Annotated in this window: 43 protein-coding genes, 1 pseudogene and 1 riboswitch (2 of these 45 cut by a window edge); of the genes and pseudogenes, 16 read left to right on the plus strand and 28 right to left on the minus strand. The window is 49.2% G+C overall.

Translation table 11 applies throughout. The annotated features are described in order from the left end of the window. Both BWI97_RS19700 and BWI97_RS19705 read right to left on the minus strand, forming a co-directional pair. Positions 1-117, minus strand: partial view of an SDR family NAD(P)-dependent oxidoreductase gene (locus BWI97_RS19700; RefSeq protein WP_102202454.1) — the 5' portion only. It extends 645 nt beyond the left edge of the window; only the first 117 of its 762 coding nucleotides appear in the window; its start codon is at positions 115-117; the stop codon falls past the left edge of the window. 91 nt (positions 118-208) lie between these two features. Continuing rightward, a complete protein-coding gene (locus tag BWI97_RS19705; protein WP_094810016.1) occupies positions 209-1,138 on the minus strand; it encodes an AraC family transcriptional regulator in 930 nt (309 codons plus the stop codon). Positions 1,139-1,447: 309 nt separating this feature from the next. Between BWI97_RS19705 and BWI97_RS19710 the strand changes: the two genes are divergently transcribed. Further along, positions 1,448-2,953 carry a hypothetical protein gene (locus BWI97_RS19710; protein ID WP_146010983.1) on the plus strand — a complete coding sequence of 502 codons (1,506 nt, stop codon included), beginning with the start codon at positions 1,448-1,450 and terminating at the stop codon, positions 2,951-2,953. Between the two features lie 506 nt (positions 2,954-3,459). After that, complete coding sequence (locus tag BWI97_RS19715; RefSeq protein WP_102202456.1) at positions 3,460-5,172, plus strand: hypothetical protein; 1,713 nt, start codon at positions 3,460-3,462, stop codon at positions 5,170-5,172. 198 nt (positions 5,173-5,370) lie between these two features. Here BWI97_RS19715 and BWI97_RS19720 read toward each other — a convergent pair whose 3' ends face one another. After that, the gene (locus tag BWI97_RS19720; RefSeq protein ID WP_102202457.1) at positions 5,371-9,849 is read right to left on the minus strand and encodes a GEVED domain-containing protein; all 4,479 of its coding nucleotides are present in this window, start codon (positions 9,847-9,849) and stop codon (positions 5,371-5,373) included. 1,279 nt (positions 9,850-11,128) lie between these two features. Then, positions 11,129-11,755 (minus strand): NAD(P)H-dependent oxidoreductase, encoded by a 627-nt coding sequence (locus tag BWI97_RS19735; RefSeq protein WP_102202460.1) that lies wholly within the window; start codon positions 11,753-11,755, stop codon positions 11,129-11,131. Positions 11,756-11,863: 108 nt separating this feature from the next. Here BWI97_RS19735 and BWI97_RS19740 point away from each other — a divergent pair, with 108 nt between their 5' ends. The 3 genes from BWI97_RS19740 to BWI97_RS19745 all read left to right on the plus strand — a co-directional run bounded on the left by BWI97_RS19740 (position 11,864) and on the right by BWI97_RS19745 (position 13,826). Continuing rightward, a complete protein-coding gene (locus BWI97_RS19740; protein ID WP_199182045.1) occupies positions 11,864-12,247 on the plus strand; it encodes a helix-turn-helix domain-containing protein in 384 nt (127 codons plus the stop codon). A 347-nt stretch (positions 12,248-12,594) separates the two neighbouring features. Next, the gene (locus tag BWI97_RS28950; protein WP_255157770.1) at positions 12,595-12,726 is read left to right on the plus strand and encodes a hypothetical protein; all 132 of its coding nucleotides are present in this window, start codon (positions 12,595-12,597) and stop codon (positions 12,724-12,726) included. A 233-nt stretch (positions 12,727-12,959) separates the two neighbouring features. Beyond that, a complete protein-coding gene (locus BWI97_RS19745; protein WP_158242800.1) occupies positions 12,960-13,826 on the plus strand; it encodes an NAD(P)-dependent oxidoreductase in 867 nt (288 codons plus the stop codon). A gap of 122 nt (positions 13,827-13,948) precedes the next feature. Here the strand turns inward: BWI97_RS19745 and BWI97_RS19750 are convergent, their stop codons facing one another. The 15 genes and pseudogenes from BWI97_RS19750 to BWI97_RS19820 all read right to left on the minus strand — a co-directional run bounded on the left by BWI97_RS19750 (position 13,949) and on the right by BWI97_RS19820 (position 34,922). Continuing rightward, on the minus strand, positions 13,949-15,355 hold the full coding sequence (locus BWI97_RS19750; protein WP_102202462.1) for a redoxin domain-containing protein: 1,407 nt from the start codon (positions 15,353-15,355) through the stop codon (positions 13,949-13,951). A gap of 256 nt (positions 15,356-15,611) precedes the next feature. Then, entirely contained in the window at positions 15,612-15,986 is a 375-nt protein-coding gene (locus tag BWI97_RS19755) for a Rid family detoxifying hydrolase (RefSeq protein WP_094810001.1), read from the minus strand. Between the two features lie 37 nt (positions 15,987-16,023). Continuing rightward, positions 16,024-17,229: a multidrug effflux MFS transporter gene (locus BWI97_RS19760; protein WP_102202463.1), complete on the minus strand. Its 1,206-nt coding sequence runs from the start codon at positions 17,227-17,229 to the stop codon at positions 16,024-16,026. Beyond that, complete coding sequence (locus BWI97_RS19765) at positions 17,226-18,308, minus strand: histidinol-phosphate transaminase (protein ID WP_102202464.1); 1,083 nt, start codon at positions 18,306-18,308, stop codon at positions 17,226-17,228. Before BWI97_RS19765 ends, BWI97_RS19760 begins: the two co-directional genes overlap by 4 nt. A gap of 99 nt (positions 18,309-18,407) precedes the next feature. Beyond that, entirely contained in the window at positions 18,408-21,203 is a 2,796-nt protein-coding gene (locus BWI97_RS19770) for a pitrilysin family protein (protein ID WP_102202665.1), read from the minus strand. 303 nt (positions 21,204-21,506) lie between these two features. Next, positions 21,507-23,201 carry a protein-disulfide reductase DsbD gene (locus tag BWI97_RS19775; RefSeq protein ID WP_199182046.1) on the minus strand — a complete coding sequence of 565 codons (1,695 nt, stop codon included), beginning with the start codon at positions 23,199-23,201 and terminating at the stop codon, positions 21,507-21,509. A gap of 9 nt (positions 23,202-23,210) precedes the next feature. After that, positions 23,211-23,657, minus strand: coding sequence for a protein-disulfide reductase DsbD N-terminal domain-containing protein (locus BWI97_RS19780; RefSeq protein ID WP_102202465.1), 447 nt, complete (start codon positions 23,655-23,657; stop codon positions 23,211-23,213). A gap of 50 nt (positions 23,658-23,707) precedes the next feature. Further along, positions 23,708-24,771, minus strand: a pseudogene (locus BWI97_RS19785) (PLP-dependent cysteine synthase family protein). A 102-nt stretch (positions 24,772-24,873) separates the two neighbouring features. Continuing rightward, positions 24,874-26,001, minus strand: coding sequence for a TlpA disulfide reductase family protein (locus BWI97_RS19790; protein ID WP_102202466.1), 1,128 nt, complete (start codon positions 25,999-26,001; stop codon positions 24,874-24,876). Positions 26,002-26,027: 26 nt separating this feature from the next. Then, on the minus strand, positions 26,028-27,380 hold the full coding sequence (locus BWI97_RS19795; protein ID WP_158242801.1) for a RagB/SusD family nutrient uptake outer membrane protein: 1,353 nt from the start codon (positions 27,378-27,380) through the stop codon (positions 26,028-26,030). Positions 27,381-27,393: 13 nt separating this feature from the next. Continuing rightward, entirely contained in the window at positions 27,394-30,741 is a 3,348-nt protein-coding gene (locus BWI97_RS19800) for a SusC/RagA family TonB-linked outer membrane protein (RefSeq protein ID WP_102202467.1), read from the minus strand. A 197-nt stretch (positions 30,742-30,938) separates the two neighbouring features. Then, the gene (locus BWI97_RS19805) at positions 30,939-31,892 is read right to left on the minus strand and encodes a FecR family protein (RefSeq protein WP_102202468.1); all 954 of its coding nucleotides are present in this window, start codon (positions 31,890-31,892) and stop codon (positions 30,939-30,941) included. Between the two features lie 182 nt (positions 31,893-32,074). After that, positions 32,075-32,671 carry an RNA polymerase sigma factor gene (locus BWI97_RS19810; RefSeq protein WP_094808622.1) on the minus strand — a complete coding sequence of 199 codons (597 nt, stop codon included), beginning with the start codon at positions 32,669-32,671 and terminating at the stop codon, positions 32,075-32,077. 273 nt (positions 32,672-32,944) lie between these two features. Then, positions 32,945-33,925, minus strand: a complete 981-nt coding sequence (locus tag BWI97_RS19815; RefSeq protein WP_102202469.1) for an aldo/keto reductase — start codon at positions 33,923-33,925, stop codon at positions 32,945-32,947. 130 nt (positions 33,926-34,055) lie between these two features. Further along, positions 34,056-34,922 (minus strand): AraC family transcriptional regulator, encoded by an 867-nt coding sequence (locus BWI97_RS19820; RefSeq protein ID WP_102202470.1) that lies wholly within the window; start codon positions 34,920-34,922, stop codon positions 34,056-34,058. A 312-nt stretch (positions 34,923-35,234) separates the two neighbouring features. Here BWI97_RS19820 and BWI97_RS19825 point away from each other — a divergent pair, with 312 nt between their 5' ends. The 4 genes from BWI97_RS19825 to BWI97_RS19840 all read left to right on the plus strand — a co-directional run bounded on the left by BWI97_RS19825 (position 35,235) and on the right by BWI97_RS19840 (position 37,531). Then, positions 35,235-35,951 carry a hypothetical protein gene (locus tag BWI97_RS19825; protein WP_102202471.1) on the plus strand — a complete coding sequence of 239 codons (717 nt, stop codon included), beginning with the start codon at positions 35,235-35,237 and terminating at the stop codon, positions 35,949-35,951. Then, on the plus strand, positions 35,948-36,931 hold the full coding sequence (locus tag BWI97_RS19830; protein WP_102202472.1) for a S8 family serine peptidase: 984 nt from the start codon (positions 35,948-35,950) through the stop codon (positions 36,929-36,931). The genes BWI97_RS19825 and BWI97_RS19830 overlap by 4 nt, the downstream gene beginning before the upstream one ends. 77 nt (positions 36,932-37,008) lie before the next feature. Then, on the plus strand, positions 37,009-37,263 hold the full coding sequence (locus BWI97_RS19835; protein WP_094808618.1) for a hypothetical protein: 255 nt from the start codon (positions 37,009-37,011) through the stop codon (positions 37,261-37,263). 7 nt (positions 37,264-37,270) lie between these two features. Further along, the gene (locus tag BWI97_RS19840) at positions 37,271-37,531 is read left to right on the plus strand and encodes a hypothetical protein (protein ID WP_102202473.1); all 261 of its coding nucleotides are present in this window, start codon (positions 37,271-37,273) and stop codon (positions 37,529-37,531) included. A gap of 232 nt (positions 37,532-37,763) precedes the next feature. Here the strand turns inward: BWI97_RS19840 and BWI97_RS19845 are convergent, their stop codons facing one another. Next, positions 37,764-38,429, minus strand: coding sequence for an alpha/beta fold hydrolase (locus tag BWI97_RS19845; protein ID WP_158242802.1), 666 nt, complete (start codon positions 38,427-38,429; stop codon positions 37,764-37,766). A gap of 206 nt (positions 38,430-38,635) precedes the next feature. Between BWI97_RS19845 and BWI97_RS19850 the strand changes: the two genes are divergently transcribed. The 3 genes from BWI97_RS19850 (at position 38,636) to BWI97_RS19860 (ending at position 43,659) form a co-directional block, all read left to right on the plus strand. Beyond that, the gene (locus BWI97_RS19850) at positions 38,636-38,977 is read left to right on the plus strand and encodes a helix-turn-helix domain-containing protein (RefSeq protein WP_094808614.1); all 342 of its coding nucleotides are present in this window, start codon (positions 38,636-38,638) and stop codon (positions 38,975-38,977) included. Between the two features lie 301 nt (positions 38,978-39,278). Continuing rightward, positions 39,279-39,539, plus strand: a riboswitch (cobalamin riboswitch). Positions 39,540-39,707: 168 nt separating this feature from the next. Further along, on the plus strand, positions 39,708-42,074 hold the full coding sequence (locus tag BWI97_RS19855; protein ID WP_102202475.1) for a TonB-dependent receptor: 2,367 nt from the start codon (positions 39,708-39,710) through the stop codon (positions 42,072-42,074). A gap of 46 nt (positions 42,075-42,120) precedes the next feature. Then, positions 42,121-43,659, plus strand: a complete 1,539-nt coding sequence (locus BWI97_RS19860) for a PepSY domain-containing protein (RefSeq protein WP_102202476.1) — start codon at positions 42,121-42,123, stop codon at positions 43,657-43,659. 72 nt (positions 43,660-43,731) lie between these two features. Here the strand turns inward: BWI97_RS19860 and BWI97_RS19865 are convergent, their stop codons facing one another. Next, entirely contained in the window at positions 43,732-44,463 is a 732-nt protein-coding gene (locus BWI97_RS19865; protein ID WP_233207918.1) for a DUF1080 domain-containing protein, read from the minus strand. A gap of 406 nt (positions 44,464-44,869) precedes the next feature. On the opposite strand from BWI97_RS19865, the gene BWI97_RS19870 reads away from it, so the two are divergent. The 3 genes from BWI97_RS19870 (at position 44,870) to BWI97_RS27730 (ending at position 48,428) form a co-directional block, all read left to right on the plus strand. After that, on the plus strand, positions 44,870-45,829 hold the full coding sequence (locus BWI97_RS19870) for a DUF4421 family protein (RefSeq protein WP_102202477.1): 960 nt from the start codon (positions 44,870-44,872) through the stop codon (positions 45,827-45,829). Positions 45,830-47,244: 1,415 nt separating this feature from the next. Further along, positions 47,245-47,916: a response regulator transcription factor gene (locus BWI97_RS19875; protein ID WP_094808610.1), complete on the plus strand. Its 672-nt coding sequence runs from the start codon at positions 47,245-47,247 to the stop codon at positions 47,914-47,916. Between the two features lie 335 nt (positions 47,917-48,251). Next, complete coding sequence (locus BWI97_RS27730; RefSeq protein WP_158242803.1) at positions 48,252-48,428, plus strand: hypothetical protein; 177 nt, start codon at positions 48,252-48,254, stop codon at positions 48,426-48,428. A gap of 10 nt (positions 48,429-48,438) precedes the next feature. Here BWI97_RS27730 and BWI97_RS19880 read toward each other — a convergent pair whose 3' ends face one another. The 4 genes from BWI97_RS19880 to purL form a co-directional block, all read right to left on the minus strand. Beyond that, positions 48,439-49,173 (minus strand): LytTR family DNA-binding domain-containing protein, encoded by a 735-nt coding sequence (locus BWI97_RS19880; protein WP_102202478.1) that lies wholly within the window; start codon positions 49,171-49,173, stop codon positions 48,439-48,441. Continuing rightward, a complete protein-coding gene (locus tag BWI97_RS19885) occupies positions 49,170-49,874 on the minus strand; it encodes a sensor histidine kinase (RefSeq protein ID WP_158242804.1) in 705 nt (234 codons plus the stop codon). Before BWI97_RS19885 ends, BWI97_RS19880 begins: the two co-directional genes overlap by 4 nt. A gap of 44 nt (positions 49,875-49,918) precedes the next feature. Further along, on the minus strand, positions 49,919-50,194 hold the full coding sequence (locus BWI97_RS19890; protein WP_146010984.1) for a hypothetical protein: 276 nt from the start codon (positions 50,192-50,194) through the stop codon (positions 49,919-49,921). A 131-nt stretch (positions 50,195-50,325) separates the two neighbouring features. Continuing rightward, entirely contained in the window at positions 50,326-53,982 is a 3,657-nt protein-coding gene (gene purL, locus BWI97_RS19895) for a phosphoribosylformylglycinamidine synthase (protein ID WP_102202481.1), read from the minus strand. Positions 53,983-54,341: 359 nt separating this feature from the next. On the opposite strand from purL, the gene BWI97_RS19900 reads away from it, so the two are divergent. Then, positions 54,342-56,198 (plus strand): glycosyl hydrolase family 65 protein, encoded by a 1,857-nt coding sequence (locus BWI97_RS19900; RefSeq protein ID WP_102202482.1) that lies wholly within the window; start codon positions 54,342-54,344, stop codon positions 56,196-56,198. 64 nt (positions 56,199-56,262) lie between these two features. On the opposite strand, the gene BWI97_RS19905 is transcribed toward BWI97_RS19900, so the two are convergent. From BWI97_RS19905 to BWI97_RS19915, 3 genes are all read right to left on the minus strand, one after another. Continuing rightward, entirely contained in the window at positions 56,263-56,868 is a 606-nt protein-coding gene (locus BWI97_RS19905) for a MarR family winged helix-turn-helix transcriptional regulator (RefSeq protein WP_102202483.1), read from the minus strand. After that, on the minus strand, positions 56,869-57,135 hold the full coding sequence (locus BWI97_RS19910) for a hypothetical protein (protein WP_094808602.1): 267 nt from the start codon (positions 57,133-57,135) through the stop codon (positions 56,869-56,871). A gap of 78 nt (positions 57,136-57,213) precedes the next feature. Next, positions 57,214-57,671: the 3' portion of a hypothetical protein gene (locus tag BWI97_RS19915; protein WP_102202484.1), read on the minus strand. It continues 310 nt past the right edge of the window; 458 of the gene's 768 nt are visible here — the last part of the coding sequence; its start codon lies beyond the right edge, outside the window; it ends in the stop codon at positions 57,214-57,216.

A 57,671-nucleotide genomic window follows, 5' to 3' on the forward strand; every position in this document is an offset into this window, starting at 1 on the left:
TTCCGGCTGGGTATGGTAGGTAAGGATAACATCTATTCCTTTTTGGGCCATGCGAAGAGCCATATCCCGACCGAGTCCGCGACTTCCGCCCGTAACGAGTGCAATTTTGCGTGTCATAGCGTATGAAAAGTTAGACTACAAAGGTGATAGGTTGACCTATGACGCCTTTGTAAACATCAAACCGATGTTTGCGAAATTCAAACGCTACTCATTTTCGAAAACTTACCGGAGACCAAGATGTTTGCTTTCGAAAGAAATTGGAAAAATGGGCCACTTCTTCAAATCCCAGACCATAGGCAATCTCTGAGATATTCCAATCCGTGTGTTTCAACAAGCGTTTAGCTTCCTGGATAAGTCGCTGGCTAATCAGATCCGTAGTTGTTTTGCCCGTCGTGGTTTTCAACGCCCGGTTAAGTGAATTAACGTGGATGGATAGACGATCGGCAAAGTCCTTGGCCGTTCGTAGGGTGAGGGGCTGGTGGGGGGATTCAATGGGGAACTGCCGTTCGAGTAATTCCACAAACAGCGAAGAGGTCCGAGCGGTACTCGTATGACGGGCCGCCGTAAGGGGTTGAAGCTTTTGCCCCCGATGGATAAGTTCCAGTAAATACGCCCGGATCAGATCGTACTTATAGCGATAATCCGAAGCAAGCTCCTGATGCATCTTTCTGAAAATCAGCTCTATCTGCATGGATTCTTCTTTGGAAAGCTGAAAAACGGGGTACGCACCGGCTTGAAAAATGGGTAACTCGTCGAGCACTACGCCGCCTTGGGTCGCTAACAAAAATTCTTCGGTAAAGACGCAGAAGTACCCGGCTTGTTCCAAATCCTGTGGCAACCAGTGATAGGGTATTTTGGGCGTGGCGAACAACAAAGCACTGCTTTCAATTTCAATGGTTTTATCCGCGTACTCGGCCTGATTGCGTCCCTGGATGAAGCTTATTTTGTAATACGACCGGCGATTGTAAGGCATCGCCACTTGCCCCGTCTCCCGAAACGTTTGAAATACTTCGTGTATACTGAAGACATTGAAATGTCCGATTTCTTTTGAAATACCCGGGGGTAAAAAGGCTTCTGCGTTACGTTGGCCCGAAGTAGCTACGGCCTGATAGAATTCGTCGAGGGTACGCGTTTTCATAAATGACCTGATTACTATCATCAAATGTACACGAAAATTTCAGGGTGTAGGCCCGTTTGATCCGAACCCATGAGACGCCTGTGTGTTTAAGTACGGACAAGCCGTTCGTAACGACGTATAGGACCAACTTTATCAGGTCGGATAGATGTACAAATAAAAAGGGGAATACCCAGCCCGTTTAGCGTCTGTAATTCCCGTAATAAGTGTATACTTGCACTGTCGCTATTCCCTGTAAAACCTCCCGCTAATGGTTTACAGACGTATTTCTATCTTTTCCCTTGAATCCTCACCGCGAATTCTAACCCCGTTATGTCCACGCCAAGAGCAAACTATGCCCTATTCGTTACCTATGCCTTTTTCATGAGTTGCAGCTTATGGCAGCACGAAATGTGGCGGGATGAATTACAGGCCTGGGGCATTGTAGCCAGTACGGACAACCTACTCGATTTGGCCTTTAATGCCCGCTACGAAGGCCATCCCTTACTCTGGTTTATCCTCCTATGGCCCTTTGCCCAACTCTTCGATCACCCCGGTGTGATGCAGGTGCTTCATGGGGCCCTGGCCCTGGGCAGTGCTTACCTGATTATCTTCAAAAGTCCGTTCCGGTTTTTTGAAAAAGCCCTTATTCTGTTCAGTTACTACTTCATTTACGAATACGTAACCATTAGCCGAAACTACCAGATTGGTGTACTCATTATTTGTGGGATCTGTGTACTTTGGCGGAATCCCCAGAAAAACCTGCTGGCAATCAGTGGTTTATTGTTTCTTTTATTTCAAACCAATGTTTTCGCATTTCTGGTAGGTTTGGGACTAGCCGTGGGCTTACTGGCCGAGGAGGTCAATGCCCGTCGAATCTGGCCGTTGCGGACTACATCCCTGATGGCAGCTGGTCTGATTCTGGCGGGTATTGTGGGGACGGCTCAGTCGCTGCCACCCGCAGACTCCGGTTTTTTAAATCAGTGGACGCGTGGGTTTAACCCCGGCATCTTTTTCTTCGCGGCCGCGGGGATGGCTCATGGTTTTCTCCCCATCAGCAGTTTCTCCGAATATCATTTCTGGAATTTTTCGCTGTTTCCGTTTGGATTAGGTGTGAAACTGGCCCTGGGTTTGGCTCTGGCCGTACTTGCGGTATTTTCGAAACCTAAAACTTCCGTGGCTCTGCTTATACTCGTGGCCAGTGTTTTCTTCATTTTCGTGTTCACCTACGAAAAGCCTCGGGGACTTTTTCGCCACTTTGGTCATTATACGCTGGCTCTAATTGCCGCGTACTGGATTGATGGCACTAAGCGGTCGTCCCGGCCCGTTTTTACCTTGGGCTACTTTGGCGTTGCTATTCTGTTGCTTCAGGTATTGGCGGGAATGAATGCCTGGTACCGTGATCTGCGGTACCCCTTTTCCAGAGCCGAGGATATGGCCTCGTACCTTCAGAAACACTACCCCGCTCATACGTCGGTAGCGGGGGCTTTTCAGGAATATATGACTCCTTTGCAGTGGTTTTTGGGCAGACCCGTTTATGGTCTGGATGTACAGCAGGAGCGTCCTTACGTGTTGTGGAGCAAGAGTCACTGGAATGACACCCTGAATAACCAGCCCGATTCCCTAACCTACCAACGCTTTGTTAGCTATCAGCGAAGTCATCCAGCATCGGTACTGGTCATGGCCTACCATCGCCCGAACCATCCCGAAGAAGGGCAGCAGGATACCCTTCGCTCAACGGAAGGTACCTACGTATTCACTTGTCTGAAAAAATTCGACGGCTCCATTACCGACGAAGACTATTACCTGTTCAATGCCCGAAAAATTGCCTCCCGGTAAACGCAGACGGGGGACTCGTTGAAGTCCTGAATGATTGAGTGGAAAAGATGAAGTTTTTATTGAACCATGATAGAGTACGTAATTCTGTTGAGATGCTACTATTATTATACTTTTAATTGCGAAATGAGCTGGGAAACGAAGCGGATTGCCCGTCGGTTACGGCAAGGTTTTCGGTCAGCCCGCCGCTTCATTCAGCCCGTCGAACCCTATGCCTTTTAGCACCATCGTTGCGTGTTTTCTGCATTTAAATTGTTGAACACAGGTCAGTAGCGAGGCTGTAATCGTTGAGATTAAAATGATGCGGAAACTATAAAAGGCGGTCGTTTGTAAAATACTATTGATCAGATCAACCTTATTCATAGAACAACGTTTGGATAAATTGTAGCTTCTGATTGCAGAAAGATTAAGAGAAAATTGACAAAAAATATAGAGATTAAAAAAACACAGTTCTTTAACTTAAGACTTTAAACATCATACATTAAACTATCCTTCCCCTCATTCAAACAATGTCCAAAGCTCTATTCATCTTCTTCATAACAGGATTAGTTCTGATTAGCCGCCATGTGTACAGTCAGGTTCCTCATCTGGCGGGCGATGTTTATGTGTCGCTGGAGCAGGGGACGATAAAGGCCGACTTGACCGTCTCCAATCTTCCTGAAACCAGCAATTATTCCCTTCAACTGAACAGCGGATTGAATGTACAGTTCTTTCGGGATAGCAGGGACCGGTTTTCGTATGCCACTGAACGCGAATACAAACCAGAGAAATCGTACGAAAGTTTTCAATACTGGTTTCCCGGCACTGATCGTAAAAGCCGCTATTTACCTGATCAGTTCAAAGTCAGTTACGTAGGAGCCTTTCCCGTGTACGCGGATTCAAAAAAGCGAAGCGAATGGGGCGACTGGAAGGGAAATATCGCCCTGAACGGAAAAACAATTCGGGCCACTGAACAATCGGCCTGGTACCCCATCCTGTATAACATCGCAGAAGATAAAACCTACACCAGCGTAACCTACGATCTGACCATTCATGTACCGGGAGCCAGGGCGATTTACCTCAACGGCCAGCCACCCCGGCAGGGTTCGGTGGCCCATTTTACATCGGATCGCCCTTTTCCGCTGTTGCTGTTTGCCGGCGATTTTGACTTTAAAAAAGAGCAAAATACGTACCTCGTCAACACGACCCTGAGTCAGATGCAGGCTCAGGTACTGGATGGCTGGTTTACCCGCATTAAAGACTACTATCAGAATCATCTGGATATTCCTTACGGAGTCGATGTAACTTTGCTGGCCAGTACGCCCGTTTCCCAGCGGAATGAGTGGATGTTTGTTACGTATCCCACCATTGCTTCCGTTAGCCCCAGGGATTGGTTAAATACGCTGGTCAATCCGAATACACAAACCCTCTCGGATTCCAGTTCTATTTCTTTCATTGCTCACGAATTGGGGCATTACTACGTTGGCACTGTTTTTCAACCCAATTCGACGTTGTACTGGGCTTTTCTGGAGGGCGTAACGGAATACATTTCCTTGCAAGCCGTCCGTGATCTGGTAGGAAAAAATTACTACGATCGAAAAATCAAACAATACATGGCTGCCAGCCGGAAATTGCAAAATTTCAAAGGTTTATCGGAAATTACCAGTCCGGGCGAAATCAATGAAACGTATCGCTACCAGTATATTCCGCTGTTACTCACGGAACTGGAAACCAAAATTGGACGGCCTCAGGTGTGGAAATGGCTTCGAAGTGTCCTGCAAACGGAAAAACCGCTTACCAACTATGCCTTCTTCAAAGAAAGCCTGTTGCAAAGCGGAGTAGATGAACGAACATTCGCGGATTTCGAGCGTGAATACCTGCGTTCGTCGGCGGGCTTACCCAATCTGCTGGCTGCATTCCAGTCTTATGAGAGTTCTATCCAGCCGAATTCTGCTAGTAACCATGCCTATTATTGGGCAGTAACCCGGCAACAGCACACCCCCCATGCAGAAACGAAACCCCAGGCTTTCTATACCGACATCAAGCGGATCAACGCGGGTGAAGACCTGAAAAAAGTAAGTCAGCAGTATTTTGACTTTGCCAGAGGTCAGTGCTCCGGTCCCGATGAATGCTTTAGTGACTTTAACACCTACGAAACCTTGGAGCAAGCTCAGGAGGCCCGAAAAAACTGGTTAAATCGGCTATCGGCCACGCATGAACTGAAAGCGGTTCACTTTAAATGATCTTACGTACGAAAGCCTTGACCAGCAGTGGCACCCGGGTTAATGGCTGGACGTAGTAGGGGCCGCCGACTGGACCAACAGAGGTTTATTTACTGGAAAAGCAAAGCGGTTGTTTCGAACGGGAAGCGTAGATGGCCCTTCTATTTTCATCAGGTACAAAAAAAAGGGGTAGAACAAGTCTACCCCTTACAAACCGAGTTATGGATTGAGTATGATCTTGTGAATTTTGACCTGACTCCGTTCCTCTACCCGTAGCAGATACACGCCAGCACCAGCAGTACCTTCCACCTGAATCAGTACCGTATTATTCGATTCAGCTTTACGCGAAATCGGTAAGGACCGACCGTCTACCGTGGAAAGACTTACCTTCGCTTTGACGGGCTCATCCAGGCGTACGCGGAACGCGGAACCCTGTACCGGATTGGGATAAGCCATATATTCTCCGTCGATGTTCACGGATTGTGGGCGATACGGATGCAGAGTACCATCCAGATCCAGTTGGACTAACCGGTAATAGCTCGTGCCCCGATAAGGATTCTGGTCAACCAGACGGTAGGTGTGTACCTGCGTGCTGGTGCCCGCTACCTCGTGGATTTCACCCACTTTTTCAAACGTAACCAGGTCAAGGCTCCGTTCTACCGTGAAGCCTTTGTTGTTCAGCTCGCCAGCAGTTTTCCAGTTTAATTCTACCGTTTTATTTTCCAGAGCTTTTGCCGTAAAGCTAACCAGACTCACGGGCGTTGGGCTTTCGCAGGAAAGAGCTGGTCCATTATAAACAACGGTAGCGGGTAGCTGTTCGTACATCAAATCATAGTTCGACTGATTTGAAGAGTTAAGCGGGAATTGAGCTACAGCGTTAAATAGGGCCATTATATCATTGCTTTGCCCCTGGTAAATGACCGAACCGTCCAGATTGACATCTCCTGCATTATAGGCATCGTAAACGTAGCTAGGACTACTGAAAACGTTACCCGGAGCAGTCAGTACCGCCGACTCAACACCCGCTCCGTCATTGTCAGTACCCTCGTACTTCACTTTACTGGGGGACGTATTTTTCGCATTTCCCCACCAAAGGGCCGCTTTGCCTGGGGTATTGGCCAGAGTACCCAGATTAGCTCGTTCAGCACCGTCATAATTCAAAGGCGTAGTCAGATTGTAAACGTCAAGGTTGGCATTGGTAAAGTCTACCGCCGAACCCAGAGCTACGGGCGTAGCCGTCATAACCCCCAGGTGATTTCGGTGACGAATGCTGACGTAATAATTTCCGGGAGGTACCGTAAAACGCAACGGTGTTGTACCATCCGCTGCTTCCGTTACCTGGCCATTCTGAAGCAATAATCCCGGACGCGAAGCAATGAGCTGTGTGTTATCCTGGGGATTGCGAAGCTCGATAAGGACCCAGTCAATAACCGCCGTACTGCCACTACGGGCTAATACACCAGCGTTGGTGGTGGTATTATTCGTCAAAGTAACCGTGTAACCTAGGCCAGAATAGGGCTCCGAGGTTGGGAAATAAGACTTGCTACGGAGATCATCACGCATAACTGCGGGCTGAAGAAAACCGCCTGATCCCACATTTTGCATGGCACCACCCAGGAATGCAGATACGGGCACCTGCGTTTCCGGGCAATTGGTGGGTACGGGTGAGGGACCGAAGGGAATCGTAACCGTGGCGGGCGTGGGATCGGGCTGTCCGGCGGCATCTACGGACGCATACGTAAAGCTGACACTAGTGACGCCGTCATTCGGGTCGATCTGGAGTAAGGCCGGGTTGTAGTTGGGAATAGTCTGGTTGGCCGTAACGGGCTGTCCATTGTAATACAACGTGGCATTGGTAGGCAGCGTGCTAATAATAAACGTTTTTCCACTACCTAGTGCACCATCTTCAGGGTCGGAGCCACTCAATGTCGGCACAACGATACGGCTGCTACCGCCTGGATCGGTCTGGGTTGAGGCCGTAACCGCATTGGTTTCGGGTAACTGATTCACCCCAAAGTTTGCATTGCTTACCGGTGTCGTTCCAACATTGATTGCCAGTACACCATCGGGAGTGCCATCACTACCCGCACCCGTTCCCAGGTATTCTCCGGTATACACCGCATTCGTAAGCGAAGCCGTAGGGGTAGGAGAGCCAACCGTCGTCGGTGCATTGGTTAATACTACCGAATACGTAGTGTTCACATTGACGGCGGGGAACAGATAGGTACCGTCAGAAGCTACAGGTATGCTGGCAACGACTACCCCATTGTTGACCAGATTGGCATACAAGGTATTCGAGCCAAGGGTATTCGTAGGCGTTCCGTTGACCGTATTGTCTTTCAGTCCATTCGCATCATTCAGTACGCTACCGCTCAAGGCAACGGTTACCTGTTCAATCACTACGGAATAATCTTCTACTTCACCCGTATTGGCATCGCCCGTGGGAGTGAGGATTTCGGAAGCATTGTAGGCCAGGCGTAACCGAACATAACTGGTGCCGGCAACGCCGCCCGTTAGTCCAGTCCAGCTAAGGTTTACGGAAGTAGCATTCGGAGCTACGGTAACAGGAGCAGAGCGTTCATTGGCGTCAAAAACACCATTCCGGTTGAAATCAATCCAGCCGTAAAGCGTGGCGGCGGTGTTAACAGAGGTATTCGAATTCCGAACACTGATTCCATTCAGCGTGTAGGTTGTGGCCAGGTTGGTCAGGCTGGGCAACGTTCCACTGATGGCATCTTCGTCATTAATACCATTCGTATTATCGCCTGTAGCCTGACTATCGTAACCATCGCTTTCGGCGTCAACTACTGCACCCAGCGTAAGGCCGGATGAAAGAATATGGGCTGGACCCGTGTTGGCATTCAGGGTACCATAGGAAGCCGGAGCATCGCCATGATCGGCACTGACACCAATAGAAATATCATCCAGTGCAAAGTCATTTCCGTACGTACCCGGTAACTGCTGATTGTTGACAAGAGCAATGGTAACATTCGGACTCGTTGCCGTGAAAGACATGGTGTACTGGTTCCAGGCCCCGTTGCTCCACGCAATGTCACCCGTGGTGGTGGTAGCTAAAAGCGTGCCGGTGGTGGGGTCAGTAGCATTCACGATAAGGTTCGGCTTTACGGCAAAGGGGCCGCTTACGTTAGTCAACTCGGTAGCCCAGAAGGAAACGGTATAGGAAGTTCCTAACGTAAGACCCGTAAACTGTCGGCGGAATACTTCATCTTTGATAAACCCTCCGTTATAGGCTACATAATAGCCCCCTTGATCACCCGGCGTGTGGTCAGAACTGGCCGTAGGACTGGTTACGTTACCCGGATCAGCCATGCCTTGCCAATGTAAAATAAAAGCGTTTCCTAAGGTGTACGTACCCGCCATAACGATGGCATTACTGCCCTGGTTAGCATAATGATAGTTGGTGTAGCCGTTAGGGAGTACGGGTCCTATGGAGGGCGATTGCACACCAGAAGAGCCAAACGTTTCAATGTACGGAGTGGAAGGGGAAACCGTAAGCACCGTTGACTGCGTATTGGCGATGTTATACTCTAGATAAACCGTCTGATTAGCGGCCACCGTAACCGTAGCCGTACGCGTAGCCAGATCAACTGCGACGGTACCACCCGAAGTGCGAATGCTGGTAATGACGTAATTAGCTGGTAGGGCTGGAAGTGAAACCGTATACGTACCCGCTGCTACATTAAAATGAGCGGTATTCGTGAAGTTATCCGTACGGATTGTCAGATCATCAATCCAGGTGCCATCTTCCGTACGCTGGGCCAAACGGGCCAGTTCATTCGTTTGTCCATACGACCGAATCTGGGGTGTAGTAAAAGGTAAATCGCCATCACTACCCGCAGAAATACCTCCGGTGAAATACCGGTTGTTGCCCATGTTTTCGGGCGATAGTACGGTAGTATTTGCTGCATTGGCTTCACCAACGAAAGTGTTCGTAGTGGGGTCGAATCGATACGTACCATAGCCGCCACTACCCGTCACCCAGAGTGAACCATCGGCGGCAACGGTTACATCACTGAACAGTTGGTCGGCCGTGTTTCGGAATGGCCCGGCCGTCGTTCCGGTGGTAGGATTGTATTCGTAAAGATCCCCCCCATTGGTAATGTACCACACATGACCATTCGGGGCAACGTCCAGACGAACGCCCAACACATTGTTTATTTTTGTCCAGGTCGATCCTCCGTCGTAGCGGTATAAATCCCCTTGAGCTCCGGCTCCTGCCATTACGTAGACCTCTGTACCATTGGCATTCGCTCCAACGTCCTTTACCTCGTTAATGCCAGGGATTTCAACAAAGTTACCTCCGGTACTGTTGAAAAGGCCTCCGGGCTTATTAACCACCCAGATCCGGTTGCTCAAATCTACGTCAACCCGTTCCGCTGCTCCTGGTATCTGGACCCAGGTTGTACTGCCCGAATCCAGGTAATAAATGCCCCCTTCGTTGGTATAACCTGCTTTGAAATCAATAACGGCAATGCGGTTATTGCCGTTTACCCCAATATCCTGAATAGGGGTATAATCCGGGGCGTCCCGTAGGGTAAACGCACCTAGTGAACCGGTAAAATTAAAGTTTTGAGCAACCGATTCACTCTGGGCTTTGGCCTGCACAATAATCTGTTGAGCATGCCCCTGTCGAGCAATGAATTGACCGACTAGTAATAATGCAACTATTTTTCGCATAGTGTAATGGGAGTTATCCAGCTGTAAATGTCAAATAATCAATGGTTTAATGAATGAAAAACCTGATGCTGATCCGTTGATCAAATCGCCTGGAATAGGGGATTTCTAGATAAGTTTTAAACTAACGGAGTCCTCTATATGACCGTTGAAACTCATCGTTGAACACGCCAGTAAATCATGCATTTGTGTACGGAGATCTGGCCATAGTTATCCTGCACAGGCTAGTAATGAGCTTGTGGAGACTACAGAAGAATTTTTGATTTCACGTCGAAACAAAACACCATACAGCTCCTGAAAATGGATGCTTTTCGGAACTAAAAGCGTTAACTAAACCCTGCGAAAGCCAGTCGAATAGCTGGAATTCGGGTATGGATGTATTCAGAAGTAGAATCAAGAGCAGGTACAACAGACACAAGACGCCTACTGCCAAGCGAGTAAACCCGTGTCTGAACGTTACTTTGGCAAACAGATGTGCTTCATTGCGTGCGAACAAGGCATTTTCTATCGGAGATGCAGAAAAGGAAAAATGCGATGTTCCTTTTCTTTCTATCCGAATGATAAAGCAGTGCCTTAAACAAGGCAATAGGGGAGAAAATCAGAAGTAGTTATTGAATCATTCAGTAAGAGAATTAGGTTGACGGAAATAATTAAAAGTGCGGAGTAATACCTTTTGTAATAAATTAGAAAGAGATTTTTGAATAGGGTTTACAAGTCCCCCAAGCTTACTCATGTAAACTCGTAGAAGTAGTGTCAAGGTGGAATTTTAGTGATCGAACCAGAATAGGCTGGCACGAATAATGATTCAATGGGTTAATTCAGTACAAAGTAATATTCACTAACAGAAGTGATGTTTACTGACTAGAAAGGGGATAATGCATAGAATTGCTTTACTCAGTTTTGTTTTACAAATCACTACCATTTGATAATTATATCATATAGTAGTACTTGAAGAAATAATGTAGTATTTATTTATGAAATCATGTAGTATTAATACTAATAATACCTATGATACTGATTAAGTAAACTTAATGATTTCGGTTAGATTGCCTGATAAGCCTATCCAATCGAACGCCTTGTTGTATCGGATCCTGTATGGATGTGCTTTTCGCGATTCTTTCCTGGATGGTCTGCTTTGTACGGGAGTCCTGTCGGATCTCCGAAGTGTAAACGCTTCAAACCCGGTAGCCAGCTCGAAAACGAAACGTTTTTCGGAGCGGATTACCGGGTTTGTATACGTTGTTAAAGGAAATTGATTCGGGACTATCCAGTCCTGAACGAACTATTGCACAAAGGCAAATTCCTCCAGGGGCAGTCGCACCTTCTTCAGGTTCGCGTAGGGATCCTGTTCGGCATCGCGGTAACCTAGCGATAACAGGACTACACTTTTCAACCCCTTCGCTGGTAAACCCAGCAATTGGTCCAGTTTTTCATGATTGAATCCTTCCATAGGAGTCGTATCTATTTTCAACTCAGCCGCGGCGATGAGGCCGGTTCCCAGTCCAATATACGCCTGCCGGGCCGCCCAGCTAAAGTTGGCTTCGGGTGTTTGAGTCAGCATGTGCGTTTCCAGGGCTTGTTTAAAACCCGATAGTTGTTCAAGGGGCATTTCACGAACGGCTGCCACGTGGGCCATGTAGTCATCAATGTTGGCCTGAGTTATAGTTTCAAAAGCGGCAAAAACCAGTAAGTCCGAAGCTTCCAGAATCTGGGCGTTGAAGGAATCTTTGGCGAGCTCTTCCCGAATGGCCGCATCTTTTACCACAATGACCCGGTACGGTTGCATGCCGGTGGAAGAGGCACTAAGGTTGATAGCATCCAGAATGGTCTGAATGGCTTCGTCAGACACTTTTTGGTTGTTGTACTTTTTGACTGCGTATCGCCAGGTGAGGCTTTCTTTGAGAGACATGATTTAAATCCTTTTTGTTTCGAGGCAAATTTCTGGGACACTTGGTTTACTTTTGTCATCAACTAACTAAAAGTAATGGTGACATTTAGGTAACCAGCTCCAACATTCATGGACCACTCCATCATAGATAGCAAGGCCTGTTTTACTACACCCCATGATGCTCAGGCCTGTAACAAACGAATCATGGCCATCCACGATACCCTGTACGTACTAGGCGGTAAATGGAAGATTTCGATTATTACCAGTCTGGGTTTTGGCAAGAAACGGTACTCGGAATTACTCCGGGAAGTGAAAGGCATTTCCGGCAAAGTCTTAAGCCGGGAACTGAAAGAAATGGAAACCAACCTGCTGATCAAACGGACCGTGCTGGATACCCAGCCCATAGCTGTGGAATACGAACTTTCCGAGTACTGCGAAAACCTGTTACCCGTGATCTACAATCTGGCCGAGTGGGGGACGGAGCATCGGAAAAAGATTGTCAGTGTACCGTAGGTTTGTCGGGTAATGGGTTTGAGGTTTAAAGGGGAAGAACGCGGCTGACCTGGGGCGTGCCAAGAAGAGGTAAGATCTCCTTTCGTACGGAACCAGAGAGTTCTAAATTGATTGGTCCGGGACGGGCGGATGCTCTGGAGGTACTGATAAATTTTGATCCGTCTATACTGTTTTAAAGGTCATGAGTAGGGTTTTGTGGTACAGGGTTTTAACCTGATAAAGAGGCTGGCATGTGTGTATTTCTCGGGATGACTATCCAGGGCACGCATGCTTAAATCTTTACAGGAAGGGAACTATCTTCCTCCTACGGGGTTAGGGCTAAAACTCAGTTTAAATCATCGCACTGTATGCAGTGGATCAATGACGCTTTAAATGTTCTGCTGGTTGAGCAGGAACACTACGTGGAATTCTCGCTCAAAGCAAAACTTTTGTTAGTCTTTCTCCTGATTCTGATCGTCGCTATTCCTTTTCTTCTTTAACTTTTAGCATCCGTTCAATCGGCTCGCAATGGGATTCAAAACCTAAAGTCGCCGTCCATTTTAAGTAAGATTCCTGCGTCGTGATACTCAATACAGGAATCAGCTCTTGACTGCCGCGGGTAGGGAAGTATCTGCTAACGTACGGGTTCTGGACCATTTATCGATTAGTTCATCCAGCACCTTTCAGCGAATGAATGCTTGATGAGTTCATTCGTTCTTCAACAACCAATCCTATGAACATTGGCTTTCTCGGTTTAGGAAACCTCGGTACGCCCATTGCGGAAAATCTGTTGCAGAACACGCAGCAACTGTATGTGTACAATCGCACGGCCGCTAAAGCACAACCGCTGGCGGCTCAGGGTGCCGTCATTTGTGCTTCGGTAAAAGAACTGGCTACGCGGTGTGATGTAATTTTTACCCTGGTTTCAGACGATGCTGCCCTTCAGGCCGTTACCGCGGGCGAAGCAGGCATTGCCGCAAATCTGAAAAAGGGCGGTGTTCATGTATCCTTAAGTACAATCCTGCCCGCCACAGCCACCTCGTTAGCTCAGTTACACGACGAACACGGCTCCCACTACATTGCCTGTGCCATTCTAGGTCGGCCGGAAGCGGCCCGGGCTAAAAAGCTTAACCTGCTGGTATCGGGTAATGCGGACGTCCTGGAAACCATCAAACCCGTACTTGAACAATGCGGTGCGGCTAATATCTGGGAGTTTGGATCCGAAGTAGGTGCGGCGAACGTCGCCAAACTCTGCTCGAATTTTCTGATTGTCTCCGCGATGGAATCGATGGCCGAAAGCATTCATCTGGCCCGACAAAGCGGCATCGATGCCGAACGATTGATGCACATGTTGACCCAAACCCTTTTTGCTTCACCCGCCTACATTACGTACGGGAATAGCTTACTGAAAGAAGCGTTTTTGCCCGCTGGTTTCACCTTGAAGCTCGGCCTGAAAGATGTTAACCTCATCAACGAACAGGCCTCGACGGTAGGGGTTCAACTGCCCTTTGGTAAGAAAGTACAGGAATTGATGAATCAGTGCGTAGAGCAGGGACTGGGCGAACACGACTGGACGGCCATTGCTCTGGCCTCCCGGTAACAAAGGTTGGCGGGTCAATCGCCGAAACGGTTTTCACAGATCGTAAGACGAAAACAGGGTACGAATAAAAAAGGGCTTTCTCCACGAGAAAGCCCTTCGAACGTTTATGCAGAAGAGATGGCTTACTGATTGGCCTTGGCCGAGTTGATCATCGCTGATAACTCCGAAACAGCAGCTTCGTTGCCTCCCGAGAATCCCGTTAATTTATAGCGAATGCGACCCTTTCCATCAATCACAAACTTCGCAGGAATGCCATTTACCTGAAAGGCAGATACCGCTTCATTCCGCTTCGTCTTTGCATTTTTGATGTCCATGTACAGATCTAAATCGTAGTGATTAGCCTTCAGGTATTCCTGAGCTTCGGCGGTTGGATTGCCTTGCCGTTCCCAGGTATGGATAAACAGGAATTTCACCTGTGGATCCTGCCTGTACTTATTCACTACCATTTGCATGGCGGGGAAAGAAGCTTTACACGGACCGCACCATGTCGCCCAGAAATCAAGCACAATCGTCTTCCCTTTAAAGTCAGCTAGCGATACCTGCTTGCCCGAAGCATCCGTAACGATGAATGAGGGAGCGGGCTCATTAATCATTAATTTGGCGGCCTCCGCTTCGTATTTACTCGTTAATTTCTGGTCGAGGGAAGCCAGGTATTCCTTCTCATTTTTTCCTGGATATAGCTTTTTGTAGATGGACGCCAGTTCCGCTCGTACGGTTGAGTCGGCCAGGCCACTGGTTACTGTCTTTTCCAGTAATGGAAAGGCTTCCTGGTAATTGCCACGCTTACTTAACAGAAGACCGTAGTTTTTGATTAAAGCGGGGCTTTTTCGCTCTGAAGAAGTGTAGACTTCGTGTAAGTAGGTATACGCTTTTTCATAATCTCCATTCTTAGCCAAAATTTCACTGTACAGGCTTAACAGGCCATTCATACTATTTTTTCGATGATTTACTGCCCGAGCCGACGTGTCGGTAAGATTTGTCACCGCTCGAAGGGATGCTAACTCCTGGGTGATTAATTGTTCGGCTTCTTTACTATCATAAGTAGCCATGGTACTGGCAACGCTATGAACCGCGGTAGGCTTAAACAAAGGCGACTTCACTTTATTCAGGTAAGCCAGTACTTTAGGCTTGTTCCTCGCCTGGGTATACGTATAGGCTACGGCATAATTGGCCATATCCAAATCAGCCCCCGGAAAATCTTTTTCCATTTGAGCCAGCATCCGTTCCTGAGTGGGGCCATCCTTTTCCGCGTACAGTCGGTTAGCTGCCCTATTACTGGCAATGGTGCCCTTTGGAAATCGCTTAACGGCCAGTTCGACGAGTGAATCTGATTTGGCTGGATTACTTTGGTAAAAATTCAAAAGCGTGAAAATATCCGCTTCCGAACCGCTTTCAAGCTTTTTTAACTTTGACTGAAGTTGAACCGGATCTTTTTCACTTTTGAGTGAATCCAGGGTGGCATTGGTAGGCTGCTGAGCAAACGCCAGCGTACCAGAGAAAATGCCCAGAACGATCAAGACTAGTTTCATAGTGAATTTTTTTGGATGAAAAGGATAGCGTAAAAAATAGAAATGGCCTCTCCTCGGAGGTTTGCCTAAGGTTACTGAACAGCGAAGGACGGTGTAAGCACCAATTCATTATAGGACTTTTATAGGAATGTAGTTAACGTTTCGCTTGTGAGTTAAGCCCTACTGAAAAGTATGATTACGAAAGCAGAGGTATACAGAGCATTTGAAGTAACGGGTAGTTTACCCAACTATCTACCCGTTAGCTGTATACGCTACGTTACGCCTGGTAAGCAATAACGGATATTTCCACGGAGACGTCCTTAGGCAAACGGGCTACCTGAACCGTTTCGCGGGCGGGAAAATCGCTCGTAAAAAATTCGCCATACACCGCATTGACGACGGCAAAGTCGTTCATGTCTTTCAGAAAAATGGACGTTTTAACAATGTTACGGTAGTGCATACCCGCGGCTGCCAGTAATTCACCCAGACTTAACATGACTTGCCGGGTTTCAGCCTGAACGCCTTCCTGATTCGCTGCCACATTGGCCGCTATCTGGCCGGATACGTACAGCACAGGCCCTACCTGAACGGCCTGCGAATACGGACCGATGGGGGCTGGAACATTGGGGCTAAAAATGATTTGCTTGTTCATGATAGCAGTAGTTAAAAGACGAAAAATTAGAATAGACTTAGGTCGGCAAACCCTCCAGGGCTTTGCTGGCGTGGTGGTGAACAACTAGTTGCTGTAAACCCAATCCGGACCAGCTCGCCAACACCATCGGGATGATCATCGGCAGGAGTGAGCCGTCGCTGAAATAACTGACCAGGGCCGAGAAGCTGGCACCCAGGATCATTTGCAGGCAACCGGCTAACGCAGAGGCACTGCCCGCATTTTGCCGGAACGGCAGTAAGGCTAACGTCGTGGCATTCGGGTTAATAAAGCCATGAAACAGGAGGTAACTAAAAACCAGTAAAAGCAGGAGCGGAGCCGTTAACAGGTCCAGGATTCCGAGCAGGCCTAAAAGCAGAGCAAACCCTGCCTGCAGGCGGCCTGCTATTCGTAACAGTTCCGGGGTCGTTTTCCATTGGTGAGCAAAGCGGTTAATCTGGCTTCCGAGTACCAAGCCACCCGCACAGAATCCGAACGCGTAGCTAAAATCCGCCTGCGAAAAATGATAGGTATCCATCAAAATTTGAGGCGAACCCGCAATGAACGAAAAGAGACCGGCGGAGGCCAGGCCCGCCACCAGGGCGTGAACGCTAAAAACCGAGGAAGAAAGTACCTGAATGTATTCATTCAGAATCTGCCTTGGCCGTAAGGAAATCGACGCGTCGGCGGGTTTACTTTCCGGTAAGGTGCGGACCATCAGGACCATTAAACTCAGGGACAAAAAGGCCATACTGAGAAAAATAGCCCGCCAGCCCGCCAGTTCCAGAATCAGGCGTCCAACCGTTGGAGCCAGAATGGGGGAGATGCCTAAAATCAGCAACAGCGTAGAAAGTATTCCCGCGATTTCCTGCGGTTGGTACAAGTCCCGCACCATCGCCCGGCTTGCTACCATGCCCACACAACCACCGACCGCCAATACAAAACGCAGGCCAATCAGCCAGTGAACCTCCGTAACATACGCACAGGCAACCGCAGCGAGCGAATACAGAAACAGACCCGCCAGCAAGGGCTTTTTTCGGCCAAATCGGTCCAGCAACGGGCCGCAAAGCAACTGGCCTACTGCTAAACCCAAGAAGAAACTCGTTAGCGAATAAGCCACTGCCGAAACGGTCGTGTGCAATTGCTGGGCCATCACCGGGAATGCCGGTAAATACGTATCAATGGAAAAGGGGGCCAGGGCCATCAGTAGACCCAGCGTGAGGAGCGAAAGCACGGTTGGTTTCATCGGCTCTGAAGTTCGCCCAGGGCTTTAACGAATAGCTGCATCTCCTCGGGCGTACCCAAACTCAGGCGGCACCAGAACGTGCGGTGCATTTCCATCGTTTTTACCCGAATGCCTTTGGCAAGCATTTGCTTCCGAAAGGAGTCCCCCGGTAGGGGTAAAGCCATCAGGATAAAGTTTGCATACGAAGGAATGAACACGTAGCCCAGTCGGTTGAGCTGGCTATACACGTAGGATTTAACCCGTTCATTCTGCTGTACGTAGTGTAAATGAAAGGCGATGTCGTCGAGTGCCGCCGAGGCCGCATACAAGGCCAGCGAACTAATATTGAGGCCCGTCATGGCATTTACCTGATGAAACGGAGCCAGAAAGGCGGGCTGGGCGAGGAGATAACCCACGCGTAAACCGGCTAACCCAAAGCCTTTCGAGAACGTCCGTCCAATGATGACATTTTTCTTTTCAAGCAGTAAACTCACCATGCTCTGCGTATTCGCTGCTACGGCTAAATCCAGGTAAGCTTCGTCGATAAAAATGGGTACGCGTGGGGAAACGCTCTCGCAAAACCGCAGTAACGATTGCCCCTCAGTAATACTGCCCGTCGGGTTGTTGGGATTACAGATATAAACCATGCGAGTACGCTCATCGATGGCCGCTTCCATCCGCTCTAAATCGTGAGAACCATCGCTTCGGCAGGCAATGCTTTTGCACTGGGCACCGGTGGCTACTACCGCGTCCAGAAAGAGGGGGAACGTAGGCGTAGGACAAACCAGGTTATCACCGGGCTTGAAATAAAGCAGAGCCGTCTTTTCCAGTAAATCCGAAAGCCCGGCCCCCACCAAGACCTGAGCGGCTGACACCCGTTCCCGGGCCGCAATTTTAGCCGTGAGTACGGGCAAATCGCTAAAGACGTAACGATTCGCTAAAGGGAGTGCGGCCAGGATGGCCTGTTGTACGGCGGGAGAAACGCCATAAGGATTTTCATTCGAATCCAGCCGAAGCAACGTTTGGGCGGCCCCTTCCCTGGAAGTGGGTGGCCCTTGAAAGGCTACCGAATGCGGAGCGGGTACAGGAATGGATTTCATAGATTCATGACTAGGCTATGACTACCTAATCGGATTGTTGATGAAGTAAGGAAGTCGCTGGAATCGGGGCAGCATGATAGTATCTGCCCCGTTTTCAACCTACTGTTTAGATTCGGGTAACAGTAAAGCCTTCACACAATTCGATCCCAATACCTTTTTCGCCAGACTTTGTACGGACTCTTTGCTAACCTGGTCAATTCGCTTCATCTGCTGGAGAATCTCCTGAGGCGACTGACCGTACTGATGACTGGTAACCAGGTGATTCATCCAGTACTGATTATCCTTAAGTTGTAATTCCAGCTGACGTTTACTTTCCATCTTAAACTTGTCTACGTCCGTTTGCGAGGGACCGGTAGTTTTCAGGTGCTCTAGTAATTCCAGCGTTTTCGTGGCTAGTTCTTCCACGCGTCCGGGACTGGTCCCATAGCTAATGGCTAGTGTATAGCGGGGCTCGGGTAGTTTGAAAGCACTGGCGGAAGCTCCAATAAAATAGACCCCGCTTTCTTTTTCACGAATCTCTTCGACCAGTTTAATGTTAAGAATTTCCTTGATGGCCGTCAGATTAATGGTGTTTTCGGGCGTATAAGGTAACGCTCCGGAATAGATGAATTGAGCCGATGCTTTTTGTTCAATTCCCCGAAAAACGCTTTTGGATACCTGTCCCTGCAAGGGCCGAATGTGAAGATCGGTATACGCTTCTTTTTTCTTCTGAGAAGGTAGGCTGCCCAGGTATTTTTCAAGCAGGGGCTTCAGTTCTTCTACTTTAAAATTACCCACGAAGAAGTAGGTAAAGTCCGACGCGTTGGCAAAACGCTCCCGGTAGATTTGATACGCTTTTTGAACATTAATTTTGTCTACATCGGAAGGCTTTACGGGCATTCGACGCGGATGATACCCGCCCATGACTGCCGTTAACGTATCCCGAAATACATTCTGTGGATTGGGAGTCGCCTGATTTTGCTCAAATTCATCTTTCAGATTCGTCAGAAAACCCTGGATAACGGCTTCGTCCTTACGGGGTAACGTTAACCTGGCGTGCATGAGCTGAAAGGCCGTTTCCGCATCTTTGGGTGCAAACGAACCCGATAGCCCTTCCGCGGTTTCGTTGATGAAGGTAGAAACATTCACTACTTTTCCCGTCAGGTATTTACGTAGCTGCGTGGAAGAAAAATCGGCCACGCCTCCCTGACTAACCAGATTATTCGTAAACCGGGCCGTATTGAAATCATCGTAAAGAGCAGTGCCGCCAAAGCTATAGCCCGTGAACAAAATCTCATCGTTTTTGAAATCCGTAGGCTTGAGCACCACTTTTACGCCATTGGATAGCGTCAGCTCCGTTGCATTGATTTCAGGGAGAGATTTCTCCGCAGTAATTTTTCCCGCCTTAGGAAGACTGGTTAGCAGGGACTTAGAAACCACTTCATCTACGTAGGCCGTAAGATTTTCGGGAGTATAATCAATCCAGGCTAATAACTGGGCTTGCGTAGGTAACGTAGCTTTTTCTTTTTCGGGAGCCATCACGATAACGGCCCGGTTTTCTTTCGTCAGCAGCGTTTTGGGTAAAGCATTGACTTCTTCAAGCGTAATGCCGGGCAATTCGGCTTTAACAAATCTGGCGTACGAGTCAATACCCATCGAAGTTTCATCGCCTACGAAATCGTACATATACTCCATGGCCAGCGTTTGGGAGGAGGTCTTGTCTTTTTCCTTCAATCGTCTCTCCACGTCTGATCCGAAATTTTGCTTGGCCCGTTCCAGCTCCGTAGCCGTAAAACCAAACTTGGCCACGCGGGCGTTTTCGTCCAGTACTGCTTTCAGCCCTTTTTCAATGCCGCCCGTCTTGGCTACTACGCCGCTTACATAGGCATCGTAAGTACCCACGAAGCTACTTGTGGAGCTAAATCCATTTTGAAAAGGAGGATCGGCCCGTTGAGTCAATTCCCGCAGCCGACTGCCAATCATCTGGTTGAACAAAGACCGTTTGATTTTTTCGCGGGTATCGGCGAAGGTCTTTTCTTTCAGCTCAGGCAGTCGCGTCAGAATCTGAACAATCGTGTAGGGCTGCTCTTTATCGGTTACGATGGCCACTTTCGTATCGCTGTTGGCCGGAATCGGAAATTCACCCAGAGGCTTCGGACTCGTGGCCGCCGGAATGGCTCCGAATTTCTCCTGGATGATCTTTTCGACCTGTGCTACATCAAAATCGCCCACGGCAATAATGGCCTGATTCTGCGGCTGATACCAGGTTTTGTAGAAGTTACGAATCGTTTCGGGTTTGAAGTTTTTCAGGATTTCTTCCGTACCAATGACGTTCCGCTTGCCCCATTTCGAACCGTTCATGATGACGGGAAAGTACTCATCCCGCATCCGCTGGGAGGCACCCTTGCCACCCCGCAGTTCTTCCAGAATGACGCCCCGCTCTTTGTTGATTTCGGTTTCGTCCATGGTCAGATCGTGTGACCAGTCTTCCAAGATATCGAAGGCTCGTAAGAACACTTTCATCGAATCCGTTGGTACCGGTAGGAAATAGACGGTCTGCTCCTGATTCGTGAAAGCGTTAAGATCATCCCCGAATTTGATACCATTCGACTGAAGAAAGCTGACGAGTTCATTCTTCGGAAAACTTTTAGTGCCGTTAAAGGCCATGTGCTCGGTAAAGTGAGCCAGTCCGTTTTCGGGATCTTCTTCCTGAATGGCTCCTACTTTCACGGCCAGCATGAGGTGAGCCCGGTTCTTGGGTTCAGCGTTTTTGCGGATGTAATAGGTCAGGCCGTTGGGCAGTTTGCCCACTTTGGTTTGGGGGTCGAAGGGAATGGGCTGGTTGAGTTGCTGGGCCAGTACATTGGTCGCCAGCAGGAGCAGTCCTATAAAAAAACCGGAATGGAGTTTAGTCATGATGTTGATAGGAATAGAATGAAGCGAATTCAAGGAATCAAACTGCAGGTAATTCAAGTGATGGGATGAAATAGAGCTTTCTCAAACAAGAAAGCTCTATGGGTTTTACCTAACCAAAACAGTCTCTATTAATCTTAGTAATGTCGAACCAAGGGATCTTACAAAATGAACAGAAACTCTTCGGGAGACGGGGAAGGGCTACCAAAGAACTTCGGCCGGATGGATGCAAAATCCGGTCGATGAAGATAGAACTTTCTCAAGCGAGAAAGCCCTATCGATCTCCTCTTAACCAAAACGTGTTCACTACTTTTTATTGAGTTTACTCGCTAGGCCCGTATTTAGAAAAGCGAGAAATTCATTGGTGTCATAATTAGCACCCTGGGGCTTTACCAAGGCCTGTTCGGTGTTCGCATCCAGCAGCACGTAGTACGGCTGAGAATTGGATAAAAAATGGCTCGCTTGCAGATTGCTCCACTTCTTGCCAATCGTGCGGATGGGCTTCCCATTCACGACGGTTTGTTCCGAAGCCGCTAGCTCGGTTTTATCATCGACGTAGAGCTGAATCAAGACGTACTTTTCCCGAATGGTTTGTAAGACGGCGGGGTCGGGCCAGACGGTGGCCTCCATTTTTCGACAATTCACGCAGGCATGCCCCGTAAAATCAATCAACACGGGCTTTCCCACCTTTCGGGCGTAGGCCAGCCCTTCCTCGTAATCAAAGAAGGCATCCAGGCCCAGCGGGGCATGAAACAAATCGCTGTACTTATGAGTCGGGTGACTTTGGGCAGCTGAACCTGCATTTCCAGTTAGACTGGCGGAGTACAGATCAAAATCCTGGGTCTGCTGCGGGGGCAGAAAGGCCGCAATGGCTTTCAAAGGGGCTCCCCACAGGCCCGGAATCATGTAGAGCGAAAAGCTCAGCGAGAGAACCGCCAGAAAAAAGCGGGGTACCGACAAAGAAACCAGCGGCGAATCGTGAGCAAAGCGGAGCTTGCCCAGCAAATAGAAACCCAGCACGCCAAAGAGAATGATCCAGAGCACCAGAAACACTTCCCGGTCAAACCACTGCCAGTGGTAGGCCAGATCGACGTTGGATAAAAACTTCAGGGCCAGGGCCAGCTCCAGAATCCCCAGCGTCACCTTCACCGAATTCAACCAGCCCCCCGATTTAGGCAGGGTTTTCATCCAAGAGGGAAATAGGGAAAACAGGGTAAAGGGCAGGGCCAGGGCCAGAGCAAAACCGAACATACCCACGGCGGGTCCCAGCAACGCTCCCATGGAAGCCGCCTGCACCAGCAGCGTGCCAATGATGGGACCCGTGCAGGAAAAGCTCACCAGGGAAAGCGTCGTGGCCATGAAGAAAATGCCCAGCAGTCCACCCTGATCGGCTTTCTGATCCATCTTATTGGCCCAGGCAGTGGGCAGCATGATCTCAAAGGCTCCCAGAAAGGACGCGGCAAAAACCACCAGCAGCAAAAAGAAAGCAAAGTTGAAGAGGCCGTTGGTGGACAGGTTATTCAGAGCATCGGCCCCGAATAGAACGGTAATGAGCAAGCCCAGCGAAACGTAGATGACGATGATGGAAAGTCCGTAAATCAGGGCATTGCGGATGCCCGAGGATTTGCTTTCGGCCTGCTTGGTAAAAAAGCTGACGGTCATGGGCAACAGCGGAAAAATGCAGGGCATGAAGATGGCGGCAAGGCCCCCCAGAAGTCCTGCTACAAAGGTCATCCACAAGGACTCGCTTTCGGCCGAGGGCGTAGCCGGGGTGTTGGCTACGCCGCTCAGAGCCTGAGCACTAGAGTCCGCGGGCATCGTTGCCTGAGTCGAGGCACCCACCGAATCGGTCGTCTCTTCGACGGGGGTGAACTCCAGATCGTCGATGGAAAGCGAGTCCTGAGCCCAGACGGATGTGGTGCTGAGCAGACCCAGTACCACGAGTAAGCCCATGGCCCCGATCCGAAGCCACTGCTTCAGGGGTAAGAAATTGAGTACCATAGACGCTACTTATTTTACGGGAACAGTAAAGCTTACTTCTTCGGGGGGCAGGCACTGCTTGTCATCGCAGACCATGTATTCCAGGGTGCCTTTAACGGTCAGGGGCGTCTTGCCGGTGAGTTTGAGCTTTTGCTGAAAAATAACCTGCTTCTCAAAGTAGCTGACTTCCATACCGAACACCTTTTCCAGTTTGGTAATGGGGGTAGGTTCCTGGGTAGGTCCCTGCAGGGCATAGGCTCCGGGAGTGAATTTGAAAGAGGTGGCGACGGGACCTCCTTCCTTGACATGCTGGGAGTAAACATGCCAGCCGGGATCAATGGTGGCTTTCAAATAGACGACAGCTTCGGTAGGACTGGTTTTCTTAGCGGCGTAACTCCACTGGACGGGTTTTAAAATTTGAGCCTGTAGCGAGCTACCCACCAGCAAAGCGATGCTGGCTAACCATACTTTTTTCATACAAGGAAAAACTTAAAAATCGTGAGAACGTATACGGTGCCTGTTAACCCTTAACGAAGCAAAGGAGCCGCCAATCGGCTGATGGGTCGGTAATCCAGAAAATGAACGCTGGAAGAGAAGTACCCGGACTGGATGGGTTCCTGACGGACCAGATCCGTACTCAGGTATTTTTTATTGCTATCGCATAAGATGGTCACCACGCGAGCCTGCGGACCCAGTTGATTTTGCAGTTGAATGGCTCCAATTAAATTAGCTCCCGAAGATATGCCGACGGCCAAGCCTAGCTCGGTAGCCAGTTTTTGAGCCATCAGAATCGAATCCCCATCGGAAGCCTGCACGATGTTATCGAGTTCACTCAGGTTCACTAATTCGGGAATGTATTCGTCAAAAAGACCCTGAATGCGATGCGTACCGGTTTTATAGCCGACGGATAAGGTTGGCGATTCCGCGGGCTCCAGCGGGTGTACCCGGATCGCGGGGTTGCGTTTTTTCAAGTATCGGCCCACGCCCATCACCGTTCCACCGGTACCCACCCCGGCGACAAAAGCATCGGGGGTAATGTCGATTGCTTGCAGTTGCAGCCAAATCTCGCGACCCGTCGTTAAGTAATTGGCTTCGGCATTGAATTGATTGGCAAACTGACGCGGCAGAAACAGGCGGGGGTCGCTGGCGGCCAGTTCTTCCGAACGCTGCTGAGCCCCTCTAAATCCCCCTTGTTCTTTGGTAAATACTTCAATGTCAGCTCCCAAGCTGCTGATGATGTCCATCCTTTCCTGACTCATGCGCCGCGCATGAGGATGGTAACCGGATGCCCCAGGGCTCTGCCCACGGCGGCAAATGAAATGCCGGTACTACCGCTGGTGGCTTCAATGATGCGATCGCCCGCCTGAATTTTTCCTTCCCGGTAGGATTGATGTAACACGTGAAGAGCCATGCGGTCTTTGATACTACCGGTCAGGTTGTAATGCTCGCATTTGACGTAGATCGAACGCTCCTGGCCCTGATAGGAGTAAAAGATTTCCAGCATGGGCGTGTTCCCGACCAGATGCCAGAGGTGATTGAATTTCTCCTGAATACGGGGAGCAATTGCAATCGTTTCTATCGGTAAACTCATGATCTATTGCAAGTGGATGAAGTGTACGGGTAATGCCCCGCAGCCAAGTAATTCCGGGAAGAGTTTAGGTGTGTACTCTTCCCGGATATGACCCGGTACGGACTAATTCAACAATTCAGCAAGCTTCTTTTCCAGATCGGCTCCCCGCAGGTTTTTAGCGACAATCTTACCGTCTTTGTCCAGTAGGAAATTCGTCGGTACAACTTTCACCACGTATTTGGCTGCCGCCTCATTTTGCCAGCCCTTCAGATCCGATACGTGATCCCAGGTCAGTTTGTCCATGTCGATTGCCTTCATCCACGCGGCTTTTTTGGAGTCCAGCGATACGCCCAGGATGGTAAATCCTTTGTCACGGTACTTGTTATACGCCGCTACGACATTCGGGTTCTCCTTCCGGCAGGGGCCGCACCAGCTGGCCCAGAAATCGACCAGTACGTATTTACCCTTCAGGGAAGACAGGGCAATAGATTTTCCCGAAGTATCGGCCATGGAAAATTCGGGAGCCATTTTACCTAAACCAATCTTGGCCAGTTCGGTAGTCAGCGTTTTGATCTGTTTTCCGTAGTACGAATTCTGAACGGCTGGACTCATGCCCGCGTACAGGCCCGGCAGTTTTTCCGCTTCGGGTTCCATACTGTAATAGCTAATGGCTAAGAACGGGCTGATTACCGAGTTGGGATGCGTCTTGATAAAGGCCTGAGCTACGCTATCGGCTCGTTTGAACTGGTTTTGAACTTCCTTGGATTGAAGCTTCGCCAGACTATCGGGAAGGGCCTGTTTAGGGCCGGATCGAAAGGAAGCGTACTTCTTTTCAATGGCCTGTAACTGCGTGAAAACGACGGAATCGAGTTCGTGGCGGTGCTGTTTCCATTCCCGGGTTTCTTTGGATCCCTGAATCGTAGCTTTCGGAAGAGCGTCTTTAACGGCAGTTACCGTGGTAGGCACGCCCGGCATGATGAAAAAGGAAACAAATTGCTGACGGTTGGAAGCCAGTGAAAGGGAGGCCGTTCCTTCATGGGGCAGCGTACCTTTAAATGAAAATTTACCGTCTTTCGTAATAACCGAATCGCGGCCCATTTCTTCGCCTTTCGGATAGTTGAAGTAAATCTTTTCGTTCGTCAGACCCTTGATTTCGCCTTTGATGAGGTAGGTCGAAGCGGGTGCTTTTTGAGCAAAGGCGGCGGAGATACTCAAGAGCATCAAGCCAGCCAGCGAGGTCGCTTTTTTCATGATTTACGTTGGTTAGCAGTCGTTGATTAATAACCTGGGTTTTGTGTAAGTACCGGGTTTGCCTGAATCTGAACGGATGGAATGGGCATCAGTACGCCCGTTGCTTTCCAGCCGGGTTTGATCGGTGCCAGTACGGCATCGGCCTGATTGGTACGTTTGAGGTCGAACCAGCGGTGACCGAATTCACCGAAAAGCTCTACTTTACGTTCCTGTAAAATCGCTGCTAGCAAGGCACTTTGAGTAGTTGCGGTAGAAGCCGGCAGGCCAGCCCGATTGCGAACGATGTCGAGATCCGCTTTTGCTGTCGTGAACTGATTCAAATTTGCCTGTGCCTCAGCCCGAATCAGATACAGTTCGGCCAGTCGGAACATCACGTTGTTTTCGTTACCGGCGGTTGCCGTTTGAAGTTTGTATTTGTTGATCCGCTGGTATACGGTACTCCCAATGGTCATGGAATCGACCCATGCCGTACGACGCTTATCTCCCGCTTCGAACGAACGAACAAAGTTCGATTTCAACACAAAACCTGGAGCCACATTAGGATTGGATGTACGATAATTCGCCCCTAGTCTTGTGAAACCCAGTAAGGTAGCGGTCTGGAAAATCGTTTCGTTGCTATTGTTAATAAAAGTCGCAGAAAGATCTCCCAGGCTATATGTACCCGAACCAATCACTTCCGAAGCTTCCGCAGCGGCATTCGTGTAGTCTTTGGTGTATAGGTAGGCACGAGCTAACAATGCGGAAGCCGTATGTTTGTTGATTCGGGTACGTAAGCTACCTATGTATGCCGTCGGCAGGCTGGCTTTGGCGTCCTTCAAATCGGTAATAACCTGAGCCCAAACCTGAGCTGCCGGGGTTCGGGGAAGGCCGGCATTTAGAAACTCATCCGATGAAACCGTTAAAGGCACATCCCCGAAGTAATTTACCAAATGGAATAGTGCATAGGCACGCCAGAATTTGCTTTCGCCAAGCAACTGTTTTTTACCTGCCTCGGTCATGCCCTGTGATTTAGAAATACCCTCAATCGCCATGTTGGCCTGACGAATAAAACGATAGCCCTCAAACCAGATATTGTCGGAAACAAACGTATTCAGTGGAGAAACCGTACTACTTTCGAACTGCTCCAGATCCGGATTAGCAGGAGTGTATTCCAGTTCGTCGCTCAACAGTCCACCAAATACAGTCCAGTAGATAGTAGGGTTACTACGAATGGTAGAATACATATTTAATACCACACTGGTAGCTGAGGCATCAGAGCCAAAGGCATCATCTACCCCAATAACGGTGGGAGGATAATCAATGCTTACAAACTTCTCACATGAAGCAAGACTTAAGCCTGCCAATGTAATAAAGAGGGGAAAACGAAAGATAGATTTCATGGGAATATCCTGCTTAGAATGACACATTAAGACCTGCTACAATGGTACGGAGCTGAGGCATTGCCTGGAACTGGCCGGAACCCAACCCGGTGCCCGTACCGGGAAGTGAAGTTTCAGGATCAAGGATGTATTTTTGTTTGGCCCAGGTAAATAGGTTTTGCCCTTGTACATATACCGAAACTTTCGAAAGCTGAAGTGGCTGAATCAAGGCAACAGGAAGGCTGTAGGACAGACTTACCGTACTGAGCTTAAGAAAAGAAGCGTCTCCCCAGAGAGCATTCGAGGAAGGGTAGTAGCCAAACGCGGATGAATAAAGCGTAGTAGCTGCTGGATAAACTCCGTTAGGGTTGCTCTCGGACCACCGGTTCAGAGCCGCCGTTGTTTTGTTTACCACACTATTACCTAAGGGGAAGCCGTATAAATCAGAAAAATTAAATTGATACCCCATTCGGTGGTTAAACCGCAGGAAGACATCCAACTGGAAATTCTTGTAGGAAAGTGAGTTATTGATACCACCAAAGAAGGGAGTTCCGATAGGAGCCATCACCCGATCTTTGCTGAAGTTAATGACGCCATCTCCATCCAGATCCTGTACGGTGGGCAAACCGTTGGCATCCAGACCCGTGTATTGGTAGAGACGGGTTGCGTTGATGGGCTGGCCAATGGTATAAGAGCTGGAATTGAAAAGCTTTTGGGGATCGCCAATGGAAAGGAGCTTATTGCTCAGGAATGTAAAATTGATATTCGTTGACCATCGCAACGCAGCCGTAGCTACATTGATTGTATTCAGTTCAAATTCAAATCCCTTGTTTTGAATAACGGCATCCAGGTTACTCGAAAAGGAATTCACACCTGACTGGGTAGGCATGTTGGTACTGGTCAGCTGATCACCCGAACGATTACGGAAGTAAGCAGATTTCAGCAGAATCCGATCCTGTAAGAAACCCATTTCGAGAGCTACTTCAAGTTTCCGGGTCGTTTCCCAATGAAGCGTTGGATTCGGAATATTATAATTAATCAACGTAGCCGTTCCTGAATAAACATTATTGCTATTCGTTAACTGGTAGGTAGGGAGATAGGCATAGTTAGGAATCTGATCATTACCCGTCAACCCGTAACTACTTCTGAGTTTCAGATAACTAAACCAGGGAAGCGTTTTCATGAACTCTTCCGAAGAAACCAGCCAGGCGGCTCCAATCGCTCCAAAGTTTCCAAAACGATGACTAGGGCCGAAGCGGGATGAACCATCCCGGCGGAAGGTTCCGTTAAGAATGTACTTATTGTCCCAGCTATAGTTTACCCGACCAAAAGCAGAAGTGTATCTATAGAGCGAATAATTATTTTGGGTAACGCTCATAGTACCCGCTCCGATTAACGATTTAAGCAGAGCATCATTGGTGTAATTACGGCCTTCAATGGATTGGCCCGTAGCATTTGAGTGTTGAAACGTTCCCCCAACCAGAATGTTAATTTGATTTTTTCCAAAAGCTTTGCGGTAGTCTGCCTGAGGCTCTACAATGTAAGATTCGTTTTTATTGTTCGCAAAAACGGACGAGCTAATGGGGTTATACAGCGGGTTTTGCGAACGAGCCGGATTAACCTGAATTTGATCGACACCTGTCAACGTATACCCATTGTTGATTTTTACGTCCAGGCCGGGGAAAATGGTATATTTTAAATTCAGTTGGGTAATGAAGTTCGTGCTTACGTTGTCAAATTCCTGCATCAGCAGACCTTCGGGGTTTGAACCTCCGGTCCAGTTCAAGCTACCGTTCGCATTATACAGGGGATAGTTGGGAGCCAGATTATAGACGGAGGTAAGATCCGATCCAATCAGATTGTTCTTGAGGTGAGAATAAGAGGTCGTAAAATCAATTCTGAACTTCTGATTTGCCGTGGTATGACTACCAGCGAAACGTCCCGAAAGGGTAGTGGCTCCCAGGTTTCCGGGGAATACTGTGCCTTCTTTACGATATAAACCGCTGAAGAGGAAAGAGTTAAAGGCATTGCCTCCCGAGACCGATGCACTGGCATTCACAAATTGAGCCGTGCCGCCGAGGTATTTGCGTTGCCAATCTGTGTTCGCATTCTGATCCCACACGGTCAAATCGGGAGCGTTCGAACTATTGGGCGTCACCTTCGCCCGGGCAAAAGCTTCCTTTCGTAAGGAAAGGTATTGTTCCGTATTAAGCACAGGAACATAATAAGGCACTTTTCCCGCTCCGCTATTGACATTAACGTTGAACTGGGTTCTACCTGCTTTGCCCTTCTTCGTAGTAATTAAAATGACACCGTTCGATCCGCGTGAACCATAAATGGCCGTAGCATCCGCATCTTTCAGAACGTCGATCCGCTCAATATCTTCGGGGGGAATCAGGCTTAAAGGGCTTTGCTCCCCATTAGCACCGGAAATACCATAAGCATTCAGGTTGTCATTGGCAGGTTGTCCACCATTAAATAACGTAAACGGAACGCCATCGACCACATACAGGGGAACCGTACCCGAAGATAGCGAACCCTGGCCGCGAATCTGAATACGGACGGAGCTGCCGGGCAAACCATTATTCTGCGTAATCTGAGCTCCTGCAATTCTACCCTGCAAGGCAACCAGCGGGTTAGAAATGGTCTGGACGGAAATGTCTTTAGCGGTAATTGAACTAACCGCACCCGTATTGTAGCGTTGCGTAGTCGTTCCGTACCCGATTACCACCACATCATTCAGGGAAGCGTCTTTTGGTTTCAGATCGACTTTCAGGTACGACTGCGTTCCCAGACCTACTTCACGGGTTTCATACCCTACATAGCTGAAAATCAGCGTAACACCTGCATCCGGAGTCGTGATGCGGAATTCGCCCCGGTCATTCGTAACGGTGCCCTGGTTCGTGCCTTTCACCCGAACACTTACGCCAATCATCGGCTGCTCGGTATCGGCACTCAGTACCTGTCCGGAAATCTGCCGTTCTACCGTTGGGGCCGTTTCTGCCACCGGACTAACCGCTGGTTTGATGATAATGAGATTGGAATTTGGCTGCGTAGTAAAACTCAGACCCAGTGGGTGGAGTACTTTGGCTAATACCTGATGTAAAGGTTCCTGTACGCTGGATAAAGTAACCTTCTGGTCGAGTTGAACCTGACTGCTACTGTAGACAAATCGAACGTTCGCCTGAGTTTGCAGTTGTTGCAGCAGTTGCTTTAACGTAAGGTTCTGAGCCGAAATCGTTACCGATCGCTTCAAAACCCCCTGAGCGTAGTTATCATGAGCGAAAGCCATACTGGCCAGCAAGAGTACAAAGACGCACTGATAGACCGTAAACCGCATAATTTGATAGATAAAGACTTGGGGAGTAGACTTTTTTAGCATTAATTTGGTCAGGTTTTATTGTTCGAATAAGACAAAGGGGACCCCGATCCGCTCAAAAAGCGGAAGCTTGACAAGTGCCGGGGCCTATCGGGTCAAGGGTGGTGGTGCACTCTTGACCCTTTTTTAATGAAAAAGTGAGGAGAAGATTAGTTCATGCAGTAGATCGCTAAGGTAGTTAAAGTGAAAACAAAGGGGTGTTAATTACAGGATAAGCCCTTGAGCTCTACTTTCGAATCGGTAATCGCGTAGGTACCCCCAAACGTCTGGGTCAACACACCTAACGTATTTTCCAGGGATTGATCCGTCAGTTCAGCCGTGAACAGGCAGTTTTTCAAACGGGCCACATCATAGCTGATCTGTACATCAAACTTCTTTTCTATGCGGGCCAGTACTTCAGCCAGCGAGTTGTCATTAAAATCCATATTGTACTCGGTTCCCTGGCTATATTCCTGCTTTACGGGAGCGAATGCTGCAATATGCGTCGATTCAATTTTCTGCGTTTGCGGAGCGTAAACGGCCTTTTGACTAGGGGCCAGCGTTACCGTCTGGGCTGCCGTACTGACGGTTACTTTTCCCGTAAAAACAACGACTTCGGCCTGCTTATTCCGGCTTTTGATATTGAAACTGGTACCTAAGACTTTCGTAGTCATTTGTCCCGCATGAATAATAAAGGGGAATTTAGGATTTTTAGCTACTTCAAATAAAGCCTCTCCGTGTAATCGAACCTCCCGAATGGCTCCGGTAAATCGGGAGGGATATTCGAGGCGACTGGAATCTTTCAACCAAACCAGACTTCCGTCGGGCAGAATGACCTTTTTGATCTGATGCAGGTCCGCGTACGCGATTTGTGGGACAACGCGAGACCGATTCCATTGCCAGAACCCAAGACCCACGGCCAGCAGGAGTACAATCGAGGCGGCAATCTGAAACCGGGATCGCAACAGCCGTCGAACGGGTTTTTGCGGTTGAATCCGGTTATTCAGGGAACGCCGCATCCGGTTTTTAATCGCTTCCTGTTGAGCGGGCGGAATCTGATCAAACGAATGATCCGACAACGATTCCAACCATCGTTCGACAAGAGCGTATTCTTCCGGGTTACATTGTCCGAGCTGATACTTGGTTAATAATTCATCGAATCTGGACTCGTTCATAAAAGTCAAAGGTTGGATACAATAGATTCTATGGTTTTATGAGGTATTGCCAAAAGCATATTTTACAATGCCCGTTTACTGTAATATCGCTTGAGGGACCTTTTACGCACAGTCCAAATGAAATTTTTTCAAAATAAATGTAGTGAGGAAAAATCGAGGCCTTTAAGAATAGACAAAAAGCCTTACAGAGCCGCCGAAAAAAGGTAAGTGAACGCCCAGAAAACCAGTACATCACCTAACTGGAGCTTCAGGTGAGCGACCGCCCGGGAAAGGTAGTTTTCTACCGTTCGTTGGGAAATTTGGAGCTGGCTGGCAATTTCCAGGCTGCTGAGTTGCTGCTTGCGGCTCAGCCAGAATACTTCCTGGCATTTGTTGGGAAGCTCGGCGATGGCGGCTTCGATGCGTTGCTGCAAATCATCAACGGCCCAGCGTTCGTCCGTGGAATTGTCCATTTGCCCTTGGATGAAGTGAGCAAAATGCTCGGCAAAGACCGATTTGACTTTCTCGGAACGGAAATAAGAAACGAGCTGTCGCTTGAGAATACTAAACAGATACAGCGATAGCGAATCAGTAATGACGATGGATTGCCGATTTTCCCACAAAACAATAAAGACTTCCTGTACTAACTCTTCCGTATCCTCCTGCGAGCGAATGCGGTTATATACGTAGGCGTACAGTTTACTCCAGTACCGATCATATAGGGATGCAAACGCACTTTCATCCCCGTTTTGAAGACGTATAAGTAGTTCATGATCAGTATGGCTTCGCTCGTTTTGTATGGTGTTGCGGCGTTTTTAATCTATAAATATAGGCTGACACCGCTAATTTCTGCAAATTCTTTGGAGGAATGCTGATTGTCCGATAGGTTCTGTGGAAGCTTCACCCGTGACGTAAAATCCTTTTTATGATTCGTAGGAATGCTTTCGCCGGTTAGGGAAAAGACACTTGGGCGGGAAAGGCTGTGAAGACAACAACCCGGAAAAGCTATTGATTGGAAATAGCTTTTCCGGGTTGCTAACTACATGAGTAACTGTTGATTGGATACGTACCGTTTACTGAAGCGTCCGCAGGCGGGCAATGTCTTCATCGGTTCGGTTGCCGTGAATTTCAATCTGAGCCAACGCCCTTTCGATTTCTGCGTATTCAGCATCCGTTAAGACGACTGCGGCGGCTCCGAAGTTTTCCTCCATCCGGTGCACCTTTCGCGAGCCCGGAATGGGTACAATAAAAGGCTTTTTATGGAGCATCCAGGCCAGAGAAATCTGGGCGGGCGTGGCCTGTTTATCCGCCGCCACCTGATGTAGCAGATCCAGCAATGGTTGATTCGCCACGATATTATCCTTGTCGAAACGCGTAATGACCCGACGGGCATCCATGCCGGTATATTCGGCTTCGGGTTTGACTTGGCCGGACAAAAATCCGTTGGCCAGGGGGGAGAAGGGGACGAAACCAATGCCCAATGCTTCGCAGACGGGAATAACGTCCGGTTCAAACTTCCGCTCCATCATCGAGTATTCACTCTGAATGGCCGTCAGAGGGGTGATGGCGTGTGCACGCCGGATTTCTTCGACTGTCGCCTGCGACTGGCCCCAGCCCCGTATTTTTCCTTCCTTGATGAATTCGCCCATGCAGTACGCAATGTCTTCCACCGGAATATCTTTATTGACGCGGTGCTGGTAGTACAATTCGACGTGATCCGTACCCAATCGCTTGAGGGAAGCTTCCAGACGGTTGCGTAACGCCTGCATCAAACGTTCTCGGGAATGGCCTTCCCAGTCTTTCTGCAGTAAAAACTTGGTTGCGATTGCCACCTGATTACGCAGGGGTTGCAAGGCTTCGCCAACCAGTCGCTCATTGGCTCCCATGGCGTAAATTTCGGCGGTATCGAAGAAAGTACAGCCCAGTTCAAAAGCCCGGCGAATCAGCTGGATCGCTTCTTGCGGGGCCGGGGCTGAACCATAACCCATGCTTAAGCCCATACAGCCATAGCCAATGGCGGATACTTCCAATCGGTTTAGTGTTCTCTTTTTCATGGTTTTCGTTGACTTACCGTTCAATAGCAAGGGCTCGTAGGTGGGCTTCCCTGCTACTAGTTTGATAGGACAAATCTCCATTTAAAAGGGAGGAAATGAATAAAGAGAATCAAACCGAAAAGTATGATTTTCAAACTTTACGCGTTCGAAGGAGATTAGGCGTACGGCCGGTGATTCGTTTAAAGTAATTGTGAAAGTAGGTGGGGTATTCAAACCCGAGGCTGTACGCAATGTCCGCGACACTCCAGTCCGTGTGTTGTAAAAGGGCTTTGGCTTCCGCCGTGATTCGCTCGGCCAGGTGGACGGAAGTCGGCTTTCCAGTACTTTCCTTAACGGAACGATTAAGGTAGTTGACGTGTACCGAGAGGGCTTCGGCAAAATCCTGAGGCGTTCGGAAACGAAGCGGACTAACGGGACTTTCAATAGGGAACTGCCTTTCCAGCAGATCCAGAAAAAGCTGGGTCAGCCGCGTAGCTCCGTTCTTGGTTGAAAGCGTAGGCAGGGGCGGCTGAATGCGTAAAGCTTCCCGTAAAATCAGCTCCAGACAGGTTTTCAACAAGTCTTCCTTGTAGTCGTAATCGCTGGTATAAACGGATCGCATTTTTTGAAATAGACCGCTCATGAATTCCGTCTGCTCAGAACTAAGCGAAAGAACGGGCGAACCATCGAACCGAAACAAGGGTGAGTGCTGGAGCAATTCCGTACGTTCCCGACCCGCCAGAAAAGTTTCCGTAAAGACGCAGGCGAATCCCTTTCGTTCCGTGCGGTGTTCTACCGCATGAGGCACCCGGGGGTTGAGCAGAATGAGGTTACTGCCGCTCAGATCCATTTTGTGTCCGCCGTAATCCAGCGTCATTTCCCCGCTGATCAAAACGATTTTATAAAAATCCCGCCGACCATGGGGTTGGGCAGGGTTGGCCACTCCGGTTATTGGGTAGACTTTAAAACCTTTGAAGTCTGTCGTAGTCGGGGTGGGTGAGGTCGAGGAAATGTTCATCCGGCAAAGGTAATAAAATCAAACCTTACCATTCGCTTCGCTGTGAACCAATAGAATGCGGTTTGAATCTTCTATTACAGCTTTTGCCGTACCTGTTCTCCTCACAAAAGCTGTATCAAACACCGGCAGGTAGAGAAAGCAAGTAATGCCCCTACTGAAAAGGACACTCCCTTTCGTACGCATTTCATATTCCTGAAAAGCAGGAGCGATGGTGTTACCATCCGTGGGTGCGGTTGCGACTAAGAGTTTGATTTTGCCAGCAAGTGTTTACAAGTCTGATACTATTCTTCAACCTTTTAACCTGTTTAACTGATGGCTAAAACAACCAAGCCTTTCCCGGGCGAACCGCCGACTGCCGGCGGCCCGGAAGGTCCGCAACGGACGCAGGTAGTCGTGATTGTCCGGCCCGGTTTCTCGCCGGAGCAGGGAGCCAGCCTGTTGGCGAATGCCCCGGCCGCAGAATCCGTATCGTTCCGGCCTTTGTTCAACGATACCCCCGCAAGGCTATCCACGCTGGAAGCCTCTACGGAACCCGCTCCTGATTTAAGCGTATACTACGTTACGGAAGTGCCCGCTGAGCAGGCAGATCCTCTGATTCAGTCCTTATTGCAACGCGAAGAAGTCGAGGGAGCTTACGTACAGCCGCAGGCCACGTTGCCTTTCATTGAAACAGCGGTACGGTCCGCCGCTCCGGATCCTTCCATACCGGTTACCCCTAGTTTTGTCGATCGACAGGGCTATTTGCAGGCATCGCCCCAGGGCGTTGATGCAGTGTTTGCCTGGACGTATCCGGGTGGACGGGGAGCGAATGTGCAGGTGATCGACATTGAAGGGGGATGGAATTTTACGCACGAAGATCTGGCTCAGAACTCGGGCGGATTACTCAGCGGCGTACAGCGAGCCGACTGGCGAAACCACGGAACAGCCGTACTGGGTGTAATCGGTGGAGATACCAATACGATCGGGGTAACGGGCATTAGCCAGATGCCAACCTGCGGGCTATTTCGGTGTACCGGGATGCGGCCATGACCTATAATCTGCCCCAAGTTATCCAGTTGGCGGCCGATAGCCTCCGGCCGGGTGACATCATTCTAATTGAACAGCAATATTCGCACCCAACCCTGGGCCTTACGACCGTGGAATGGTGGCCCGCTGATTTTGACGCCATTCGTTATGCCGTCAGTCGGGGTGTCATTGTGGTCGAAGCTGCCGGCAATGGCAACAACAACCTCGATGCGGTGGGCTACAATACGGCTTTGACGGGTTTTCCGGCGACCTGGCGGAATCCGTTTAACCGGGCCAACCGGGACTCAGGGGCCGTGGTAGTAGGAGCGGGAAATCCGCCGCCCGGTACGCACGGACGCAATGTCGAGACGGGCAGTGGAGAAGTATACACCGACCGGGCACGCTGCAATTTTTCCAACTTTGGTTCCATGATCGACGTGCAGGGATGGGGTTGGGAAGTGACGACCACGGGTTACGGCGATTTACAGGGTGGGCCCGAAAACGAACAGTATACCGATACGTTCAACGGTACGTCGAGTGCTTCGCCGATCGTTGTCGGAACCCTCGCCTGTTTGCAGGGCATTCTTCGGGCCTACGGACGCATCCCGCTGACGCCCGCACGGGCCCGGGAAGTACTCCGCACGACGGGTTCTCCCCAACAGGCCGCAACCGGACGTCCGCTCACGCAACGGATCGGTAATCGTCCCAACTTACGCCAGTTGATTCCGCTCGTCTTACAAACCAATACCTGGTCGGGCGTGCAGTTTACGGGCAGTTTGGGGGCCAATGCTACAGGTCGCTGGTATACGTTCAATTGGCCCGCTCACTGGCACGTCGTATGGACGGCCGTTCCTACTACGCCGGTACCCGGTGCTCCGCAGCTTAAAATCAAAACGCAGGTAGAGCGGGCTTCGGATGGCTTCATTACCTATTGGCTCAATGTAACCAATCTCAGTAACCGGCCCCTGAATTTTGAAGGGAGGTTTACGGTACTGGGCTGGTAGTCTCAACCTGCTGAAACAATGGGGTCTGATAACCCGGATACAAATTTTTCTTAACCTTATTTCAAACCTTCACGATCATGAGAGTTGGTGTTCAATTTACGGGTACGGTAGCGGCCAATGCCTCCGCCCAGTGGTATACGTTCAACTGGCCGGCTAGCTGGCACGTCATCTGGCATGTGGTACCTACGTCACCACGGACTGGAGCCCCCCAGGTGGAATGGGAAACTCGCGTAGAACGGGCTAACGCCACGTACGTAACCTATTGGGTATTAATTAAAAACCTGACCAACGTACCGGTCAACATCGAGGCCCGGTACGCGGTTTTGAACTAGCATCGCCATGAAAATAACCATTGAAGTAGATCCCAAAACCGAAGTCGTTTCTGGCTCAGTAAAGTCAGACTCAACGCCGAGTTACACCGGCGGGGAGCCCCAGGGAACAGATCCCGCGAGTAGTAATACCGGTACGACTACGACCTCGGGCGACCAGCCGGCCGGGGAACCTCCCGTCTGGCTATTGGAGGCCATTGAAAACGCTCCGAGTCCGGCAACTGCGGAGGAGCCGATGGGGACCTCTGCGGGTACAGCCCGCCTTGAGTAGCTCAGTGTTTTTGCGGTTCGTAAAATTCCGTTTAGAATCGTAGGTTCGATCTATTGGGCAGGAATGGATTTCATCCGTTCCTGCCCTTGTCGTTTAATAAAATAGAGTCTGAGACTCAATTTCTGGCAGGTTTTCCGGAGTACTTGGTTCTTATATATTCCATTCGATTCCTCAGGAAATGTTTCATGACTGATGAAAACTTACCATCCAGTTACGAACGAATCCTCAGCCGTTACTTTTCCAGTACCAGATCTAGTTTTTTTACCAGATTTTCGGGTTGTTCCCGCATGGAATAATGGCCGCCTTCAAAGGGGTAAATCTTCCAGTTTCTGGCCCTGGCCCGACTTAGGCCCATGGCGTCCGTATGGCTATCACTTTTGCCGTTTTTCGTCATGACAATGAAAGCAGTTGGAATGTATTTAACCCGTGGATTGCTAATTCTTAGCGGCTCCGTATAAGTTTTAATGGGCTGAGGTACGTCCATGGGCGGCGTGGGTTTGGTAGGACCGAAGGGATAGGTCATCACGCTGTCTTTGATGTGCGATACCATCAGGGCGTCCCAGATCGGACCACACACATCCTTGGCACTTTCTCCATCATTGGGTACCATTGCGTCCAGGTACACGAGTTGCCGAATGCGGTCGGGTACCTGCTCCGCCACGCCCGCTATGACCATGCCGCCGTAACTATGTCCGACGAGAATTACGTTGTGCAGATCTTCAAACCGGATCACATTCACAATATCCGAGATGTACGTACTCAGGTTGACGCTGGCATTGGACAAATGCACGCGTTCGCCCAAACCTGTAAGCGTTGGTCGGTAGACTTTATCCCCTTTGGCCGTTAGTAAGGCATTCACTTTAGCGTAATCCCACCCACCCGACCAGGCCCCGTGCACGAGCAGAAAGGTTCGTGGCGTACGTGATTGGGCCAGACTAACGGTGGATACTAGAAACGCGAGTAAGAAAAAACAGATTTTTCATGAATGATCTTGTTCAAAAATGTGAATGCGACAAAACTAGCTACATTCACTTTCGAAAAGATAGCTGTTACCTGTGGGTAAGTAGTTACCTGGGAGTAAGTACGTATGAACCATTACCAAACATGAAAAGCACCGAACCCGCTTGCCAGTATGAATTGAAAGTAGCCAAAGATGCCATGGAAGTCATTCAGGGCAAATGGCGGATTCCCATTATCATCTCCCTGACGTATGGCAACAAACGCTTCGGTGAAATCCAGCGGGATATTCCGGAGATCTCGCCCAAAATGCTTTCGCAGGAACTAAAGGCCCTGGAAGAAAATCAGCTCATTACCCGTACGCTGTATGATAGTATGCCCGTCACGGTAGAATACGCTCTGACCCCTCTGGGCCTGTCCATGAAAGACCTGTTAGTCGAATTACGCAACTGGGGGAAGCATTTCAGAAAAGAGATTGTGGGAAAATAAGAAGCGTTACCTTCACTTCTATACTGAATTGTCTCTACCAATCCTTGGAGTCAGGGACGGGTTTAAGAGCTGAAAACAGGAGCGACACTGAAATGGCTGCAAACGCCTAAATTAGCCGCTCGGCGGGTAAAACGATAGAAGCCTTCCTATTGACTTTCCTCTTTTGCAGGGCCTGGCTAAACCGTAGTTAATCGGGCTAAAGCTGAGTAAGGTTGAATAAGGACATTAGGTAATGTTACCTCTTCCTTCTTTAATCTATCATTTTTAGCCTACCTTCGCGGCCTCATTCAAGTTCTTTACTTCTTATTCCACGGAAAAAGGTTCTGTCGAAAGACAGATTAATAGGGAATCGTGTGTAAATCACGAGCTGTCGTGCAACTGTAAGTTCTACGCAGTTTGCGGTTGACCGTTTTCCGTTTTCAATTATTCAAATATTGACAACGGAAAACTGAAAACTGCAAACGGCATACGTTTCAGACAACTGAGCCACTGTATCACTCGGTATGGGAAGGCGTCTGAAATGGAACAAGTCAGGAGACCTGCCTTTTTCTTAGCTGATCATGCTTTCACGGTTTAGAGCGTTATCAAGGGGAGCTTTGCTTTGTTGTAGGGGCACCACTGTGCCGATATGCGTATGCCCGTGCGTAAGCTTTCCTGATTTCCTCTGTATTCCTGTCTCATCATTAGCTAGAACGCAAGCGAAGAACTTTTAACCTTTTCGTTAAAAGTTATGCTCCCCATTTCTACTTCACGATTAAGTAGCAAAGCCCTTTTTACCACCTGGGTACTCCTCTGCGGTGTACTCTTAAAGGCATTCCCGCAACACAAAAACGGTTCGCTGGAAGGGCGAATTGAAACGGAAACCCAGGAACCCATCCCCGGCATTTCCATTCGTCTGGAGCCTATGGGCCTGGGAGCAATCACCCAGGCCGACGGCAGTTTTAAACTGCAGGCAATTCCGGCGGGAGCGTATACTCTCACACTGAGCGGCATCGGGTACGAAGTACGTCAGGTTCAGGTACAGGTCAAAGCCGGCGAAACCCTGCCCCTGCACTATCAGCTCAACCAGAAAACCCACGAGCTTTCGGTTGTGACGGTAACCAGTCAGCGAAACCGCTCCTTTTCGGCGATTAACAAAATCGATGTTCCGCTGCGGGATCTGCCTTTGTCTACCAGCTCGGTCAGCTCAAAAACCATCGAGCAACGCGGCATTGATGATCTGGGGGATGCCATGAAAAATACCACGGGCGTTCGCTCCAACAACACCTACGGCGGTTTTCAGCACTTCACCATTCGCGGCTTCAGCAACTTTGTCGTACTGATGGATGGCGTTCGGGATGAGCGACATAACATTTCCACAAGTGCTCCCAACACGAATTTAGCCAACGTCGAACGCATCGAAGTACTGAAAGGCCCGGCTTCCGTTCTGTTTGGGCACTCGGCTTTGGGTGGTATCATCAACATCGTACGGAAACAGCCTACGGCCGATTTCAGGGCTAATTTTTCCGCGACTTACGGGAGTTTCAATACCCGTCGGATGCGGGCTGGTGCGGGTGGTTCGATCAACCCGAAGCTTCGGTACCGGATGGATTTCGGGGTGTCGAATACCGATGGTTTCCGGCAGGCGGGTATCTCTACCAACAATGCCTACGTGGCCCTGGAATATACACCCACCCGCAAGGACTACTTTTATTTGTCGTTAGGAGCCAATAAAGATGTGTACCGCACGGATTCGGGTATTCCCGTTTTGGCGGGCGGCGTGCTGGTTCCCGGCATGGATCTAATGACGCGTTACAACGACCCCGCTGATTTTTTAAAGCATACTCGAACGGATGTTCAGTTTCGCTACGTGCGGCAGCTTATGGCCAACCTGAAACTTTCCAATCAGCTCTCGTATTCGGACGATAACATCGATTATTTTTCAACGGAAGAACTGACGCTCAATACCCGGCGGGATTCCATTACCCGCTCGTTTCCCTACTACTTCAATCACCTCACCAAGCCCTTACAAAATCAGCTGGAGCTGACCTACGATCTCAACACCGCCAAGGTTTCGCAGAAGATTTTGCTGGGGTATTCGCTTAGCGTACTAGACCGTAAAACGTATAACGGTACGATTTTTGGTCCCGGCAAAGGAGCAACCATTCCCGTACAAAACCCGATTGAAAACCAGGGATATATCGATTACTACGATACCTACTACCGGGCTACGGATGAAACGGTACACGGGATTTACTTACAGGATTTCATCCGGTTTTCCGAAAAAATCAAGGCATTAGTTGGGTTGCGTTACGATGTATTCAAAGGCGAATATTACACCGATCAGGTGGACAAAGACCGCCAGGTAACCAACTACGGAGCGAAATCAACCATAGCCCGGAATGCCCTGACCTATCGGCTGGGACTAGTGTATCAGCCCATTGAACCTTTATCCGTTTACGCCTCGTACTCAACGTATTTCAAACCCTCTCGCCGGGTAGCTCCAAATGGGGAGACGTTCGATCCAGAAACGGGTTATCAGGCTGAAGTGGGCTCCCGACTGGAGCTGTCATCAAAATTTGCCGCTTCGGCTTCGGTGTACTACATGCGAAAAGACAATCAGGTGGAAGGTCTGCCCGGTGGCGTGTTCAAACGCGTAGGTTCGGCAGAATCGAAAGGTTTTGAAGTGGAGGCTCAGGGCAATCCCGTCGCGGGCCTTGATTTGACGGTGGGTTATACCTTCACCAAAGCCCAGTATTTACCCTACGCCAGTGCGGAGGTAAACCCCGTGGCGGGTAAAACGGCGGTACTGGCTCCGAAGCATCTGGTAAATGCCTGGCTAAACTACACGATTCAGCAAAAAAACTTGAAAGGGCTGAATGCCGGGGTGGGCTTCAACTATCAAAGCGAAGCCTTCGCCAACTCGGCGAATACGTACGTTTTGCCGGCCTATCGAACCGTCGATGTGGCCCTGGGGTATCAGCTGAACCGCGTGAGCATTCGGGCGAATGTGAATAACCTGTTTAACGAACGCTATTTCACCAACGTGATCTTAACCCGGCAGTTTTATCCCGGAGCCACCCGTAATTACCTGCTGACGCTTAGTTACCAACTTTAACCTTTCAGCCGCGGACTTTTGGAGTCTGCGGCTTTGTATATCTTTCGTGAAAACAGTCACCAAAGCCATTCGGCTCGTTCATCGCTACCTGGGATTTGCCTTGAGTCTACTGTTTCTGGTCTGGTTTCTGTCGGGACTGATGATGATGTACGTGTCGTATCCGACGCTCAAATCACACCAGAAGCTGCAACAAACGCCTCCGATTGATTTGACAACCTGCCTGTTAACGCCGGCAGAAGCGATTACTAGAGCAGGAGTAACGGATTCCATCAAATCCATTCGCTTAGGGATGGTACTGAATCGGCCCGTATATCGGATCGTTACCCTACAAAACCGCCAGCTTAGTATCTACGCGGATAACCCGGCTATTTTGCCCTATGCCAGTGAAAGCTTTGCTCGTCAATTGGCTCAGCACTGGTCCCATGCGGGGGTACAGCAGGTTGAAAAGTTAACGGAGATCGATCAGTGGATGGCGGCCCACCGTTCGCAGGGTTATCTGCCCGAAGTGTATCGTATGCAAATGGACGACGAAGCGGGGACTTATGTGTATGTGTCTCCTTTTTCAAACGAAGTCGTTCAGCAGGTTACGGCCCGGCAACGGTTACTGGCCTGGCTGGGGCCAATTCCGCACTGGATTTATCCGACGTTCCTCATCCGTAACCGACCCGTCTGGAGTCAGATAGTCATCTGGGTTTCCATAATCGGAACCCTGATGTGTTTTGCAGGATTGGCGATGGGCTTCATTCGCTACCAACGCAAACAGACCGAATCGCTGGCGTTTAGTCCGTACAAAAAACGCTGGTTCCGCTGGCATCATTACACGGGTTTTGTCTTTGGGCTTTTCGCGTTTACCTGGGTATTGAGCGGCTTGTTTTCCATGAGCCCTTTCAACTGGGCACCCTCCACCCGCCTTTCATCGCAGGCAACCGAACGCTGGATGGGTGGCCCGCTGAACCTGACCTTATTTAAAGTAAATCCGGCAGCGGCTTATCAGAAGTTATCGCGGGAACTGGTACTCAAAGAGATACACTTAATTCAGTGGAACGGCAGACCTTACTACCTGGCTCTGCAGGACGATCATCACACGCGTGTACTGGCGGCGGATGAAGCCGAGGCCAATCCATTCCAGAGCTTTGAACCTCAGGCAATCGAGGAAGCGATTCGGAAACTGGAACCGAAGGTAGCGGTGCTGGAATCGAAAGTCCTGGACCGTTATGACGCGTACTACTACGCGAAGAACGGCGAAAAACGTTTGCCCGTGTTACGAACTAAACTCGACACCCCCGAGCAAATCTGGTATTACGTGGATTTAAAAACGAGTCAGGTGGTATCTAAACACCAGACATTAACACGTGTCGAACGCTGGCTGTATCACGGGTTACACAGTCTGGATTTTAGCTTTCTGTTAAACCGCAGACCGCTTTGGGATATTACCCTGATCGTTTTATTACTCGGAGGAACCGCTACCAGCAGTACGGGCCTGGTACTAACCTGGCAGTGGCTGCAGCGAAAAAGAGTTACGCAACGAAAGCAAACAACCGTCCGAAAAGGGGCTATCCAGCCCGTTTCCGAACGGTTGAAATGAAGGGTGACCGGAAAGAATAGTGAGTCACAGTCCCCTGATTGAAGGAAGAGTAAGAAGACCGTTCAAGTCCTCTTACTCTTCTTTTAGTTTAAGGTTACGAAAAGAAATCCCCTGCATCCAGTCCTGCAAGGCCAGGTGTCCTTTAGTAGCCTTGCCAAAAGCCGGGAAGTGTTGAAAATTCGTGTTTTTAATTTTTTGTTTCCATTCCGACGTAGTCAAATCCTGTTCGGCGGTTAAGACGCCATTGAGGTAGAATTCGATTTTACCGTTTTTCTGCTTGATTTCGGATTGATTCCACTCACCCACGGGTTTGGTTACGGCTTCGTTTTTCTGGGGAGCAAATCCGTACAGACAACCCGCTCGTTTTTTCGGATCAGCGTTATAATCATAATGCGAAGGTTCCAGCAGTTGGTACTCCGGCCCCGAAGCCCAGGCGGTGGGAATGTCCTTGCGTTCAACCACATTGATAAAGACGCCACTGTTGCCAGCCTTGGAGATTTTCCATTCAAACTTCAAATCAAAATTACTGTACGTTTGATCAGTGACCAGATCGCCGTGCTCCAAAGTTGATCCCGTACCGTTCGGAACACACTGTAATTCACCCTTGTCCACCCGCCACACGGAAGGTTTGTTTCCCTGATTATAGAGATGCCAGCCCTGAAGCGTTTTGCCGTCGAACAACAGCTTCCAGCCCTCTTTTTTTTCCTGAGCAGAAAGTTGATTAACGGCTGGAACGTCCTCCGAAAACGCGGTAAGGATCAGTGAAGCGATACTGGCATAGGCCATCAGTGCTAAAAGTCGCATGTGCATAAAGGATTTATTCCGAATAAGATACTCCGGCAATCTAGCAAAGAAATTTGGCTTGTACAGGGGCAATGATCGAATACGTAGACGGAAGGAGCGGGCTGAAAGACCATAAAAGAAGCTGGTTTTGGAAAGCCCCTCGTCGGGACCAACTGCCTACGTGTACGACCAGTCCATATTATAGAGTAGACTCGAATACCTGCCATGGGGACGCTCAGCAATGATCTTGCTTTGTTCTTTTCCGAATGTACTATATTCAAAAAATGAACAACTCGGAGTGCGGTCCGTTGTAGTCCTTACATGGCTTGAATCGTTAGATCGCTGGTAATCGATGGAGGGGATCCGTAGTTGAACGTATGAACTGAAGAAAGCGGTATAAAAGCACTATTTGTTGGTGATTACTACAATGAAAAAGTATGGTTTGTTGATCGGGTGTTTGGTCATGCAGGTATTAATGGCTGCGGCACAAGCCGTCGATACCACCTATATCCGACCTTTCTCGAAACCGAATACCCTTGAGGTCTACTCTGGTCTGTATAACATCAACTTCGATTTTTCGGATCGGTATTTTCAGAAGAATGACTTTCAGTTGCGGGTCAACCGGAGTGCGACGCTAGGGGCGGACCTGACCTATAAATGGCTGTATGTGCAATATGCGTTCAACCTGCCCGGCACCATGCTGGATAATCAGGCTAAATTCAATTACCGGCAACTTAAGGTCAGACTAGGCAACCGCAAGTGGATTTTGCAGCCTTTCTATCAGTTTTACAATGGACTACTGATTCCCGAAGGCAAACACCGGGGGTTCGAAATTTTTCGCGGCATTACTTTTGAAAGTGCGGGAGCAGAAGTGATGTATTATGTTCATTCCAGTCAGTTCTCTCCGAAAGCCGCCTATGCTTTTTCCGAGCAGCAACGCCGTTCGTCGGGCTCGGCTTTTGTTACGGCGACGGGTCTGTGGCACGCGATCCGTTGGCCTGTTCCCTCGCCCGATTTAATCGAAGATCCCGGCACGTTTACCCTGTTATCCCGAAATCCGGCCTGGGTATCACTCCTGCTGAAGGGCGGGTACGCGTACAACCTGGTCATCCATAACTGGCTCATTGCTCCTTCGGCTTCGATTGGCGTTGGAGGCTTGAAAGAAACGCACGTAAAAAGAATGGCAATCAGGTCAGTAACTCAATTGCAGGGGAACCTGAATGCGGGTTACAACGGCAGTAACTGGTATACGTATCTAAGCGGCTCCTGGACCAATCTAAATACGGAGTTGCTCATCAGGGATATGCAACGCGTCAGCTGGACGCTTACCGCCACGGCGGGTTTTCGCTTCCGATCCAGTCGAAAGAAAATGCTTTCCATTCTGTAAGCGGTCGCAGTTGTTGATTAACGTGAGAACCCGATAGCGTAGCTGAGGGGAGTTGGGTATGATTCGATCACTAAGGATCTTACATCAACCCGTTAATTTGTGGTGAGATGAGGAAGCGTAGGTAAAAACCTTCAGATCCTACTGGTTGAGCTGTTCGTACAGGGCTATACGAAATGGGCCGTTTACGACAAACGGTTGAAGTACATGAGCGTGAACCCAAGGAGAGAGAAAGATGAACCAGTATAAAGAAATTTGAAGGCGGAGCCGGATGGCACGCACCACTGCAAAGGGTGCGATTTACAAAGGCCGCAATCGCCGAATCTGTAACCGCATACATCCAGAGGATCCGTAGCGAACCTTGGCTGAGGCCAGCTATTCACCGTTGTATGCTGCCCCAAGGGGATAGTTTCGACCTGGTTGACTGCACTAACACACCCTTCGCCAAATACTACCTGAGTTGATAAAACGTATACTTATAAGCGTTATGGATATTTCGTATCGACTCATGCCCGATCATCCTATGCTCTGCTTCTGGAACGGGCGGAATTCGGCATCCACCCTTTGGTTCTGGAAGAGGTTCATGAAAACGCGTTAATGGGTCTCAAAGGTCTGATTCACTGCAAATAAAGAAATGAGCGGTAGAGAAAACGAACGGTGATTGAACCTGCAAAGCAATCGTTAAAAACAAAAGTGGATTGAGAATAAAAAGAACAATGAAGATTTTAATACAGAAGATGGTCTGGAGATTCTCTGCTTCAACGGATCTTAAATAATAAGTTTTTATAAAAAAAGTATTTAATGGTTTGGTGATTATAAAATATTAATTTCAGTATCCGTAAAATAATTAATTAGAAAAGGATAGGCATGTAGTAAATATTTAAAAAACAAGTAGTAATAATTTATGTAATTGTAGTAATAATTATTACAAACCTTGAATTTATAAGTTAAGACGCAGAGTTGATAATCAGGTATTTATGCATTATTTGCTAAAATTAACTCATATATAAAAAAGAAAAAACCAAGAGTGGTATTTCGCTCAGGATTAGTAGTCTGGTTCAAAAATCAGTTCTAGTGATAGATGTAGTCAGTTGATTGTTAGCGTGTTAACTTAGTGTGCGTGATTTTGCAAGCAAGAGATTTGTAGAAATATGAAAATGTATCAACCAGTCATGTAAAGCTGTGATATCTAAAAAGTAATGCTTAAGATAAGAACTATAAAGTATACCTGTAAAGTAACTTACTGTTTGATGCTACGGTAATTACCGAGCTTTGTAAAGCGGGAATTCAATCAATAAATGCAAAAGCTGAAAGCAACGACAGGATTTGGTGTAGAGTCGTTTAATAATTTTATGAGATAAATTACTTCCATTCATGTGTAGATTTAAGCTCAAACTTAAACTATTCATGTCATACGTATGTCAACGAAAAATGTACTTATTTGCGAAGATCATCCCGTTGTTAATTTTGGGATGAAGATGCTTTTAGAGGTAAATTTTTCTGAATTTACTCTTTATCAAAGCTTTACTTACCTGGAAGCTTTAGACTATTTTAACAAGATGCCCATCGACTTGTTGATTTTAGACCTTAATATACCGGGCGGAAATTCTATTAAAATGCTGGATTCTTTTCTACGCAAGCAGCCCAATGTCCGTATTCTGATTTTTTCAGCTTATGATGAGAAAATATACGCCATTCCCTGTTTAAGATCTGGAGCGAAAGGGTACATCAGCAAAGACGCCCACAAGGATGAAGTAATTCAGGCCGTACACACCGTTAGCAGGAATGAAAAATACCTTAGTCCCGGAATGAAGCAGATGAGTATTGACAAGCTAATCAATCAGCTGTTTTTGCCTTCCAATCCCATTGAAAACCTTTCAGTGCGTGAAAAAGAAGTATTGCATTACATTGTGGAAGGTTTCAAGCCTACCCAGATAGCCAATCTACTGAATCTGCACATTTCTTCCATCAGCACAATCAAAACCAGATTGTACAGGAAGCTGGGTGTAGATAGTCTGGCTTCACTTTTTCAGGCCGTGCAGCTTATTCAGGATACGCACCAGGAGAAGCCCAATGATCGCCCCTTCTAGCAGGATTCAGGCATTGGATGGTCTGATGAAAAATGTCTATTGATTCAGAAAGTAATACTGAATGATAAAAATGGTGTAGGCTAGCTAAAATTTTCCAACAATGTATTGGCAAAAAATGCGGTAGTGGTTCGCATACCAGCCAGAATAGTACCTGTTACGAATTAACCCACACTTTGAACGTTTTCCATACCTCCTCGCAGGGGAATCCTTCTTTAGCACCGGGCCAGGGCCTGAATTGAGTAGGCTGTGAAATGGGAAGGTATCTGTCGAGTTTACCTTACTAGGCTTGGTGTTGCCCGACCTTATCTATTCTTTCCGGGCTATTTTGCTCCAGCATGCCAGGAGATTCGGGTCGTTTCTTTTTTGATCGGGATAACAAACCTAATGTGCTTAATGTAGCCGTTTCACGGGCGAAGGATAGGTTCATTGTCTTCACCAATCGAGCCATTTTGAACCCTAAAACGTCTACTCCATCGGGCGTACTGGCCAATTTTCTGGATTTTGATTCCTGATTACTGCAGCTTAGGAATTAATCCATTCCTTAAAGGCCTGTACCCGGTCGCGGCTTACGTACACCTCTTCTTCGTCGGCGGGAATCAGCTCCAGCTTGAGGCGACCGTTGAAGTGCGGGTGAATTTTCTGGATGCTGTCAATACAAACGAGACGATTGCGGCTGATGCGATTGAATCGTCGGGCATCGACCTGCTCGGTGAGTTCTTCTAATGTCGCATCGACCAGCAGTTTCTGTCCATCAAAGGTGATTAGAAAGCTAAGCTTCTGATCGCTCTTGAAATAGGCAATGTCCTGAGCTTTGACGACCGTAAATCCATTTCCCTTCCGGACCATAAACCGTTCTTTGGGTTCGGATTTAGGTGTTTCCGAACCCTTCGCAAGGAACCGCTGAGAAAGGTACTCGTACTTTTTCAACGCCGCCCGCAGCTCTTCCGGATTAATAGGTTTCAGCAGATAATCAATACTGTTTTGCTTGAATGCCTGAATCGCGTACTGATCGTAAGCCGTGGTGTAAATGATGGGAGCATCGATGGCTAATCGCTCGAAGAGGGCAAAACTTTCCTGGTCCTCCAGTTGAATATCCGAGAAAATCAGATCGGGTTCGGGATGCGTACTGAACCAGCTTACCGCCTTTTCAACCGAAGGCAGTACGGCCAGGACATCCAGCGAGGGATCGATTTGCTGAAGCAGAATACGAAGCTTTTCAGCCGAAAAAAACTCGTCCTCAATAATGACTACGTTCATAATGAATCGTTCAAAAGGGGTAAGCCCACACGAAACGTGTCCGCCGTTTCTTCAATGCGAATGGACTGTCCGGAAAAGTAGCGGTAGCGGGCTTCCAGGTTTTGCAGACCAATCCCACTACTGTGGACTTTTACCGTTTTTCGGCGTAAACTATTTTCTACCCATATGACCTGATCCTGCGTATAAATGGACAGACTCAGCGGATGGTCCTCGGAAATATAATTATGCTTTACCGCGTTTTCGACCAGCAGTTGAATAGACAGGGGTAAAACCTGAGCCGAGGGTGTCGCAATCCGCAGGTGCATCTGGATTTTATTGTAAAACCGCACGTTCAGCAGAAAGCAGTACGCTTCCACTACGGCCATCTCCGCCGACAAGGGAACCTGTTTTTCCTCGGTATGGTCCAGCACGTAACGGTACACCTGAGCCAGCTTGGAAATGTAGCGGTCAGCCAGAGCGGGATCCTGATACACAACGCCACTGAGTACGCTCAAACTGTTGAAAAGGAAATGCGGATCGAGCTGCTTTTTCAACCCTTCGACGCGGGCTACTAGGTTTTCCTGCCGTAGTTTTTCCTGTTCCAAAAGCGATTGTTTCCACTGATTGAACAGAAAAGCTCCTTCGTTAAAGGCAATGAATAAAAGGGCCAATAGAAAAGAGACAAAGCCATTCTGAATGATAACGCCCGCCGTAATAAGCACCGAAGAGACCAGTCGGCTGTACAGTAAAATCCCGCAGATCAGGATCAGGAGGAGAACAGGAAAATGCCCAGTACCTCATACACCAGATGCTGGGTCAGACTTTTCTCCCAGGGGAAAAAATACAGCGTCAGGGCCTGAATGAACTTACTGCCTTCCCAGATGACGTAACTGGTCACGGTAGCTACCAGAATGGAAAGCAGGTGAGCGGTCGAGCCCAGTTCCATGGGCACGTAAAAGGTGGGCACTACCACGCCAAAGCAGCAGGCTCCGAGGACCGCCGTTATCTTAACCCGAAACCGATACGAAAAACGTTCTTTCAACTTCTCGTGCAATTAAAATCGAAATCTACGGCAGTCCGGCGTTTCCACGCAAGCAAGATCTAAAGTTCCAGCCGGGAGTAGGGGTTCCAACGAAAAACGGGCTCCGTTTCCAGAGCCCGTTTCGTATGCTATTACTTGTGATTCAATAGCCAGTTGCGTGCGTTGACGAAGGCTTCCATCCAGGGCGATACCTCGTCGGTACGGCCCGCCGGGTAGTAGGGCCACTGCCATTGCAGAGCCGAACGCTCGGCGTGGGGCATCATCACCAGGTGACGACCCGTTTGATCGCTCATCATGGCCGTATGGAACGACGATCCATTGGGGCTGGCCGGATACGTTTCATAAGCGTACTTGGCCGTGATGTGGTACTCGCTCTCGGCGTAGGGCATTTCAAAACGTCCCTCCCCGTGGGAAATCCACACACCCAGTGTACTGCCCGCCAGCGACGAAAGCATTACGGAGTTGTTTTCCTGAATCGTTACCGTAGTAAACAGACTTTCGTGCTTGTGCGAATCATTGTGCCGCATTTTGGGCTTCTCGGCGTGCTCGGGGTTAATCAGGCCCAGTTCAATGAAGAGCTGGCATCCGTTACAAATCCCTACCGAAAGCGTATCCTCACGACCGAAGAATTGCTCGATGGCCTGCTTGGCTTTTTCATTGTACAGGAAGGCACCCGCCCAGCCTTTGGCCGAACCGAGTACATCCGAGTTGGAGAAGCCACCGACGGCACCCAGGAACTGGATGTCTTCGAGGGTTTCGCGACCCGAAATCAAATCCGTCATGTGTACGTCTTTAACATCGAATCCGGCCATGTACAGGGCGTTCGCCAGTTCCCGCTCGGAGTTACTGCCTTTTTCCCGCAGCACGGCGGCTTTGGGACGGAAGGCTCCGGCTTCGGGCTTCTGACCCGTAAAATGAGTCGGGAAGCTGTACTGGAGTACGTGGTTTTTGTAGTTTTCGTACCGCTCCTTGGCCAGCTTGGGACCGCTTTGTTTCTGATCCAGCAAGTAAGAAGTCTTGAACCAGACGTCCCGCAGGTGATCAATGTCCAGCGTATACGTAGCCTGCTGATCCTTGATCGTCAGCGTGGGCTGCGAGATTACTTCGCCTAGTTTATGGAAGGCAACGCCTTTTTCCTGCAGTACGGCTTCTACGGAAGCATCGGCCTGGAAGACAATACTGATGTTTTCGGCAAACAGCTTCGCTACGCTATCCTGCTCACCCAGGCTGCTCAGGTCGAGCGTGGCTCCGAGGTTGCGGTCGGCAAAGCAAAGTTCCAGCAGCGTCGTAATCAAACCACCGCTTCCTACGTCGTGACCCGCCTGGATTTTACCGGCCTTGATCAGTTCCTGAATGGTATTGAAAGCCGTTTTGAAGGCATCGGCGTCGATCACGTCGGGCGTTTCATTACCAATGCGGTTGAGTACCTGAGCCAGCGATGAACCGCCCAGCTTGTACTGATCGCCGGAAAGGTTGATGTAGTAAATCGATCCACCGTCCTTCTGTAATACGGGTTCCACAACACCGCGTACATTATCGCAGGGACCTGCCGCCGAGATAATGACCGTTCCGGGGGCAATGACGTCTTTGTCGGGGTACTTTTGTTTCATCGACAAGGAATCCTTACCCGTAGGAATATTGATACCCAGGCTAATCGCAAAATCCGAACAGGCTTGCACGGCCTGGTACAGACGAGCGTCTTCGCCAGGGTTTTTGCTGGCCCACATCCAGTTGGCCGAAAGCGAGACGCTTTTCAGCCCTTCTTCGAGCGGTGCCCAGACGAGATTCGAAAGCGATTCAGCAATGGCATTCCGACTACCCGCTGCCGGATCAATCAGAGCGGAAATCGGAGCGTGACCAATCGAAGTGGCAATCCCGTCTTTCCCCTGGAAGTCCAGTGCCATGACACCCACGTTATTCAGGGGCAGGTGCAGCGGTCCGACGTTTTGTTGCTTGGCTACGCGGCCACCTACGCAACGGTCGACCTTATTGGTCAACCAGTCTTTACAGGCGACGGCTTCCAGTTGTAGTACCGCTTCCAGATACGTTTCCAGCTGGTTTACGTCATAGCTGACGGGCTGGTAGGTACGTTCCAGACGGGTATCGTTCATGACCGTCTTGGGAGCACTGCCAAACATATCGGCCAGTGCCAGATCCATGGGTTTGGAATCGGTCGTGTGGGAAGCAATGGTAAAGCGATGATCGGCCGTTACTTCGCCCACGGCGTACATAGGAGCCCGCTCGCGGTCAGCAATGCGTTGCAGTGTTTCCAGGTCTTCGGTGCCAATGACCAGACCCATGCGTTCCTGCGATTCGTTGCCGATGATTTCCTTGGCCGAAAGGGTAGGGTCACCCACGGGCAGTTTATCCAGGTTGATCGATCCGCCGGTTTCTTCGATGAGTTCGGACAGACAGTTCAGGTGCCCACCCGCACCGTGATCGTGAATCGATACGATGGGGTTCTGATCGCTTTCCACCAGGCCACGCACGGCGTTCGCCACGCGTTTCTGCATTTCGGGGTTCGAACGTTGTACGGCGTTAAGCTCAATACCCGAACCGAACTTACCCGTATCGGCCGAAGATACGGCCGCTCCCCCCAATCCGATGCGGTAGTTATCCCCACCCATCACCACAATCTGGTCACCCGGTTTGGGTTCGTGTTTTTTCGCCTGTTCGGCTTTGCCATAGCCGATACCACCGGCCTGCATAATGACTTTGTCGTAACCCAGCGTGCGGCCTTCTTCCTCGTGTTCGAAGGTTAAGACCGAACCCGTAATCAGCGGCTGACCGAATTTATTACCGAAATCCGTAGCTCCGTTGGACGCTTTAATCAGGATGTCCATCGGCGTTTGATACAACCACTTGCGTTCCGCTACGGCTTTTTCCCAGGGGCGATCCTGCTCCAGACGCGACAGGGCCGTCATATACACCGCCGTACCTGCCAGCGGAATGGAACCCTGACCCCCGGCCAGACGGTCGCGAATTTCACCACCCGAACCCGTAGCGGCTCCACTGAAGGGCTCCACCGTGGTGGGGAAGTTGTGCGTTTCTGCTTTAATCGAAATCACCGAGTCGAACTCGCTGACCTGATAAAATTCGGGTACGTCGGACCGCTTGGGAGCAAATTGCTGCACGCGGGGGCCTTTGAGGAAGGCCACGTTATCTTTATACGCAGAAACAATCCCATTGGGGTTGGTTTCTGACGTTTTGCGAATCAGTTTGAATAGTGAGGTCGGCTGAGCTTCTCCATCAATGACGAAGGTACCATTGAAGATTTTGTGACGGCAGTGCTCGGAGTTTACCTGCGAAAAGCCAAAAACTTCCGCGTCAGTAAGCTTGCGACCGATTTTCTGGGACAAATCATTCAGGTACGCTACCTCATCTTCATTCAGCGAAAGGCCTTCCTGCTGGTTGTAGGCGGCAATATCGTCGAGTTCCAGGATGGGTTCAGGCGTACTATCAATCGTGAAAATAGCCTGATTCAGCTCAGTGTATTTTTGCGAAACCATCGGATCAAAGTCCGTGAAGTCCGCTTCTACCTGCGTAAATTCTTCAATTCGGCTGATGCCCTGAATATTCATATTCTGGGTAATCTCTACCGCGTTGGTACTCCAGGGGGTAATCATGGCCGCCCGGGGACCCGTAAACACCTGGCTCAGGGTGGTTTCAGCAAGGACGGGGGCATCGCCAAACAGCCAGCTTAACTTAGAAAGGTCCGAATCCGTAAGAGACTGCTGGGTTTCCACTGCATAAACAGTAACCCGATCCGCAGAAAAGAAATAAATCATGATGGGAGTCTTGTGATATAAGCTCGGTACTTACCCGCAAAGGTAGCGTGATATAAGCGTTTCTTCGTGAAAAAACATGAATAAGGCAACGGTTAATCCACTAATTCGAATCAGTAGGGCTATTTAAACCTTTGTTGACCCGCCAGAAAGCGGGCAACCGCATGCCTTACCTGTTCACTATTCTTTAGAGAGGTAACTCCGTTTTATGGTGGTCCGTTCCTTACCCAAGATCAAGAAATACGCGTCTCTGACCGGAGGAGCTAGGGGCAAAATCCTTTTTTGAAGCTTCAAGAGTTGAAACCTTCCGTTTTCCGCTACTACCTTAGACCAGCCTTCGGGCTTAACCTCTTAAACCAACGATGAATCAACCTCGACTCCTTCCATTTCTACGTGGCTATTTCTCCGGGATTTGTTGGCTGGGCTGGCTTCTCCTGACGGCCTGTACCAGTCAAAAATCAACCTTGTATACCCTTGAATTACAGCGATTAAAAGATGCCTCCAAACAAACCTTGTCCGCTCACGTGGATGAGTTCAACCAATATGCCAATCGTCCGGCGTCCGATGGCCCCTTTAACGCTGGTAACAATAAAGCGTTTTTACTGGAAAACGTGCCTTTGTTTCGTAGCTCCGCTGACAGTCTGACCAGGGTTTATAATTACCGCTGGTGGATGATTAGCAAACACCTGAAAGAATACGACGATCCCGAAGACCACAAAAAATACTGGGTGGTTACCGAGTTTTTCGGCGTGAAACCCTGGGCTTCCCTCAGCGGAGCCATTACCTGTCCCGCCGGACATCAGTTTTACGACGTACGCTGGTTGCGAGATGATACCTTTCTCAAGTCCTACGCGGATTATTTCATGCGGGGCTCGGCTTCCCGGCTACCGCAGCGGGAGAACGGGAATTTCCTGACGTATCTGAGTCGACCGGAAAGTCACCATTTTTCGAGCTGGATGGTGAACGGCGTGGAGGCTTTTCAGAAAATTCATCCCGATCCGCAATGGCTACACGCGGTATTGCCCGCGATGGAAAAGCATCAGCAGGTCTGGGATTCATTGTTTACGGTGCATACGCCCCAAGCCAAAACGGCGGGCATGTACAAAATACTCGATCTGTACGATGGCATGGAATTCAGCCTTTCGGCCGTTCTGGGTCTGATTGAAAGTCAGGGGCCGTATAGTCTGTACACCAAAGACAACTGGCGGAAATACTACCTGGGTTGGGAAACGACCGGTAATGCCGCCCAATCGCAACAGGCCAAAGACTATCCTACGGCTTTCCGGAAAGGGTACCCGGACTATTATCTGGTCCGACCTTCCGTGAATAGTTACGCCTACGGCAACCTGAAGTCGCTGGCTGATCTGTACCGATGGGATCAGGTCCGGTATACAAACAAGCATACGAAAGCAGAGGCGTATACGGCCAAAGCTCAGGCCCTTCAACAAAAGGTACTGAACGTGCTCTGGAACACGCAGGATCAGTTTTTCAATACGCTGAGTGCCGGAGACAATGCCTTTGGTGTCGGCGATTTTGAGGCACGGGTACGGGAGTCGGTGGGATATACGCCCTGGTATTTTCAGTTGATTCCGAAGCAGAACTACCAGACCTACGCGAAAGCCTGGGACCTGTTTGCTTCGCAGAAAGGCTTTTACAATGCGGCGGGTATGACGACGGCGGAGCAGCAGCATCCCTATTATAATGAACAGGCCTACGCCTGGAATGGCCGGGGCTGGCCTTTTGAAAATTCAGTCGTATACAAAGGATACGCCAACTACCTGCGATCGTATCAGGGAAATAGTTCGTCCGCCGAGAAACAACTCCTGTATGATTACATTGAGAAGCTCTCCCGGATGCATGGTACGAAAGAACTGAACATTGGCGAATGGTACATTCCTAGTAATGGAAAGACATTCGGCGGCGAGTCCGATTACTTCCACTCTACGTTTCCGGATATTATCATCGAAGACCTGATTGGGTTTACCTCCTTTCATGACAATAAATTCTCCGTATCACCCCTGGTACCCGAGCAGCAGTGGGACTATTTCTACCTGGGTAATATCCGCTATCATGGACACGATATTGACATCGTCTGGAAAAAAGACTGGGATTCAGCCACGCCGGGCAATCAGAGTAAACTTTGCATCTGGGTGGATCAGAAGCTCAAAGCGAGCCGGGATCAGCTCCACGGAGAAATTACGGTTCAATTACCGAAGTGAAAGCATGACTTCATACGGGCTAATGGAGCGAAAGGACGGATTAAATCGACTACAACAGAAACGATTAAAGTACCTGCTCGTGCTCGGGGCAGTCCAGCCGTAACAATCCGGCTTCCAGGGGAATTTGTAGTAATCCGCAGTAATGAATCTGCCCATCAAACCGGTAATGACGGCAGGTTTTGCACATGCGTTGAACCTGGATTAAGCCGCGTTGGGTGAGTTCAAAAATGAGCTTGAATAGACTTTCGTAGAGTACCGTTTTCTGCTCTTCTGGGAAGGACTTCACCACCCCTTGTAAAACGTTGGCAAACGAACTGGTCTGATCGACCATTTGCTTTCCGGCGGGCGTCAGTTCCAGATGGTGACTGCGACTGTCCAGCGGGTCCGTGATACGATCGACCAGAGCCTTCTGCACCAATACTTTTACGGCATCGCTAATGGTGGGCTTGGTCAGGTTAAATTCCTTCGCCAGATACCCAACTTTGCACTGCGTAGGTTCGTGGAAGGCCAGGAAAAGCAGTACTTGAATCTGAATAGGACTGAGTCCCGTATCCCGACTTTGTTGCCAGAGCAACACCCGAAATACTTCCCCCACCCGTTCCAGCCCCGCTACAATCTTGGCGTCTACGGAGCTGTTTTGTTGTTCTAAATTGAATATGGAATCCGTCATTCAAAAATCGCAGGTTTCGCAGTACAGCTCATAACCCCAATACGCAGGGGCGAACCTTCCTCCGGCACTGACCAGCTGGGATACCGCAATCTGCTCACCCGAAGAAAGAAGGGCAACCGGACCATCTCCCGGATCGGTAAGCGTTACAAAAAGTGCATCAAGCGTAATCAGTTCGTGAAGTTCGCTAAAATACTGGACTTTCACGTACTGACGCTGTTGAATGAGGTCCTCCAGGTAGGACGCGAAGGGAAGGCAGGTAGTTTCCATCGTATGTTAATAAGGGATAATTGAATGCCTTTTTTGTGGTACGGGATGGGGCTTTGTAAAACCATCCCGTACCAACCGTTACTTCTTCGTTACCGTATAGGGCAGAGATAACTTACCCGACAACACGCCATACACGGCGTACACGCCCAGCAGGGGTTTATCTTCTGCTTCATGATGCGATGCGGTATCGCCGTGGGTTGGGTGATACATTTGCAGATAGCACGTTACCGCGTCAAAACGGAAATCCGTGCGGTTATGAATCCGATACGCCGGGATGGCCACTCGAATTGTGGGTCCGGAAGTGACTACGTTGTAGCCCGGCGAATCAAAATAAATGGGAACACCCGGGGCCGTTTTGGGCAGTACGACGGTCTTGTCATCCTTACGAAAGGCTTTTACGCTCAGTCCGCCGGGTACGCGTTTATCTTCCTGTAATATCACCCAGTGCGGGTGCCAAACGAGGCCGTCGTTATCAAAATTACCGTCGTTGTTTTCGTCCCACAGTGGCGTATCATCCATGTCGGGGTGTGATGTCA

The sequence above is a fragment of the Siphonobacter sp. BAB-5405 genome (assembly GCF_002872335.1).
Classification (GTDB): Bacteria; Bacteroidota; Bacteroidia; order Cytophagales; family Spirosomataceae; genus Siphonobacter.

Coding starts and splice junctions, on each gene's coding strand:
- BWI97_RS19905 (WP_102202483.1), bottom strand. CDS start 56,868: ATGACGGATTCCATATTCAATTTAGAACAACAAAACAGCTCCGTAGAC.
- BWI97_RS19820 (WP_102202470.1), bottom strand. CDS start 34,922: ATGAACATTTCCTCGACCTCACCCACCCCGACTACGACAGACTTCAAA.
- BWI97_RS19775 (WP_199182046.1), bottom strand. CDS start 23,201: ATGGTACTCAATTTCTTACCCCTGAAGCAGTGGCTTCGGATCGGGGCC.
- BWI97_RS19865 (WP_233207918.1), bottom strand. CDS start 44,463: ATGCGACTTTTAGCACTGATGGCCTATGCCAGTATCGCTTCACTGATC.
- BWI97_RS19850 (WP_094808614.1), top strand. CDS start 38,636: ATGAAAAGCACCGAACCCGCTTGCCAGTATGAATTGAAAGTAGCCAAA.
- BWI97_RS19780 (WP_102202465.1), bottom strand. CDS start 23,657: ATGAAAAAAGTATGGTTAGCCAGCATCGCTTTGCTGGTGGGTAGCTCG.
- BWI97_RS19765 (WP_102202464.1), bottom strand. CDS start 18,308: ATGAAATCCATTCCTGTACCCGCTCCGCATTCGGTAGCCTTTCAAGGG.
- BWI97_RS19910 (WP_094808602.1), bottom strand. CDS start 57,135: ATGGAAACTACCTGCCTTCCCTTCGCGTCCTACCTGGAGGACCTCATT.
- BWI97_RS19835 (WP_094808618.1), top strand. CDS start 37,009: ATGAGAGTTGGTGTTCAATTTACGGGTACGGTAGCGGCCAATGCCTCC.
- BWI97_RS19825 (WP_102202471.1), top strand. CDS start 35,235: ATGGCTAAAACAACCAAGCCTTTCCCGGGCGAACCGCCGACTGCCGGC.
- BWI97_RS19855 (WP_102202475.1), top strand. CDS start 39,708: ATGCTCCCCATTTCTACTTCACGATTAAGTAGCAAAGCCCTTTTTACC.
- BWI97_RS19805 (WP_102202468.1), bottom strand. CDS start 31,892: ATGAACGAGTCCAGATTCGATGAATTATTAACCAAGTATCAGCTCGGA.
- BWI97_RS19760 (WP_102202463.1), bottom strand. CDS start 17,229: ATGAAACCAACCGTGCTTTCGCTCCTCACGCTGGGTCTACTGATGGCC.
- BWI97_RS19750 (WP_102202462.1), bottom strand. CDS start 15,355: ATGAAACTAGTCTTGATCGTTCTGGGCATTTTCTCTGGTACGCTGGCG.
- BWI97_RS19740 (WP_199182045.1), top strand. CDS start 11,864: ATGGACCACTCCATCATAGATAGCAAGGCCTGTTTTACTACACCCCAT.
- BWI97_RS28950 (WP_255157770.1), top strand. CDS start 12,595: ATGCAGTGGATCAATGACGCTTTAAATGTTCTGCTGGTTGAGCAGGAA.
- BWI97_RS19840 (WP_102202473.1), top strand. CDS start 37,271: ATGAAAATAACCATTGAAGTAGATCCCAAAACCGAAGTCGTTTCTGGC.
- BWI97_RS19710 (WP_146010983.1), top strand. CDS start 1,448: ATGTCCACGCCAAGAGCAAACTATGCCCTATTCGTTACCTATGCCTTT.
- BWI97_RS19815 (WP_102202469.1), bottom strand. CDS start 33,925: ATGAAAAAGAGAACACTAAACCGATTGGAAGTATCCGCCATTGGCTAT.
- BWI97_RS19870 (WP_102202477.1), top strand. CDS start 44,870: ATGAAAAAGTATGGTTTGTTGATCGGGTGTTTGGTCATGCAGGTATTA.
- BWI97_RS19830 (WP_102202472.1), top strand. CDS start 35,948: ATGACCTATAATCTGCCCCAAGTTATCCAGTTGGCGGCCGATAGCCTC.
- BWI97_RS19900 (WP_102202482.1), top strand. CDS start 54,342: ATGAATCAACCTCGACTCCTTCCATTTCTACGTGGCTATTTCTCCGGG.
- BWI97_RS19875 (WP_094808610.1), top strand. CDS start 47,245: ATGTCAACGAAAAATGTACTTATTTGCGAAGATCATCCCGTTGTTAAT.
- purL (WP_102202481.1), bottom strand. CDS start 53,982: ATGATTTATTTCTTTTCTGCGGATCGGGTTACTGTTTATGCAGTGGAA.
- BWI97_RS19770 (WP_102202665.1), bottom strand. CDS start 21,203: ATGACTAAACTCCATTCCGGTTTTTTTATAGGACTGCTCCTGCTGGCG.
- BWI97_RS19735 (WP_102202460.1), bottom strand. CDS start 11,755: ATGTCTCTCAAAGAAAGCCTCACCTGGCGATACGCAGTCAAAAAGTAC.
- BWI97_RS19800 (WP_102202467.1), bottom strand. CDS start 30,741: ATGCTAAAAAAGTCTACTCCCCAAGTCTTTATCTATCAAATTATGCGG.
- BWI97_RS19795 (WP_158242801.1), bottom strand. CDS start 27,380: ATGAAATCTATCTTTCGTTTTCCCCTCTTTATTACATTGGCAGGCTTA.
- BWI97_RS19755 (WP_094810001.1), bottom strand. CDS start 15,986: ATGAACAAGCAAATCATTTTTAGCCCCAATGTTCCAGCCCCCATCGGT.
- BWI97_RS19705 (WP_094810016.1), bottom strand. CDS start 1,138: ATGAAAACGCGTACCCTCGACGAATTCTATCAGGCCGTAGCTACTTCG.
- BWI97_RS19790 (WP_102202466.1), bottom strand. CDS start 26,001: ATGAAAAAAGCGACCTCGCTGGCTGGCTTGATGCTCTTGAGTATCTCC.
- BWI97_RS27730 (WP_158242803.1), top strand. CDS start 48,252: ATGCCAGGAGATTCGGGTCGTTTCTTTTTTGATCGGGATAACAAACCT.
- BWI97_RS19715 (WP_102202456.1), top strand. CDS start 3,460: ATGTCCAAAGCTCTATTCATCTTCTTCATAACAGGATTAGTTCTGATT.
- BWI97_RS19745 (WP_158242800.1), top strand. CDS start 12,960: ATGAACATTGGCTTTCTCGGTTTAGGAAACCTCGGTACGCCCATTGCG.
- BWI97_RS19880 (WP_102202478.1), bottom strand. CDS start 49,173: ATGAACGTAGTCATTATTGAGGACGAGTTTTTTTCGGCTGAAAAGCTT.
- BWI97_RS19720 (WP_102202457.1), bottom strand. CDS start 9,849: ATGCGAAAAATAGTTGCATTATTACTAGTCGGTCAATTCATTGCTCGA.